The 57671-nt window shown below is 60.9% G+C and carries 45 protein-coding genes, 8 pseudogenes and 1 riboswitch (2 of these 54 cut by a window edge); of the genes and pseudogenes, 29 read left to right on the top strand and 24 right to left on the bottom strand.

Translation table 11 applies throughout. From position 1 onward, the window contains the following. From M0D64_RS29850 to M0D64_RS29830, 5 genes are all read right to left on the bottom strand, one after another. A protein-coding gene (locus M0D64_RS29850; RefSeq protein ID WP_266260428.1) for an MFS transporter crosses the window boundary here: on the bottom strand, positions 1-1168 show its 5' portion. Its footprint begins 131 nt before the window's first position; only the first 1168 of its 1299 coding nucleotides appear in the window; the start codon lies at positions 1166-1168; its stop codon lies beyond the left edge, outside the window. Positions 1169-1307: 139 nt separating this feature from the next. Further along, entirely contained in the window at positions 1308-4007 is a 2700-nt protein-coding gene (locus M0D64_RS29845; protein WP_266260427.1) for a CoA-binding protein, read from the bottom strand. 10 nt (positions 4008-4017) lie between these two features. Continuing rightward, a complete protein-coding gene (locus tag M0D64_RS29840; RefSeq protein WP_266260426.1) occupies positions 4018-5316 on the bottom strand; it encodes an ATP citrate lyase citrate-binding domain-containing protein in 1299 nt (432 codons plus the stop codon). 628 nt (positions 5317-5944) lie between these two features. Continuing rightward, on the bottom strand, positions 5945-6199 hold the full coding sequence (locus tag M0D64_RS29835; RefSeq protein ID WP_266242620.1) for a hypothetical protein: 255 nt from the start codon (positions 6197-6199) through the stop codon (positions 5945-5947). Positions 6200-6231: 32 nt separating this feature from the next. Beyond that, entirely contained in the window at positions 6232-7128 is an 897-nt protein-coding gene (locus tag M0D64_RS29830; protein ID WP_266260424.1) for a LysR family transcriptional regulator, read from the bottom strand. A gap of 116 nt (positions 7129-7244) precedes the next feature. Between M0D64_RS29830 and M0D64_RS29825 the strand changes: the two genes are divergently transcribed. From M0D64_RS29825 to M0D64_RS29810, 4 genes and pseudogenes are all read left to right on the top strand, one after another. Further along, the gene (locus M0D64_RS29825) at positions 7245-8522 is read left to right on the top strand and encodes an MFS transporter (RefSeq protein WP_266260423.1); all 1278 of its coding nucleotides are present in this window, start codon (positions 7245-7247) and stop codon (positions 8520-8522) included. Beyond that, on the top strand, positions 8416-9456 hold the full coding sequence (locus tag M0D64_RS29820) for an amidohydrolase family protein (RefSeq protein ID WP_308102518.1): 1041 nt from the start codon (positions 8416-8418) through the stop codon (positions 9454-9456). Before M0D64_RS29825 ends, M0D64_RS29820 begins: the two co-directional genes overlap by 107 nt. A 122-nt stretch (positions 9457-9578) precedes the next feature. Then, a pseudogene (locus tag M0D64_RS29815) lies at positions 9579-9689 on the top strand (carboxyvinyl-carboxyphosphonate phosphorylmutase); the annotation flags it as partial. A gap of 50 nt (positions 9690-9739) precedes the next feature. Beyond that, positions 9740-11071, top strand: a complete 1332-nt coding sequence (locus M0D64_RS29810) for an MFS transporter (RefSeq protein WP_266260420.1) — start codon at positions 9740-9742, stop codon at positions 11069-11071. A 191-nt stretch (positions 11072-11262) separates the two neighbouring features. Here the strand turns inward: M0D64_RS29810 and M0D64_RS29805 are convergent, their stop codons facing one another. Beyond that, positions 11263-11997: a TetR/AcrR family transcriptional regulator gene (locus M0D64_RS29805; RefSeq protein ID WP_266260419.1), complete on the bottom strand. Its 735-nt coding sequence runs from the start codon at positions 11995-11997 to the stop codon at positions 11263-11265. Between the two features lie 70 nt (positions 11998-12067). Between M0D64_RS29805 and M0D64_RS29800 the strand changes: the two genes are divergently transcribed. The 5 genes from M0D64_RS29800 to M0D64_RS29780 all read left to right on the top strand — a co-directional run bounded on the left by M0D64_RS29800 (position 12068) and on the right by M0D64_RS29780 (position 16701). Next, complete coding sequence (locus M0D64_RS29800) at positions 12068-12649, top strand: hydrolase (RefSeq protein ID WP_266260418.1); 582 nt, start codon at positions 12068-12070, stop codon at positions 12647-12649. A 41-nt stretch (positions 12650-12690) separates the two neighbouring features. After that, positions 12691-13758 (top strand): FUSC family protein, encoded by a 1068-nt coding sequence (locus tag M0D64_RS29795; protein ID WP_266260417.1) that lies wholly within the window; start codon positions 12691-12693, stop codon positions 13756-13758. A gap of 120 nt (positions 13759-13878) precedes the next feature. Then, on the top strand, positions 13879-14562 hold the full coding sequence (locus M0D64_RS29790; RefSeq protein ID WP_266260415.1) for a response regulator transcription factor: 684 nt from the start codon (positions 13879-13881) through the stop codon (positions 14560-14562). A gap of 53 nt (positions 14563-14615) precedes the next feature. Beyond that, positions 14616-15962 carry a HAMP domain-containing sensor histidine kinase gene (locus M0D64_RS29785; protein ID WP_266260438.1) on the top strand — a complete coding sequence of 449 codons (1347 nt, stop codon included), beginning with the start codon at positions 14616-14618 and terminating at the stop codon, positions 15960-15962. Positions 15963-16068: 106 nt separating this feature from the next. Continuing rightward, on the top strand, positions 16069-16701 hold the full coding sequence (locus M0D64_RS29780) for a winged helix-turn-helix domain-containing protein (protein ID WP_266260414.1): 633 nt from the start codon (positions 16069-16071) through the stop codon (positions 16699-16701). Between the two features lie 37 nt (positions 16702-16738). Here M0D64_RS29780 and M0D64_RS29775 read toward each other — a convergent pair. The 9 genes and pseudogenes from M0D64_RS29775 to M0D64_RS29735 all read right to left on the bottom strand — a co-directional run. Continuing rightward, positions 16739-17700, bottom strand: a pseudogene (locus M0D64_RS29775) (thiamine pyrophosphate-binding protein); the annotation flags it as partial. A 10-nt stretch (positions 17701-17710) separates the two neighbouring features. Next, positions 17711-17995: pseudogene (locus tag M0D64_RS29770) on the bottom strand (acetyl-CoA hydrolase/transferase C-terminal domain-containing protein); the annotation flags it as partial. Further along, a pseudogene (locus tag M0D64_RS29765) lies at positions 17994-18134 on the bottom strand (CoA transferase); the annotation flags it as partial. The pseudogenes M0D64_RS29765 and M0D64_RS29770, both read right to left, overlap by 2 nt. 301 nt (positions 18135-18435) lie before the next feature. Continuing rightward, entirely contained in the window at positions 18436-18690 is a 255-nt protein-coding gene (locus M0D64_RS29760; protein WP_266260412.1) for a DUF4148 domain-containing protein, read from the bottom strand. 213 nt (positions 18691-18903) lie between these two features. Beyond that, the gene (locus tag M0D64_RS29755) at positions 18904-20334 is read right to left on the bottom strand and encodes an efflux transporter outer membrane subunit (protein ID WP_266260411.1); all 1431 of its coding nucleotides are present in this window, start codon (positions 20332-20334) and stop codon (positions 18904-18906) included. Continuing rightward, positions 20327-21544, bottom strand: a complete 1218-nt coding sequence (locus tag M0D64_RS29750; RefSeq protein WP_266260410.1) for an efflux RND transporter periplasmic adaptor subunit — start codon at positions 21542-21544, stop codon at positions 20327-20329. The genes M0D64_RS29755 and M0D64_RS29750 overlap by 8 nt, the downstream gene beginning before the upstream one ends. Further along, entirely contained in the window at positions 21534-24767 is a 3234-nt protein-coding gene (locus tag M0D64_RS29745; protein ID WP_266260409.1) for an efflux RND transporter permease subunit, read from the bottom strand. The genes M0D64_RS29750 and M0D64_RS29745 overlap by 11 nt, the downstream gene beginning before the upstream one ends. A 66-nt stretch (positions 24768-24833) precedes the next feature. Then, positions 24834-25697 (bottom strand): LysR family transcriptional regulator, encoded by an 864-nt coding sequence (locus M0D64_RS29740; protein WP_266260437.1) that lies wholly within the window; start codon positions 25695-25697, stop codon positions 24834-24836. Positions 25698-25916: 219 nt separating this feature from the next. Further along, positions 25917-26210 (bottom strand): annotated as a pseudogene (locus M0D64_RS29735) (IS110 family transposase); the annotation flags it as partial. 176 nt (positions 26211-26386) lie between these two features. Here M0D64_RS29735 and M0D64_RS29730 point away from each other — a divergent pair. From M0D64_RS29730 to M0D64_RS29715, 4 genes and pseudogenes are all read left to right on the top strand, one after another. Beyond that, positions 26387-26632: a DUF4148 domain-containing protein gene (locus tag M0D64_RS29730; RefSeq protein ID WP_266260407.1), complete on the top strand. Its 246-nt coding sequence runs from the start codon at positions 26387-26389 to the stop codon at positions 26630-26632. A 201-nt stretch (positions 26633-26833) separates the two neighbouring features. After that, positions 26834-27246 (top strand): annotated as a pseudogene (locus M0D64_RS29725) (DDE-type integrase/transposase/recombinase). 271 nt (positions 27247-27517) lie between these two features. Continuing rightward, entirely contained in the window at positions 27518-28297 is a 780-nt protein-coding gene (locus tag M0D64_RS29720; RefSeq protein WP_266260406.1) for an alpha/beta fold hydrolase, read from the top strand. Positions 28298-28528: 231 nt separating this feature from the next. Further along, positions 28529-29053: pseudogene (locus tag M0D64_RS29715) on the top strand (IS1634 family transposase); the annotation flags it as partial. Positions 29054-29075: 22 nt separating this feature from the next. On the opposite strand, the gene M0D64_RS29710 reads toward M0D64_RS29715, so the two are convergent. The 3 genes from M0D64_RS29710 to M0D64_RS29700 are packed head-to-tail and all read right to left on the bottom strand — an operon-like array spanning position 29076 to position 32511. Continuing rightward, entirely contained in the window at positions 29076-30455 is a 1380-nt protein-coding gene (locus M0D64_RS29710; protein WP_266260404.1) for an MFS transporter, read from the bottom strand. A gap of 50 nt (positions 30456-30505) precedes the next feature. Continuing rightward, entirely contained in the window at positions 30506-31345 is an 840-nt protein-coding gene (locus M0D64_RS29705) for a MaoC family dehydratase N-terminal domain-containing protein (protein WP_266260402.1), read from the bottom strand. Further along, entirely contained in the window at positions 31342-32511 is a 1170-nt protein-coding gene (locus tag M0D64_RS29700) for a CaiB/BaiF CoA-transferase family protein (RefSeq protein ID WP_266260399.1), read from the bottom strand. The genes M0D64_RS29705 and M0D64_RS29700 overlap by 4 nt, the downstream gene beginning before the upstream one ends. A 137-nt stretch (positions 32512-32648) precedes the next feature. Between M0D64_RS29700 and M0D64_RS29695 the strand changes: the two genes are divergently transcribed. The 6 genes from M0D64_RS29695 to poxB all read left to right on the top strand — a co-directional run bounded on the left by M0D64_RS29695 (position 32649) and on the right by poxB (position 39233). Continuing rightward, the gene (locus M0D64_RS29695; protein WP_266260397.1) at positions 32649-33572 is read left to right on the top strand and encodes a LysR family transcriptional regulator; all 924 of its coding nucleotides are present in this window, start codon (positions 32649-32651) and stop codon (positions 33570-33572) included. A gap of 164 nt (positions 33573-33736) precedes the next feature. Beyond that, positions 33737-34639 carry a LysR family transcriptional regulator gene (locus M0D64_RS29690; protein ID WP_266260396.1) on the top strand — a complete coding sequence of 301 codons (903 nt, stop codon included), beginning with the start codon at positions 33737-33739 and terminating at the stop codon, positions 34637-34639. 127 nt (positions 34640-34766) lie between these two features. Then, positions 34767-35600 (top strand): aldolase/citrate lyase family protein, encoded by an 834-nt coding sequence (locus M0D64_RS29685; RefSeq protein WP_266260394.1) that lies wholly within the window; start codon positions 34767-34769, stop codon positions 35598-35600. 36 nt (positions 35601-35636) lie between these two features. Further along, a complete protein-coding gene (ripB, locus tag M0D64_RS29680) occupies positions 35637-36164 on the top strand; it encodes a (R)-specific enoyl-CoA hydratase RipB/Ich (RefSeq protein ID WP_266260393.1) in 528 nt (175 codons plus the stop codon). A 5-nt stretch (positions 36165-36169) separates the two neighbouring features. Beyond that, positions 36170-37495, top strand: a complete 1326-nt coding sequence (locus M0D64_RS29675; protein WP_266260391.1) for an acetyl-CoA hydrolase/transferase family protein — start codon at positions 36170-36172, stop codon at positions 37493-37495. A gap of 16 nt (positions 37496-37511) precedes the next feature. Beyond that, positions 37512-39233 carry a ubiquinone-dependent pyruvate dehydrogenase gene (gene poxB / locus M0D64_RS29670; protein ID WP_266260390.1) on the top strand — a complete coding sequence of 574 codons (1722 nt, stop codon included), beginning with the start codon at positions 37512-37514 and terminating at the stop codon, positions 39231-39233. Positions 39234-39768: 535 nt separating this feature from the next. On the opposite strand, the gene M0D64_RS29665 is transcribed toward poxB, so the two are convergent. Together M0D64_RS29665 and M0D64_RS29660 are read right to left on the bottom strand one after the other, a co-directional pair. Then, on the bottom strand, positions 39769-40446 hold the full coding sequence (locus M0D64_RS29665) for a YoaK family protein (protein ID WP_266260389.1): 678 nt from the start codon (positions 40444-40446) through the stop codon (positions 39769-39771). 180 nt (positions 40447-40626) lie between these two features. Then, positions 40627-41331: a hypothetical protein gene (locus M0D64_RS29660; RefSeq protein WP_266260388.1), complete on the bottom strand. Its 705-nt coding sequence runs from the start codon at positions 41329-41331 to the stop codon at positions 40627-40629. A gap of 967 nt (positions 41332-42298) precedes the next feature. Here M0D64_RS29660 and M0D64_RS29655 point away from each other — a divergent pair. The 5 genes from M0D64_RS29655 to M0D64_RS29635 all read left to right on the top strand — a co-directional run bounded on the left by M0D64_RS29655 (position 42299) and on the right by M0D64_RS29635 (position 50249). Next, positions 42299-44017, top strand: a complete 1719-nt coding sequence (locus M0D64_RS29655; RefSeq protein WP_266260387.1) for an OmpA family protein — start codon at positions 42299-42301, stop codon at positions 44015-44017. Between the two features lie 26 nt (positions 44018-44043). Then, the gene (locus tag M0D64_RS29650; RefSeq protein WP_266260386.1) at positions 44044-45636 is read left to right on the top strand and encodes a hypothetical protein; all 1593 of its coding nucleotides are present in this window, start codon (positions 44044-44046) and stop codon (positions 45634-45636) included. Continuing rightward, positions 45636-46508 carry a hypothetical protein gene (locus tag M0D64_RS29645; protein ID WP_266260385.1) on the top strand — a complete coding sequence of 291 codons (873 nt, stop codon included), beginning with the start codon at positions 45636-45638 and terminating at the stop codon, positions 46506-46508. The genes M0D64_RS29650 and M0D64_RS29645 overlap by 1 nt, the downstream gene beginning before the upstream one ends. A 214-nt stretch (positions 46509-46722) precedes the next feature. After that, positions 46723-46905, top strand: a riboswitch (yybP-ykoY riboswitch). 14 nt (positions 46906-46919) lie between these two features. Further along, positions 46920-47510 carry a TMEM165/GDT1 family protein gene (locus M0D64_RS29640; protein ID WP_093634427.1) on the top strand — a complete coding sequence of 197 codons (591 nt, stop codon included), beginning with the start codon at positions 46920-46922 and terminating at the stop codon, positions 47508-47510. A gap of 255 nt (positions 47511-47765) precedes the next feature. Beyond that, positions 47766-50249: a bifunctional diguanylate cyclase/phosphodiesterase gene (locus M0D64_RS29635; protein ID WP_266260383.1), complete on the top strand. Its 2484-nt coding sequence runs from the start codon at positions 47766-47768 to the stop codon at positions 50247-50249. A 94-nt stretch (positions 50250-50343) separates the two neighbouring features. Here M0D64_RS29635 and M0D64_RS29630 read toward each other — a convergent pair whose 3' ends face one another. Beyond that, entirely contained in the window at positions 50344-51096 is a 753-nt protein-coding gene (locus tag M0D64_RS29630; protein ID WP_266260382.1) for a hypothetical protein, read from the bottom strand. A 332-nt stretch (positions 51097-51428) separates the two neighbouring features. Between M0D64_RS29630 and M0D64_RS29625 the strand changes: the two genes are divergently transcribed. The 4 genes from M0D64_RS29625 to M0D64_RS44950 all read left to right on the top strand — a co-directional run bounded on the left by M0D64_RS29625 (position 51429) and on the right by M0D64_RS44950 (position 54370). Next, complete coding sequence (locus tag M0D64_RS29625; RefSeq protein WP_308102517.1) at positions 51429-52199, top strand: anti-sigma factor; 771 nt, start codon at positions 51429-51431, stop codon at positions 52197-52199. A gap of 83 nt (positions 52200-52282) precedes the next feature. Further along, positions 52283-53203 (top strand): DUF1571 domain-containing protein, encoded by a 921-nt coding sequence (locus M0D64_RS29620; RefSeq protein ID WP_266260381.1) that lies wholly within the window; start codon positions 52283-52285, stop codon positions 53201-53203. 161 nt (positions 53204-53364) lie between these two features. Further along, entirely contained in the window at positions 53365-54165 is an 801-nt protein-coding gene (locus M0D64_RS29615; RefSeq protein ID WP_266260379.1) for an acetoacetate decarboxylase family protein, read from the top strand. 67 nt (positions 54166-54232) lie between these two features. After that, entirely contained in the window at positions 54233-54370 is a 138-nt protein-coding gene (locus M0D64_RS44950; protein WP_367619665.1) for a hypothetical protein, read from the top strand. A 26-nt stretch (positions 54371-54396) separates the two neighbouring features. On the opposite strand, the pseudogene M0D64_RS29610 reads toward M0D64_RS44950, so the two are convergent. Both M0D64_RS29610 and M0D64_RS29605 read right to left on the bottom strand, forming a co-directional pair. After that, a pseudogene (locus M0D64_RS29610) lies at positions 54397-54609 on the bottom strand (ABC transporter substrate-binding protein); the annotation flags it as partial. Positions 54610-54909: 300 nt separating this feature from the next. Next, positions 54910-55230, bottom strand: a complete 321-nt coding sequence (locus tag M0D64_RS29605) for a hypothetical protein (RefSeq protein WP_154563843.1) — start codon at positions 55228-55230, stop codon at positions 54910-54912. Between the two features lie 505 nt (positions 55231-55735). Between M0D64_RS29605 and M0D64_RS29600 the strand changes: the two genes are divergently transcribed. Further along, positions 55736-56920, top strand: a complete 1185-nt coding sequence (locus M0D64_RS29600) for a porin (protein WP_154563845.1) — start codon at positions 55736-55738, stop codon at positions 56918-56920. 75 nt (positions 56921-56995) lie between these two features. On the opposite strand, the gene M0D64_RS29595 is transcribed toward M0D64_RS29600, so the two are convergent. After that, a protein-coding gene (locus M0D64_RS29595) for a LacI family DNA-binding transcriptional regulator (RefSeq protein ID WP_266260378.1) crosses the window boundary here: on the bottom strand, positions 56996-57671 show its 3' portion. Its footprint extends 368 nt past the window's final position; only the last 676 of its 1044 coding nucleotides appear in the window; its start codon lies off the right edge, out of view; it ends in the stop codon at positions 56996-56998.

Genomic DNA, 57671 nt, shown 5'->3' with positions numbered 1-57671 from the left:
TCGAGATAACGGGTGTGAAACCGCCAAAGACCGCCGTCGCGAGGCTGTAGGCCAGCGAGAATCCAGCGACACGCACTTCGACCGGCATCACTTCGGTGAGTGCGACGACCATCGCGCCGTTGTACATCCCGTACATGAACGAGAGCCAGAGCAGCACAAGCAGCATGTTGACGAAGCTCGGCGCGTGAGCCAGCAGCGATAGCGCGGGGTAGGCGGTCGCAATCGCCAGGATCGTCATTCCGAGAAGGAGCGGACGGCGTCCGATCCGGTCCGATAACGCGCCACCAACCGGCAGCCAGATGAAGTTGGAGATCCCCACGCACAGCGTGACGAGCAGGCTATCGGCGGTGCTCAGATGCAGGACCGTCTTGCCAAAGGTCGGCGTATACACCGTAATCAGATAGAAGGTCGTGGTGGTCATTGCGACCAGCAGCACGCCCGCGATCACGACATTCCAGTTCTGCACGAGCGTCGTAAAGACTTCTTTCATGCTGGGGCGATGCTGGCGCTGTTTGAATTCCTGCGTTTCCTCGAGATTGCGCCGCAAGATGAAGATGAACGGCACGATCATGCAGCCGACGAAGAACGGCACGCGCCATCCCCACGCAGCGATCGCCGCCGTGTCAATCCACTGATTTAGCGCGAAGCCGAGGGCGGCAGCGATGACGATCGCCACCTGCTGGCTCGCCGACTGCCAGCTCGTGAAGAAACCCTTGCGGCCCGGCGTCGCCATCTCGGCGAGATAAACTGATACGCCGCCCAGTTCCGCACCCGCGGAGAAGCCCTGCAGCAGACGGCCAATGAGAACCAGGGCCGGGGCGAACAGTCCGATCGTCGCATAGCCGGGCACGAACGCGATCAGGATGGTGCCGCTCGCCATGATCGACAGCGTGACAATCAGGCCCTTACGGCGACCGACATCGTCGATATACGCGCCGAGGATGATCGCGCCGAGCGGCCGCATCAGGAAGCCCGCGCCGAACACTGCGAACGTCATCATCAGTGAAGCGAACTCGCTCCCCGCCGGGAAAAAGACCGCGGCAATCTGCGTGGCATAGAAGCCGAACAGGAAGAAGTCGAACTGCTCCAGGAAGTTGCCTGCCGTCACGCGTAGCACGGCGGATGCCTTCGATTGCCCGGGGGCCAGCGGGGGTGAGGAGGGATGCATCGAGGTGTCTCCAGAAATTTTGAACTTGCGGTGTTCCGGCGATTTGTTGTTTGTCGAATATTCGCCCGAACCACCCGAAACGATAAGTGCTATTTTCGAAACGATTGATGTGCGTTGGCTATCAGTATCGGCGAAGCGCTCAAGCTACGAAGCGGCACTGGGACGCGGGCGTTCGGGTGTCCATGTTGCGCCCCCGGTTCAGGTGATCGTCGATTTCCGCCGCGCATCCGAGCATGCGGGGATAAAGGAAGACCGTGAATGCGGCGGTTTCCAGATCGGTCTCAGTCAATTCACCACGCTGCAGCGGCTGCCACAGCATCTTCAGCAGCAGCGCCGCGATCACGGCATCGACGTTTACGCAGTACACGTTGCGGGAGACGCCGGCATCAAACAACGCCTGCACCAGTTCGCGATAGAAAGCATGGAACACGTTATATTCGCCACGCTTCTCGCACAGTTCCGCGATGAACACTTCGCGCGGGTCGTAGTTGACCGGCCTGTCCTTGAAGACCGGATGGTTCACGCCCGGCAGCTTCGCGATATCGAGGCTGCCAGCATGCTTCTGTCGGGCCTTGTACTTCGCATAGCGCTCGACCGAGCGCTCGGCCAGCGAGCGCAGGTCCACGCCGTGCGCGGGGTCGGACGGATCGGCAAGCCCGCTGTCCCTGAACGCTTCGATCAGGAACGCGATGCCTTCATAGCCATTGCCGCCATGCGTATAACCTGTATGGGTGAGAAATCCGACCAGCGCCTTGTTGAGTTGCACACGCTCGGGGCTTTCCGGGCCGTCAGCGGATACCGCGCCCTTTGCTCCCTGCGCCGAGATGGCTCCCGGACCGTTGGTGAGCAGCAGACCGACGAGCGTCCTGAAGGCGAAGAGATCGTTGGGCTCCGGCGCGAGGTTGAGCAACGCGGCAAAACAGATTTCGGTGAGGCTGCGTTCGTTCACCAGCGCTTGCGTGGTAAAGCCGCAAAAGCCGTCGGGACGGTGTCGCGAGGCGTCCGCCGATGCACCGATCAGCGTCCCGAACAGCATGGTCCACCAGGGCAGGCTCTCGGCCGTGACGCGCGAGATGCGCTTGCGCATCAGCGGTCCCCACGCGAGCGTCACGCAGATCGCGGCCAGAACGGCGTCTGCCGTCGGGTGAGCGGGCTGAGATGTGAGCCAGCGCACGAGGACCGATCTGACTCCACGCTCGGCGAGTCCCGCGAGCATCGCTTCGGCGCGCAGATCGCGCGTGTTGGCAAAGAGCGGCTCGCAACCGCTGACGTCGATCCGTGCGATGTCGAAGTTCTCGTCGAGCGTACTCGTCAGGCTGGCTGCCGAGAAGCGTTCGATCATCCATTTCGCGGCATCCCGCGCCGCGCGCTGACGATTCGGCCCGATGATCGAGGCCGCGGCGGCCAGGATGGCGTTGGGTGCATTGCCGGCCTCGCGTGCGGCCTGCGCTGCCGCGAGCTCCGGCGTTCCGTGCAGATTGACGGACGCAGCGATCGCGACATTGATGAGCTTCTCGTCGTTTTCTCCGCCGAACTCGTGAAGCAGGGCAAGGCTGACGTTCGCTTCGAGCGAATGCGTCGCCGCGTCGAGCATCGAGGCGCCATACAGGCTGCTCACTTGCGTTTTCGCATCCATCTGCGATGCTCCCGACGCATCCTTCAACGCCTGACGTGGCGCAATCGCACCGACTTGTCGATTGACCTGCAAGACTTGCTCGTCGTAGGGCGCGACTGCTCCCACTACGGGGATCGCAAGGTCGGACGGAAGCTTAATTCCCTGGTCGGAGCCGAACCACGGCTTGAGCGCAAGGCTGCCTTCGGGCTCGAAGTCAGGCATCGTCGCGTTGGCGCGCATGACGGCGGTCAGCGCCGCCGGGATATGCGCGATGTTCGTGACGACCGCGCCCTTGGCGGAGCAGCACGGATCGTCAGGCGTGAAGAGGCGGTCTACGCCGAACATTTCCATGAACCAGCGCTCCTTGGCTTGCGCGTCGTCGGAGCCACCGGCCATCGCGCCCGCATGGCCGACCGCACGCGTGAGGCGGCTCTTCCACCGGCCCACCACACAGGCGACCACCGGTTTCGTGAAGGCCGCATCGGCCTCGTAGTAGCCACCCGGTTCGCAATAGAGCACAGCGGCCTTGCTTCGAGCATCGTTGGCGAGTGCGAACGCAAATTCCGGCGCGGCATAGTGGATGTAGACGTCCTTGCCGCTCGAGATGACGGTCGATGTGCCCCAGCCGCTCATGCGCAGGTACTGCGCGATCGTCGTACTGAAGCCGCCGGAGTTCGAGAAGATGGCGATCGATCCCTTGCGCAATGAATCGTCCGGACTATCGCCGCCGAGTGCTCCGCCGATTCTTACGCGATTCCACGAGTCAGCGACGCCGAGCCCGTTCGCACCGAAGATGTCGATGCCCGCTTGCTGACCCATCGCGCGAATTTCGCGGGCGTCGTGTACGGCGATCTTTTCGGTGATGATGAAAATCTTCTTGAGATCGGGATTGACGCGGATCAGTTCGGCGACGCCGTCGCGGGCCGCCGATGGCGGTAGATAGACCACGCCGCAGTTGAACCGATGCCCCGCTTCCAGACCCTCGCGGACGTTGTTGTAGACCGGGATATCTCCGATCGATGTGGTGAGCACTTGCCCGCCTTTGCCCGGCGCCGTGCCGAAGACAATATTCCCGCCTGAGAACGCGTGACTGACGGGCGTCACGTCCGAGGACTCACCGCCCAGGATATTGAGCACGCACACGCGATCGTCACGCGTGGCGATCTGCGCCAGCGAGTTGACGCCGACGAAATACTTGAACTGGCTGCTGTTTTGCTTGTACACGTTGCTCTCCTCAGGCTTGAGCCGTTTCGGTTTCCGTCGCGGGTACGCCGATCCGTGCTGCGATCTCGGCCCGGCCACTGGCGCGCATCCAGGCGTCCGCCTGACGCGCGTACTGGATGACCTCGCTGATGTCAGAGTCGAATCCGAAGAGCCGATAGGGCAGACCGAGCGAGTCGCATGTGTCTCTCAGCGCGGCCATCCCACGCACGAGGTTCGGGCCTCCCCGGCCCAGCACCACGTAAAGCGGCGTTGGCCCATACTCGCTGAAGTGTTCGCGAAGAGCGTCGGCCATCGCTCGCAGCGTCTCGAAGATGTCTGTGTTGTTCGACTTGCCGCCGATGATGAAGAGCACATTCGACTGCTTGAGCCAGTGTTTGAAGCAGATACGGGCCACTTCCTTCATCTTCGTGTATGGGGGATTGCCGCCAAAATCCGACGAGATGATCGCGGCGTCGCCGAGCATTTCGGTCACGAGCGAGTTGGCGCCGCCGCCGAACGTCGGCGCGAGAATCGTGCCTTCCTCGTTGATCACATATACGTCGCTCTGGCCCTGGTGCGTGCGCAACTGATTGATCTCCTGCTCGAAGTCGGAGTAGTCCGCCGCGAACAGGTGTTGCGGCAGCCCGAGGCGCGTCCATCGCGGATCGTCGCGATCGAAACCGCACTTGAAGTCGCAGGCGACCGGTGTGAGGCGCCCCTTCTTGTCCTCGCGCATGCGGATCGGATTCAACTCCAGTGTCGTCATGCCGAAATCGTGAAAGAGCTCCCAGAGTTTCGGCAACTGCTGCACGAGCGGCGAGATGATCTCCTTCGGCGCACCAATCTCGCTCAGCGCGTTCGCCACGACAAACGCCTTTAAACCCGTCAACGCGTCGAAGGGCACCATCGCCACATGCTTCGGGTCGACCTCTTCGATATCCATGCCGCCCTTATGCGAGAGCGTCATGGTCGGCGCACGAAAACGCGTGGAGTCGGTGATCGAGAAATAGACCTCATGCTGGGCCGGAACGCCGGCTTCGAACGTCACGCCATTCGACTTTGCTTTCAGGTGGCCGACGGAATGCTCGGCGAAGTACAACCGCTCTTTTTCGATCAACGCCGTCTTGAGATCGGTCGCGCGGCCGAGTAAACCCGCCTTCCCCTTCTTTCCCACTCCACCCTTGAAGACGGGTTTGATGAATATCTGGCGATGACGATCAATCAAAGTCTTGATCTCCTCCTCGCTGGCGCTCGGGCCGAGGATCTCACTCGCCGGGAATCCGACGAATTGCAACAGGCGCGCGCCGTGCAACATACCGGTGATTTGCATGAAGTTGTCTCCTGAAGGGCATAGCGATATAAAAAGAAACGGGTGTTCGGATTGGTCATTAGGCGAAAGCGCGAGGCGTGACAAGCGGCCGTGACGCCGATGGCGTTCGGAATGCGTGGCTGATGTGTGTTGAGTTGTTTGGTGCTCGAACCGGCTGGGGCTCGAGACGACCCGCCTAAAGGGCGATCGTTAGGCGCTCCAGGTGCGCCTTGCGTTGTACACAGCCTTGTCTCCGATGCGTTTTACTTTCGTTCCAATCTCGCTGGAATCTTGAGTACAGATACTCACGCAAATGGAGTTACGCGATAAGTGCATTTTTTCGAAGCATTGATGTTTCGATGTTATCAATGCAGCTGGGTGAAATGTGGCATCACCGCCACGTTCCTCTGCGTTGCCTGTCGGGGCAGACGGGTCAGCGGTCCAATCTGTGATGTGACTTCAGTTGATGGTCCGTCATGGGCGAATGAAGGGACATTCGACATATGCAGGAGACCGTCCGTTCCGGGTCGCGTTCTGCCGATTGCAGCTTTGCAAGGTTCGCATTGCGTATGCCCTTTGCGTGAGACGGTGCGCGGCCATGAAGCGTCATTCGCCTGACTCGTCGCTCGGACATTCGGGCGTCCGTTCCTCACTGATTACGGTCGTTTGATTGGTGACGATAGAAGCGGCATGCCTGGACATGCTCCTTTTCGTGACGTCCGCCAAAGTGGACAATGCAGACCGAAAGCAGTGGGAAGAGGCAGTTCAAAAAGACCATTGCCTCGGACTTCACATAATCGAGCGCGAAGAAATCATCACGCTGATGATGCCAGAGAATGCTTCGCTTCGCGCCAGCTTCCTCCACCGCGATTTCGGTGTCGAACCGCAGGTCGCACACCTCCATGCGACGAACGGCTCATTCGCGCCGAAGTGGCATCAGGTCGAGAGATGCGGACGAAGCAACGATGCGAACTTATCTGCGAGGGCCGGCTTCGAACGGTGCGGCCAGATGGCACTCAGCTCGAAGAACGGGAGCGCGGCGCCATCGCGGACCTCGCACAGTCTGACGCCAGCGAACTGAATGGCCTGCACGGACTGCGGCAACAAGGACGCGCCGCATCCGGAGGCGACGCAGGCTAGCACCGTGAGCGAGCGGTTTGCGTGCTGGACGACGTTCGCCTCGCATCCTGCCTTCCTGAAGGCGCTCAGGATCCCCGCTCGAATCACGGGAAGCTGATCGTGCGGAAACCAGACGAGCCCCAGGTCGGCGAGCTCGCGCAGACTCACCTTGCCGTCTTCCGAAACCGGATGTGCAAGCGGCATCACCGCGAGCATCCGCTCCCGGACGATCAGCTTCTCGCGCATCTTGCCTCCCACAGCCACCGGCGTATGGAGCAGGCCCAGATCGATGCTCCCCTCCTCGAGTGCGGCGGCCTGCTCGGCGTTGCTCATTTCTTTCAACACCAGCTCGACGCCGGGCACCTGGGCCCGCAGCTCTGCTATCGACCTCGGCAACACGTCGAACAACGCCGTGGAAGCGAACCCGACCGTCAGCCTGCCGCCGAGCTTGGCACCAATGTCCCGGGCCCGCTTTTCTGCGGCGTCGATACGCGAAACGCCGAGGCGAATGTCGTCCACGATCGCCGCGCCAGCGGTGGTCAGCGCGGCGCCACGCCGCGTGCGCTCGAATAGTTTGACGCCGAGTTCGCGCTCGATGCGGGTAATTGCCTGGCTCAGGGCCGGCTGCGCAATGCCCAGCGCCTGAGCGGCGCCCGTCACGCTTCCCGCGTCCGCGACCGCCAGGAAGTACTTGAGGTTTCGCGCAGATTCCATATTGTCGCGTTATGAATAAAGATCGTTTCCATAGTACCCGCGATCATCCACGCATCCTAGACTCCCGGAAACGATCGACACATCAAGGCGAAAAGCGCCCGACAAGGAGACAGACTATGCGCTGGTACGAGGAAATCTCCCGAGCGGAGAAGCGAGCGCTGTGGAGTTGTTTCGCTGGCTGGGGACTGGACGGCGTCGATACGCAGCTCTTTAGCCTCGTCATTCCGACGCTCCTGGCCACTTGGGGCATCGGCAAGGGCCAGGCCGGTTTGATCGGCGGCGCCACGCTGGTCGCGGGCGCGCTTGGGGGACTGTTGGCAGGCGCACTTTCCGACCGGATAGGGCGTGTCCGCGCCCTGCAGATTACGGTCATCTGGTTCTCGCTCTTTACGTTTCTGAGCGCTTTTGCGCAGAACTTCGAACAGCTCCTCGTACTGAAAGCCCTGCAAGGTCTGGGTTTCGGCGGTGAATGGACGGCTGGCGCCGTGCTGCTGAGCGAGACCATCAATGCCAGGCATCGTGGAAAAGCCATGGGCATCGTGCAAAGCGCGTGGGGATTTGGCTGGGCGGGAGCCGTCATCCTTTATACGGTCGTCTTCTCATGGGTTTCTCCCGAATGGGCGTGGCGCGTACTGTTTGCTGCCGGAGTGCTGCCAGCGCTGCTCGTCATCTATCTGCGCCGCAACGTCGAGGAGCCGGCACGAGACCGGAGTCATGCAAATGGCATCCGCGACAAGCAGGGTTCCGTCCGCACCGCAGCGAGCATCTTTCATCCATCCATCATTCGCACGACAGTCGTCGGCGCCTTGATTGGACTAGGCGCCCATGGCGGCTACCACGCAATCACGACCTGGTTGCCGACCTACCTCAAGACTGAGCGCCATCTGTCCGTGCTTGATACCGGCGGCTACCTGGCGGTCGTCATCGTTGCGTTCATTCTCGGCTGCTTCCTGAGCGCCTGGCTTCAGGATCGGATAGGCCGTCGCCGCAACGTCATTCTGTTCGCGATCTGTTGCGCCGTGACCGTCAACATGTACGTCTTTTTGCCGATCGGCGACACGGCCATGCTCATCCTGAGCTTTCCGCTCGGATTCTTCGCCGCCGGGATTCCTGCAACGCTTGGCGCGCTCTTCAACGAGCTTTACCCCCAAGCGATCCGGGGGACGGGTGTCGGATTCTGCTACAACTTCGGGCGCATCGTTTCCGCAACTTTCCCTGTGCTGATTGGGCACATGAGCAACTCCATGCCACTCGGCGCGGCGCTCGGTATCGACGCGGGAATCGCGTATGGCTTGGTCGTGCTCGCCGCCTTGCTGCTGCCCGAGCCGACCAGGAAACGCACTACCGGACCTGCGGTCGTCGTCTCCGAAACGCCGGTGCCGACGTCAAAGTAACGTGTATTCAACAAACGGAAAGCCAGAACCCATGAGCACTCTTGACCTCAGTACGAGCGACGCGGCAATACACGCTGCCGACGCAGGGGCCGGCGTGGCCGAGTGGCTTCGTGACCCAACACCTCGTGTCACCGCTGTCGATTCACATGCGCACGTGTTCGTGCGAGGGTTGCCACTCGCTCCGCAGCGGCGCCACGCACCGGACTACGATGCAACGCTGGATACATACGTTAGGTATCTCGCAGGGAATGATGTGTCACACGCGGTTCTCGTGCAACCCAGTTTTCTCGGAACCGACAACTCGTTCTTTGCGGCGATATGTCGAAAGTATCCGCAACGATTTCGCGGCGTCGCAGTAGTCGCCCCAGCCGTGTCAGACGAAGAACTGGAGTCACTTGCCGATGCTGGCGTAGTCGGCATGAGGCTGAACCTTCTGGGGCTGCCGCTTCCAGACCTTCGAAGCGGCGATTGGCGGCGTCTTCTCGCGCGCGCCAATAGTCTGCGATGGCACGTCGAGGTGCACCGTGAGGCGAGAGATTTGCCCGTGGTCGTCAGCGAACTGCTCGCGCGGCGATGCACGGTGGTCGTCGATCACTTCGGCAGGCCCAATGCGGAAGCCGGGGTATCGGATCCTGGGTTCAGATATCTGCTCTCGATTGCCGATACCGGCAAGGTGTGGGTGAAGCTGTCGGCCGCTTATCGAAGCTCGCGGGGCGACGGCGGGCTTGACCTTGGAGAGGAGCTTACCCCCCTGCTGCTGGAGGCTTTCAGTGCCGAGCGCCTCGTCTGGGGCAGCGACTGGCCGCATACCGAGCATCAGGACTTAATTGACTATGCAGCGTCGCTTCGCGCGCTAGCGACCTGGGTTCCGGAGGAGTGGACCCGACTGGCGATTCTCAGCCGGTCAGCCAGAGAGTTGTTTCGTTTCGGTTAACGCGGCATGCGCCGTCAACCGATTCACTACCGATTGAGGACGGCCCTATGAACTCCACTACCGCTTCTCGGCGATTGGCATTTCGCCAACAGGTCGACACGCGAAAGGGATTGCTGATGCCCGGAGTGCTCGACGAGGATCCGGCGATCGTCGCGCCCTTCGGCGAGCGCCAGCGACTCGCCAATAAGCCGATCTACGACGAGCTCGACGCACGATACAAGGACGCCGATTGACCGCGACGAATACCCCCTTCCAAAAAACGAACGACGTAGGAGACACCGATATGGCAAGGATTCCCGATCACGTTTTGCAACAAGGCCCGGCGATCGCGGGTTCAGAGGCGGAGGAGAAACGCGCCGAGGCAGTGCGCCTGCGCTCATTGATCGGCGCGCTCATGGGCAACCTGATCGAGTGGTACGATTTCCTCGCTTACAGCGTATTCTCCATCTATTTCGCTTCGTCGTTCTTTCCGAGCGAAAACGCCACAGTGCAGCTGATGAACACTGCCGCAATCGCTGCGGTGGGGTATGTTGCCCGACCTCTTGGAAGCTGGTTGATCGGATTCTATGCGGACCGCCTGGGTCGCAAGCTGGCTCTAACGTGGTCGGTTGCAGGGATGTGTTTCGGGTCGCTGATTGTCGCTGTAGCTCCGGGGTATCAAACCATCGGCGTATTTGCCCCTGCGCTGCTTATTGCAGCACGACTTCTCCAAGGTCTAAGCATGGGAGGTGAATACGGTACGAGCGCAACCTATCTGAGCGAGGTGGCGCCTGCCAATCGACGTGGGTTCTATCTCGGCTTTCTGCAGGTCAGCGTCGTCGCAGGACAGCTTCTCGCCCTAGGCCTTATGTTGCTCATGCAACGACTGCTTTTCACTGCGGATCAGATCGAGCGATGGGGGTGGCGCATTCCATTCGTCATCGGCGGTCTTCTCGCACTTTTCGCCATGTACATGAGGCGTCATGTCAGCGAAACACAGGCCTTCCAGGACGGCCGCCGGGAATCGTCACCGCCCGTGGTTCGTCAGCTGATTCAGCATTGGCGCAACATTCTGCTCGCGATCGGCATCACGGTAGGTGGGACGGTTGCCTTCTACACGTTCACCGTCTACATGCAGAAGTTCCTGGTCAACTCCGCCGGGTTGAGCAAGCAGACCTCGACGCTCATCACCACCGGCGCGCTGCTTTTGTACTTGCCCCTGCAACCGTTGTTCGGTCTGGCGTCGGACCTGATCGGGCGCCGCCCCGTTCTGATCTTTTTCGGTTTGAGCTGCACGCTGTTCCCGGTTCCGCTTTTCGAGGCCCTCAGCCGCACGAAAAGCACGGTGACGATGTTCATGCTCTGTTTCGCCGGGCTGCTCATGCTGAGCGGATTCACTTCCATCCACATGCTGGTGAAGACGGAACTTTTTCCGGCGCGGATCAGGGCACTTGCGGTCGGGCTCCCCTACGCGCTGACAACCGCGGTCCTCGGCGGCACGACGGAATTTGTCGCGTTGCGGTTCAAGGCGTCCGGCCACGAGTCGTACTTCTTCTGGTACGTCACAATCTGGGCCGCCATTTCGTTGCTCGTCTATCTACGGATGCCTGAAACCAATGTCAGGCGGCGGCAGTGAGCCCGGCGCGCCTTGCTTCGTAGAACCAGCGCGACTGCCGACGCCGTAGCGCGAAAATTCGCCAGCGTGGATAGGTTGACCGTTTCAACCGGGACGCGCCACATTCAAACGGTTGCGAAAGCGTCCAGGTGCACGCCGCCGGACGTGTTCGTTGCGCGGCGACGGGATGAGGCGCAGGGCAGCAACAGCATTCACGCCGAGACGCCGGACTTGCCCTTGCTCTTCGGACCGACGCCTTTGCCCGAAGCGGAACGCTCCTTGGGTGTTGCGCCTCGATGCGCTGCGCCGGTTTGTCCACCACGCGTGGCTTCCATCACGTCCTCAAGGTAATGCTCTACCACGCGCTGGAACTCCAGCATCGCCGCGTGATGGTCAACCACGCTCGCATCGTAACTCAGCGTGACGGCCGCCTTCATAAGATGCTGGACGACCACGGACCGGAACAATGCTTCTTGCACGGACAATCGCGGCGCGAGGGCAGCCAGCACGGATGCGATTCCTTTGCGCAATCTTTCGCGTACCCCAGTGGCGCCGGGCAATGCGACATCACGCGCGTCGACCAGCACCACGAAAGCGGGGTACGTCGTGCGAAACGCCACGAAAAACGTCGTCAGTCGGCCCGCAACGACCGATACATCAAGCAACGGCACCTCCTCGCTCAGCCGGTCGAACGCTGCTTCAAGCTCGGTCACGTATTGCTCGATCAGCGTACCTGCGACCTGCTCTTTCGTCGGAAAGAACTGGTAAAGCGAACCGATCGACGCCCCCGCGCGCGCGGCGATCGCTGTCATCGTCGTTGCTTCGTACCCTTTTTCGGCGAATTCCGCACTTGCGGCTTCCAGTAACGACGCCACCCGCGCATGTCCGCGGGCGCGGCGCGGCGCCTTCGCCTCGCCCGTATTCGGCGTTGACTTTTGTGAGGCCATTCTCATATACTGTTTGTGAGCACCCCCTCACAATACACCAGCGGCTCGCCGCTTTCAATGGAAGGCCATCATGTTGCAAAACCTTGACCCCAAGACTACCGCTCTCGTTCTGATCGATCTTCAGGAGGGCATTCTCGGATTCGGGAAAGCGCCCCGACCCGCCGCAGCCGTGGTGGCTACCGCGGCAACGCTCGCAAAGCGCTTCCGGGAAGTGAACGCGCCAGTCGTCCTGGTCCGGGTGGGCTGGAGCGCCGACTTCGGCGATGCACTGAAGCAGCCCATCGATCAGCCCATCGCGCTTCCCCCCGGCGGACTGCCCTCGAACTGGTGGGACTTTCCCGCTGAACTGGCGGTGGAGGAGCGCGACATCAAGATCACGAAACGCCAATGGAGCGCTTTTTACGGCACCGAGCTCGACCTGCAATTGCGGCGTCGCGGCGTCGAAACCATTGTGCTGGGCGGGATTTCGACGAACATCGGCGTCGAGTCGACGGCTCGCGCCGCGCACGAGCACGGGTACTCGCTGGTGCTCGTCGAGGACGCAATGAGCTGCGGCGCGCCCGAGCATCACCATGCGTCGCTGAATTTCGTCTTCCCGAGGCTCGGTCTCGTGCGGCAATCCGACGACGTACTCGAGGCGCTCGCAGGCTGATGACGCCCGATGGACAAGCACAGCGTGGCCGGAGAGAGACTATGAGCAGCGAACGTCTCTCCATGGTTTCGTCGCTCTCGCGCCGCGTCGAAACCGTGATTGATGGTCGGGCGTTGGGTCGCGCCATGTTTGCGCTCGTCCCGCTGCTCGTGCTCGCACTCGTATCAGGCAGACCCGGGTGGCTCGCCGCTGCAATCGTGCCGGTCGCGATGCTCATCGCACTCGACCACTCGCAGCTTGCGCCGCTCGGCGTCTTCGCGCACGCTTTGGCGATAAGCGCGGGCTTCGTGATCCTGATGGCGTCGCTCGCGCACCCACTGCTCTTTGTCGTAGCCACAGTCCTGTTGGGCATGGGATCCGTGCTGGTGACCGCGGGCGGCAGTGCCTTGCGCTCGCTCGGCAACTTCACGTTTATTCCCTCGCTGTATCTTGCCTGCGAAAGTGGGGAAGGGGTCACGCGGCAGGCGCTTATCAACCGGAGCGTTGAGATTCTGCCGTTCCTGTTGATAGCGGCGTTGCCGATCCTGCTCGTTGCGTCAGTCGAGCACTTCCGCTCGCGTGAAGCTGGCCAGCCGACTCTTGCGCATTTCGCAAAGTGGACTCGCCTCTCCCCAAACAGCGAGCGCAACGCATATATCGAGTTGGTGATCACCGTCGCGCTCGCGGTCGCTTGTGCTGCCGTACTTGTCGAATGGCGACACGTCGACAATGGTCAGTGGATGATCTGGTCGGCCGCCAGCGTCGTTACCGGAAATGCGGCAAGCGCCCGGCAGAAGTTTCGCAACCGGCTGACCGGGGCCGTCATCGGCGTGTCCTTCGGCGTGGTCGTCGGATTGATGATCCCTCATGCGTTGTTTATGCGTGTGTTAGTTGTGTTCGCCGCAATGCTGACGCTCATTTGCATTCGTCCGTACATGCTCGCATTCGGGGTCCGGTGCGCCTGTGCGGCAATCGCGTTTGTGTTGGCGGGAAAACCGTGGATTTTTGGAGGCGAGCGCCTGCTGAACGTGGCAGTCGGTAGCGCCATTGGGCTGTTGTGTGCGCTCACGGCAGCCGCCATTGTGGCGCACATGAAAGACACGTGCCGCTCGACGTGTGACTCCCCATGATCCCGGCAAAACCGAGCGGGACTGCGCAGTCGCCCCTGATTAAGGGCGCACGAGGGTATTCGCAGATTCGGTGTTTTGGATAATTGTACCGGCAAATTTCGCTGGCTGAGGAAGCGCGACATGTCGAGAGTGCTTACGATCGAAGACGATGAAATTACCGCTAGCGATATCGCAGTTGAGTTGCGGAAACGCGGTTTCAGCGTCGATTGGGTCAACAACGGACGCGAAGGAATTGCGCGGGCAATGAGCGATGAGTACGACATCATCACGCTCGACCGCATGCTGCCCGGCGTGGACGGCCTGACCATTGTGACTGCCATGCGCAGCGTGGGCGTGCACACACCTGTGCTGATGCTCAGCGCGCTAGGCGACGTTGATGAACGCATTCGCGGCTTGCGTGCGGGTGGCGATGATTACCTGACGAAACCGTTCGACCTGGCCGAAATGGCGGCTCGTCTGGAGGTGCTGCTGCGTCGGCAGCAGGCGCCGGCAGGTCAGACGGAGACGACGCTGCGCGTTGGCGCTCTCGAGCTCGACCTCATCGCCCGCAAGGTGAGGCGCGGCAACGAGGAAATTGCGCTGTTGCAGACCGAGTACCGCGTGCTGGAGTTCATGATGCGGCATGCGGGCAGAACGATCACGCGCACGATGTTGTTCGAGGCAGTATGGGGTTACCACTTCGATCCGGGTTCGAAGCTCATCGATGTTCATATCGGACGCTTGCGCAAAAAGATCGATCCGCTCGACGCGACACCGTTGATTCAGACTGTTCGTGGTGTTGGCTTCGTCCTGAGCGCGAATTGAGAGAGATCACTTCGCTCGCGCAAACCGTCGCGTTTGCGCGACACTGGCACTCGATGTCCGTGCGGCTGCTGCTTCTCCATGCGGCTATCTTTTCGCTGTCGGTCATGGTGTTGCTTGGACTGATCGGCTGGGCCGTCACGGGCAACATGGAGCGCGAGACGGACGCCATCATGTACTGGCAATTGGTCTACTTCGACTCCGTGGCGGACAGCGACTTAAGCGCGGTCGTACGCATGCGGGTCGAACGCGAGCGCATGCACACCAACTACTACGGCCTCTTTACGTCGGACCACCGTTATCTCGCAGGCGACGTGATGGCGCTACCGCCGCAGTTGCCGGGCGACGGCAGTTCGATGACCATTCGCCGGTCACTCAAGGTTGCCGGAGCGGAGCATCCCCCCGTCGTGCGCGTGAAGGTGGAGCGGCGCGCGGACGGCAGTATCCTCGTAGTCGCGCGGGACATTAGCCAGGAGTTGGAGATCCGCAATACGATCATCAACGCACTCATCGCCGGCGGGTTGCTCTGTCTTGGCGCGGGACTGGCGGGGGCGCTCGGATTGAGCGCGCGTCAGATGCGCCGCGTTGCGCAGATCCGCCGTGTGACCCAACGCATTTCGCAAGGCGATCTTGCCGAGCGCCTGCCGATTGGCGGGCGCGACGAGGTGGACATGCTCGCACATCTCGTCAATCACATGCTGGGAGAAGTCGAGCGTTTGATGAACGAGGTTAAAAGAGCATGCGACGGTATCGCTCACGACTTGCGAACGCCGCTCACCCACGTTTGCACGCTGCTCGCACGCATCGAGGAACATGCAGGCCGCTTAGATGACGAACTGCTGGCAAAGCTTGTCATCCAGGCGCGGGGGGAGACGGACGCGCTGCTCGAGCGGTTTCGCGCCATGCTTCGCATTTCGGAGATCGGGTCCATGAAACGGCAGGGCGGATTCGGCGAAGTCCGGCTCGAAGAGCTTGTCCGGGAGGTGGGTGAACTGTACGAGCCGCTCGCGGACGATGGCTCGACGGCACTGTCAGTTGAGGTGACGCCGGTTGAGCCAATACGCGGTGACCGCGCGCTGCTTTTCGAGATGCTCACGAACGTGGTGAGCAATGCCGTCAAGTTCACCCCTCCGGGTGGCGCGATCCGCATCGCGCTCACGAGCGTGCCTGGCGGGGCGCGGATCGAGGTGGTCGACAACGGGCCCGGCATCCCCGAGGATGAGCGCCAGGCTGTGCTTCAGCCTTTTTACAGGGCAAAGAACGCGAGTCAGGTCGTCGGCTCGGGGCTGGGCCTGAGCATCGTTTCCGCAGTCCTTCGCGTCCACGACTTTTCAATGCGAACAACCGATGCGAAACCTGGTACACGAGTGACAATCGACTGTTGGCCGAAAGCGCTGGCGTGACGAGAAGACGTGGACATTTTCGGAATTTGCCCCCTTTATGCGCATATTGTTCATACCCTGTCGGCATCCCCGTTCAGCGTGGCTCTTCAAGGCGCTTGAGGAGAGCGTGCATAGCCTGCAGCGTGCCGAGGATTTGCCAGACGGCATCCTGCTGGCGGCGCAGGAAGTGTTCGACGCCGTCGTTGCCACGGCACTCGATCCTCAGAGTCACGGCGCACTGATCGCCGGACTGAGCGCCTTGGCGAGCGCAGCTGGCCCAGCGGCGGTCGTCACGATACTCCGTCAATCGGCGCCGGCCGAGCGTGTTCGCATTCTCCACGCCGGTGCGGCGGCCTGCTTCTGCCTGCCATTGTCGTTCATCGAGTTGCACGAGCGGCTGCATGCACTACATCGTTCAAGCGAAGCGCGACTCGTGCAGTCGCAGATCGCACAGCATAGGCTGAAGCTGGATCTGGTCTCACATGCGCTCATTGCGGGCGAAGAGCGTGTCGCGGTGACTCGACGTGAATGTCTCGTTCTCGAGTGCTTGATTCGCCACCTCAATTCGCCCGTCCCGCGTGATCAGTTGATTCGTTATGCGTGGCCGGATACGGAGTATGTCGGCCCTTCGATCGTCAATCTTGCCGTTACTCGATTGCGCCAAAAGCTCGAACTTCGTCTGCCGTGGGTGCATATTGAAACCATGAAGCGTTATGGCTATCAGCTAACCATGAGCACGGAGCGCCAGTCGGCGGCATAGCCGCGACAAACGGTTAATGCGTAGCCGGCGGGCACGTCTTAATACCGGGCAGCGCCGTCAGCGTCGATCGGACATCTCCAACGAGGCCGAGCTCGATCGGTGTGCGTCTGCCAAGCGCACTCGCGCGCCGGTCGATCTGCGCCACCCGCGCCTGTGTCGGGTAGAAGTTCCGGTAAGGGAAGTCCGTGCCCAGCATCAGCGGCGTGTCGCAAGAACGCATCGCGTGATAGCCGGAGCTGAATCCAATCAGTCCTGTCATGCCGACACCGTTCGGATTGTCGTACTCGACATGCTGCTTGCCCCGCAATGCATGCACGACCGGCGCCGCGAGCGCGTCGGAAAGCGCCACCAATTCGTCGCGTGCACCTTCGCAGCCGCTGCCGCAAAGCAGCGTTACCGCATCCGACTCGTTGAGCAGCGCGGCCAGCCGGTCGATATCCGCAGCGGCCGGCGTCACGATGGGCCGAACGGTATCGAACCACGACGGCTCTTGCGCCGGTGCCGCGCTCAAAGCGACGTCGCCAGGCAAAACGATCACCGCGACGCCCCGTTCCTCGACCGCTGTGCGCATTGCCCGCTCGAGGACGCGAGGGAACTACGAGGCGTTCGTCACCAGTTCGACGAAATGGCTGTACTCTTTGAACAGCTCCTGCGGATGCGTTTCCTGGAAATAGCCAAGGCCGATCTCCGTCGACGGAATCTGCGCGGCGATCGCGAGCACAGGCACGTGGTTGCAATGACAGTCAAAGAGCCCGTTGATCAGATGAAGATTGCCCGGGTCGCAACTGCCGGCGCATACCGCCAGCTTTCCGGTCTCGGCCGCTTCGGCGCCGGCCGCAAAGGCCGCCACTTCTTCGTGGCGCGTAGGCATCCACCGAATGCTGCCGAGCCGACGCGGACTGTCGGAGAGCCCATTCAGGCTGTCACCGGTGACACCCCAGATCCTGCCCCGGCTGCTGCGAGGGTTTGCGCAAGGTAATCCGCAATCGTTTTCGCCATGATCACCCTTTCATAAGAGATGCGGGTCGCGATCCCGCGATGTCAGTTGATCCCTGAAGTCGGGATGAGCGATCCGGATCAACGCCTTGGCACGTTCGGCCGAAGACAAGCCCTTGAGATCGGCCACACCGTTCTCGATCACGACGAAGTGCGTGTCCGTTCTTGGCGTCGTGACCGGCCCGGAAGGCCGCGGCACGATCTTCGAAACCTTTCCATCCGCAGTCGACGAGTGAAAGGCGATGAACGACTTGCCGCTACGCGAGGCATAGGCGCCGAGTACGAAGTCTAGCCGCCCGCTCAATCTTGATGACCCTCGCGCCCATCTCCGCGAGCCGAGCGGTGCACAGCGGCGCAGCCAGCGGCTGTTCGATGGAAACAACCAGAAGCCCATCCAGCGGTCTCGGCGATGACGCGCCGTTCGCAAACCAATTCATTTCGATGCCTCCCTTTGAGGATTACCAAATCGCAATGACCTGGCAATCCCGATTGCGAGTGTTGAGGCGTCGTACGCTTGGCATCGGCATAAGCGGCACGTCCGGCATTTCAGGGGATGTGCCGCGACTGCTCAACTGCCAAAGTAGGGGACGCAGTAGGTCGGCGGGCCGACACATCCATCGGCTGGTTTTGTGCCAGGCGTTGCACACGCCGCGAGCAGCAAGCCCGTTGAAACTGCCGTCGCGACGTAAATCGCAACGCGTTTTAGCCAATTACGTTGCTTCATGGGATTTAGATACCTTATGGATGCGCATAGATGGTCGAGTTGAGGGTGGCTAGCTGGCCGTCACGCTCCGCTTTCACCAGTTCGTTATAGACCTGAGCACGCGTCATTGATAAGGACGCCTGGCTATGCGGGGCGACCCATTGGTCAGCATCGTTCGACGCGATTTGCGGGCTGCCATTCGTAGTCTGTGCAGGCGATGGCGTCTGCGCGAAGGCTGAAACGCAGGTCGAGCCGGCAACGAGGGCGAGAGCGAAAAATAGGTGTTTCATTTCAATTAACCTCGCACGATAAAAAAGCAAAGATGCAGAAATAAGTATGACTTAATAAATTAAGATATCGGCTGCTTATAAGTATGCGCAAGCCAAGGTATTGGAACTGCTATAAAACGGTAAAAGAAAATTTAATGAATTGCCGCAGCGCGGATCGGTGAAATTTCCCCGGCAGTAGGACGCCGTATCCGTGCTCGCACAGAACGAGCGTTTCTACGGGGACGTGTTCACAACGCGGCTCGGCGCATTCCACCCGCCGCCCAGCGCCTCGATAAGGCCGACCGTTGCTCCCAAACGTCGAGTTTGAAGCGAGAGCGTGACGAGCTGCGTCTGCAGCTCGGTGGTCTGAGCGGTGACGACGTCGAGATAGCTGACGACGCCATCGCGGTACTGAGACATCGACAGATCCAACGTGCGCCTGGCCGCGTCGAGCGCTTCGTTTTCCCGCGTTGCCTCGTCGCCAAGATGGTGCTCGAGCGCGAGGTTGTCTTCCACTTGCTGGATGGCCTCGATCACGGTCGCCCGATAGCTCGCGCCATACTCCGCCCATTGCGCGCGCGCTTCGTCTGTTTTCGCGCGCCGCAGTCCGCCGTCAAAGAGCGGCATCATCAAGCTCGGCCCGAGCGTCCACATCGTCTCCGGCGCAGCGAACCACGGCGAGAGCGTGTCGCTTTGAAATCCGCCCGCGAGCCCGAGCGAGAGATCGGGGAAATAGGCAGCCCGTGCAACGCCGATTCGTGCATTCGCCGCCGCCACGCGGCGTTCGGCCGCCGCGACGTCGGGCCGCCGCTCGAGCAACGTCCCCGGCATGCCGGCAGGAACGGAAGGGATGTACGGCAACGCAGTGCTCGCGGCAAGTGAGAATGTCGACGGCGACGTGCCTGTCAGCGCGGCAATGGCATGCTCCTCGAGCGCGCGTCGTGCCTTGACATCCTCGGCCTGCGCTTGTGCCGCGGCAAGCTGTGTCTGTGCGCGAGAAACGTCGAGGTCGGACGCGATTCCACCGGCGCGGCGGCTCTCGGTCAACTGCAACGCACGCTGATAAGTGCCTATCGTGTCAGCGAGCACCTGGGCTTGCTCGTCGAGGCCGCGCAGGCGGAAATACGCTTCAGCCAGGCTTGCCTGCAGGCTCAGGCGCAAGGAGGCGAGATCGTCAGCCGCGGCCTCGCTCTGCGCTTTGCCGGCCGCAACCGCATTGCGGACCTTGCCCCATAGGTCGACGTCGTAATCAAACACGAGTTGTGCGATGTTCGCGCCGTAATACGAAGGCTGGATGGCCCCGCGAAGCGGACGTCGATCCGATTGCCGATTGGTGGTCGCCTGCGCGTCGGCACCGAGCGTCGGATAGCGACCCGACTCCTCTTGTCGCACGTATGCCACCGCTTCGTCGTGGCGCGCGATCGCCGCCTGCACGTCGGGATTGGCGGTGGCCACGAGTGGCTCGAGGCGGTCGAGCTCGGGGTCGTGATAAACCTTCCACCATGCGTCGCGCTCGATGCGATCGGACGGCTGCGCAATCTGCCACCTGCCGGCTTCCTTGTAGGCCGCCGGAATCGTCGTCGACGGCGCATGGTAGGCGGGGGCGAACGAACAGCCGCCAAGCCAGGCAGCCGCGACGGCGGTCATGATCCTGCGCTTAATCATGAGCGGACTCGGTCTGATTGTGACCCGCCACCGCCGCCCGGTGTATGAGCGTCGGGCTTGGCGAGGCAACCCGAACCCGGTCGCCGGCGCTGAGCGAGTCAGGGGGATTGGCGATGACGCGATCGGTGACACTCAGCCCTGAGTCGAGCTCGACTTGCGTGCCCAGGTCGGTCTTCACCGACACGGGCTTGAGCTCGGCACGGCCGTCCTGATCGACCACGGCCACTTGCAGACCTTGTTGGCGGAATATGAGTGCACTCGCCGGAACCAGCATCGAATGGGAATTCGCAGGGAGCGTGAGCTTCACCTTGGTGTAGTCGCCGGGAATCAGCAAACCCGAGCTATTGTCGACCATCAATTGCACGAGCAGTGTCCCCGAGGACTGCGTGATCGAATCATCGGTGTTGTCGAGCGTCGCATTGAACGTCATGCCCGGGTGCTCGGGGACCGTCAAGGTCGCACTAAGGCCGGGCTTGATGTCGGACGCGTAACTCTGCGGCACATTCACGTAGACGCGCAGACGATGCTCGTCGGACACCGCGAAGAGCTCCGGACGGTTGCCGCCGCCCGCGTCGATGAGATTGCCAATGTCGGTCGTGCGCGCCGTCACCACGCCGTCGAACGGCGCGATGATGCGCTTGAACGATTCGAGCGCCTCGAGACGCTTCACGTTCGCCTGGTTGGCGGCGACAGTCGCCTGCTTCGCTGAAAGGTCGCTCGTTTTCTCATCAGTGACCTGCTGCGAAACCGAGCCCTCCTGATCCATTTTTTGCCAGCGGGCCGCAGTCACGGCGGCCAGCCTCTCGTTGGCGATCGAACTTTGCAGGTCGGCTTTGGCCTGTTCCAGTTGCTGATCGAGATCAGGCGTATCGATCAGGCCTAGCAGTTGCCCCGCTTTGACATGCGTGCCGATATCGGCGTACCACGCATGCAGGTAGCCCGATACGCGCGCATAGATCGGCGCATTGACGAACGCCGCGAGATGTCCTGGCAGAACGAGCGGCTGTGTCGCAGCCGATTGCGACGGCGGCGCGGCGACGACAGTCGGCACCGCCTGCTCGGCGGACCATTGCGCGAGTTGCGTGTGTGCATGCAGGCGGCTGACGATGCCGCTTGCCGCGATGCCGGCCGCCACGAGAAGCACGGCGAGGCCGACGAGTTTCAGATGCGGCAAGCGCTTGTTGTGGGCGATCTCGATTTCACTGGACACGAATAGCTCCTGATTCCGAAGGGGATGCCGAAGGCGTCGCCGCACCGCGGCTATGCACAAGGCTGAAGATGACGGGGACGAAGACGAGCGTCGCAAAGGTCGCGCAAATCAGGCCGCCGATCACGGCGCGACCGAGCGGCGCGTTTTGCTGGCCGCCATCGCCGAGGCCGAGCGCCATCGGTCCCATACCGATGATCATGGCGAGGGCCGTCATCAGCACGGGGCGGAAACGCGTGAATCCGGCTTCGAGTGCGGCGACGAGCGCGTCGCCCGTTGCGGCGAGCCGCTCGCGCGCAAAGCTCACGACGAGAATGCTGTTGGCCGTGGCGACGCCCATGCAGAGGATCGCCCCCGTGAGCGCGGGGACAGACAACGGCGTATGGGTCGTGAAGAGCATCCACACGATGCCGGCAAGGGCCGCGGGCAGCGCGGATATGATCACGAGCGCGTCGCTCCAGGAGTGAAAGTTGACGACGATGAGCAGATAGATCAGGACGATGGCGCCGGCGAGCCCGAGCAACAGACCCGTGAACGCGGTGTTCATCGTCGGCACCTGGCCGCGCACGGTGACGATCGAGCCCTTCGGCAAATCCTTTGCGGTCGCATGGATGATCTTCCGGATGTCGCTTGCGACGGCGCCCAGGTCGCGCCCTTGCGGGGTCGCGAAGATGTCGAGGTCGGGTTCGATGTTGTAGTGCGAGACGACATTCGGCTCGATGCCGCGGTCGATCGTTGCAATGCCGCCGAGAAGCTGAGGCGCTCCATTCGGTCCCGTCACCTGCAGATTCTCGAGGTCGGAGAGCGAGGTCATCTGGTATTGCGGTGTCTGGGCGACGATCGCGTACGACACGCCGTTGCGATGATCGAGCCAGTACGTCGGCTGAACCTGGCTCGTACCCGAGAGCACCGCCACGACCGAGTTCGTAACGTCTTTCTCCGTGATACCGACCTCGTCGGCGCGCGTGCGGTCGACGTTGATCGTGAAGGACGGCACGGTGGACGCTTGCTGGAGTCGTGCGTCGGCAAGGCCGGGCACGTAGCGCATCCGTCGAAGCAGCGCTTGCGCGTAGCGCACGTCGCCTTTCTGGTCGACGCCCGACACCTGAACGTCGATCGGCGCCGGCGCACCGAAGTTGAGAATCTGGCTTACGATGTCGGCCGGCAGGAACGCGAACGTCGTGCCTGAAAACTCGCGCGGCAGTGTCTCGCGCAGGCGGCGCACATACTCGGCTGTCGGTGCATGGCCTTCGTTCAGGGAGATCATGATGTCACCGTCCTGCGCGCCCGTCGTCCCGGTGTTGTCATAAGTCAGGTTGATGCCGCTTACGGGCAACCCGATGTTATCGACAATGCTTGCGAGTTGACGCGGCGGAATCGTCGCACGCACCGCATTTTCGACGCGGTCGAACAGGGCGGCCGTGTCCTCGACGCGGGTACCGAGCGGCGCGCGGACGTGAATCAGGATTTCGCCGGCGTCGATGTCAGGGAAGAAATTACGGCCGAGCCACGGCACGAGGAGGAGCGTCGCCGCGACGGCAACGAGGAACCCGGCGACAAGGCGCTTTGGATGCGCCAGCGCAAGGCCCAGTGCGATGTGATAGACCGAGCGCACCCGCTCGAACCGCGCCTCGAAGCCGCGCTGAAAACGTACGAGCGGATTGTGCGAATGGGCCGCGCCCGGGTGGCCACCATGCGGAGCCATCTCAGCCGCAAGCTCGCTCGACGCGTGACCGCCCGATACGTGTGGACGCAACAGGTACTGTGCCATCATCGGCACGAAGGTCCGGGACAGAACGAAGGACGAGACCATCGCGAAGATGACCGACTCTGCCATCGGCACAAACAGGAACCGCGAAATTCCGCTCAGGGCGAACATCGGCACGAAGACGATGCAGATACAAAGCAGCGAAACGAAGGCCGGCGTGACGATTTGTGCCCCACCATCGAGGATCGCCGTTCGCACGTCTTTGCCTTGTTCGAGGTGCCAATTGATGTTCTCGATCGTCACTGTCGCATCGTCGACGAGAATCCCCACTGCCAGTGCCAGTCCGCCAAGCGTCATGACGTTGAGCGTCTCGCCGATCGCCGACAGTTCCGCGATTGCCGCCAACACGGCGAGGGGAATGGACGAGGCAATGATGACCGTCGAGCGCCAGCTTCCGAGAAAGAGCAGGATCATCAGCGAGGTCAGCGCCGCCGCGATGATGCCTTCGCGCGCAACGCCGCTGACCGCCCCTTTCACGAAGGTCGACTGATCTCCCATGGTCACGATCCGTAAGCCTGGCGGGAGGGTCGCTTGGATGCGTGGCAGCTTTGCCTTCACGCCCGCGATGATGTCGAGCGTCGAAGCCGAGCCATTCTTCATGACGCTGATCAGCACCGCGCGGTGACCGTCGAGACGGACGACGTTCGTCTGCGGCGGATTGCCGTCCCTCACATGGCCGACGTCGCGGATGTAGATCGTCGTTCCGTTGACCGACTTGATCGGCAGCGAATTGAGTTCGTCTATGGACAAGGGGCTGTCGTTGAGCTTGATGTCGTATTCGAACGGACCGATCTTCTGCGTCCCGGCGGGAATGATCTGATTCTGCTGGGCGAGCGCGTTGGCAACGTCCTGCGCGGAGAGGCCTTTGGACTGCAGCGCCTGCGGGTCGAGGTCGATCTGCACCTCGCGCGTCTTGCCGCCGTAGGGAGTCGGAATCGCAACGCCGGGCACGCTCAAAAGCTGCGGCCGGATGAAGTTCGTCGCGTAGTCCGCCAGCTTTTGCTCGTCGAGCGTATCGCTGGTCAGAGCGAGTTGCAGCACGGCTACCGTGGAAGCGTTGTAGTTGAGAATCAGCGGCGGCGTTGTGCCCGGCGGCATCTGCTTCAACACGGTCTGCGAGAGCGAGGTGACCTGCGCCGTTGCGGTACGGATATCGACAGTCGGTTGAAAGAAGATCTTGACGACCCCGTAACCATCGAACGACTGAGACTCGATGTGCTCGACGTCGTTGACGGTTGTGCCTAGCTGCCGCTCGTAATAGGTAACGATGCGGCCGGCCATATCGTCGGGCGGCAGCCCGGTGTAGCTCCAGACGACGGCGATGACGGGGATCCGAATGTCGGGAAAAATATCCGTCGGCGTTTTCAGCGCCGAAAGCGGACCGGTGATCAGAATCAGTATCGCCAGCACGATGAAGGTGTAGGGCCGGACGAGCGCCAGCCGGACTAGCTTTAGCATTGGTAGAGGTTCTCTCTCATGCGGACGCCGGCGCAGTCGGGCGCCAGGCGCGGACTTCGTTGACGGTTACGCGACAGCGCGCAGGGAAACGGCGTTTTCGGGCGTTCGATAATGAGCGACCGTGTAGTCGATGAACGTGCGCACCTTGCGCGGGAGGTTGGAGGGACCCGAATAGAGCAGCGAAAAGTGGCGCGGCCCTCCATTGACCTCGAATTTCTGCAGCAGCCTCACCAACGCCCCGGAGCGGATGTCCTCCCTGACGAGCGAGGCCGGCAGCAGCGCGATGCCCATGTGATTGAGTGCCGCTTCGCGCACGAGCAGGCTGTTCGTCGTGGTCATGCTGCTGCCCAGGCCGACGCGATATACGCCGCTGGCGACGGCGAACTCCCATGCGCGTGTCGCGCCGCCCGTGATCGCCAACAGACAGTGTCCAACAAGTGAAGGCGGATCTGTGGGGGTCCCCCGACGGCCGAGGTACGTCGGCGAAGCGACGACGATTTCCTCAACGACGGTAAGGTGTCGGCTGACGAGCGTCGAGCTCGCGGAATGCCGATCTTCGGAGAAGCAGACGTCGAATCCGCCTTCCACGAAGTCAATGCGCGTGTCGAACGTCGTGACGTCGAAGTCGACGCGAGGATGCACCGCCTGATAGCCCGCGAGCAGTTCGGCGAGCCCGGACGCAACGAAGTCCATTGGCGTGGCAACGCGCAGCGTGCCCCTCACCTCGCGACTCGCCTGCAGCAGGGAGGATTCGAGCTCATCGAGCTGCTCGATGAGGGAACGGCAACCTTTAAGATAGTCTTTGCCGATTTCAGTCAATGACAGGCTGCGGGTGTTGCGGTTAAGCAGGCGCGTGTTCATGTGTGCCTCGAGCATGCCGACGCAACGGGTCACGGCGGCGCCGGACATGCCGAGATGCCTCGCGGCCATCGTAAAGCTCCCGAGCTCGACAACCCGCGTAAAGACTCGCATCGCTTGTAGCTGGTTCATATGCGGACGCCATGAGTTGAAGGATGTCTCGCATACTCCGCTAACGCGGCCAAACGGACACCTTCGACTCGGTAAATCTTTTTTCAATCCGCGCTCTGCGTCCTATTCCCGCGAACATCCGCCATTCAATCCAGGGTCAAATAATGACTGTGCTGGGACCTCGTCCTCAACGCTTGGACCGTACACCGCCGACATGTCGCCCATACGCAGCGCCCGCACCAGTTTGATCGTGTCGCGTCGATCAGTCTTCACCCGTTCTCCCGGCTTTTTGGGAAGCAATGAAGGTGCGCACACCATGCACTCGAACCCATTCTCGATCAGTTGTCGGCATAGCCCGTAACCGCATGGACCGGCTTCATAGACCACCACCAGGGGGCGCGCTTTTGATTGCAGCCGCCTGCGCAGGCGATCGATCGCTGTCTTCGTTGCACCGATATTGCCCACTAGCTCGACATCGCCCGAAACCGGTTCGCGCTCGACGTTTTCGCATCCTCCAGCATTAAAAAATTCGTAACTTCGCCGTACCGTTGGCGTTACCCCCACCTCTTTAAGCTCCTTCTTACCGGAACACGCATGGCTCACCGCCACAGCGCCCGGATCGTCCAACCTCGATAGCAGAAGGAGTTGTCATGAAAGTCATCAAGATCGCCGCTTTGCTCGGCATGGTCGTCACCACCTCGGCCTTCGCCCAGGCCAACACCACGGCTGCCGATACGTCCGCTTCGGTCGGCGCGTCACAAACCGGCGCATGGGTGCCGCCGCAAGGCGAAGCCAACGTGCCCAAGACGCGCGCGCAGGTCTATGCCGAACTCGTCCAGGCCGAGAAGGACGGCCAACTCGCCTACCTCAACAGCACGATTTACCGGAATCCGTGAGTGCGTCCCAAGGCGGTCCGAGTGACGGCGCAGGCACCTGGTCCCACCGGACACATGGCGCCTGCCCGGCATCGGCCCAGCGCGCGAAGCGGCGCAGGCGTCCTCATGCCTGAGATCCGAATTCAGGCCGTGGGAGGAATATGAAGTCCGTCTACTACGGGATGTTCGCGTTCGCCCTGATTTCGACCGCATCCGTCCTCTATGCAAACGAGCTCAAAGACGCGTGCTACAGCCTCTCTTCGTGGCTCACGAAGAGCTGGGATCGCCAAGGTTTTGAAACGGCTGCACTATCCATTAGACATGATCTTGCAGGGCGTGCGATGGTACGTGGCCTACTCCCAATCTCGAGGAAATGATCGCTGAACGCGATCAATGCTGACCGGGAGACGCCCGTCAAAATCCGGCAAAACAAGTATCTGAACAACCTTGTTGAACAGGACCATCGTGCCATCAAACGCATCATCAAACCCATGATGGGCTTCAAGGACTTTTGTTGCGCCCGCATCATCCTGTCGGGCATCGAGGTGATGCATGTGATCAGGAAGGCACAGATGAAAACGGCGAAGGGAATCTCTCCGTCGGCGCCCGAGCAGTTTTACTCCTTTGTCATGTAAGACCTCCTAACAAGATCCCCTTGTTTTGCCGCTCTTTTCTTATTGCGACTCAACCCGACATCATCGCAAGCCGAATAACAGACGCTTGCTACAGAAACCATATCTTCCTAACCGACTATTTTGCACCAACGCCATATTGACCACATAAGAAATTCGTACCATTGAATATTGATTGGGAGTCCGTGTTGCCTCCTTCGAGAGGGAACGTGTGCGCTGTCTCAGTGGTTGTGTGTTATCCCGAAACCAGCTTTTACTGAAGGAGAATCAGACTATGACGATGAACAGACGTAGTTTCTCGGCTGCCCTGATAGCCGGAGCCGCCGCCTCACTCGTTCCTACCCGCGGTATGGCGGCGACTCAACCGCCGACGAAAGCGCGGAACGTCGTCCTTTTGCACGGGTTGTTCGCCGATGGGTCGTCCTGGTCAGAAGTGATCCCGCGATTGCAAGCAGCGGGACTCAATACCACGTCTGTCCAGAACCCGCTGACGACGTTGCCTGACGCGGTTGCTTCGGCCCAACGCGTGCTGGCGCGCCAGGACGGCCCGACCGTATTGGTCGGGCATTCCTTCTCCGGGATGATCGTGACGGAGGCTGGTGTGCACCCGAACGTTTCTGCAGTTGTTTATGTGGCAGCTCGGGCGCCTGACGCGGGCGAGGATTACTCGGAGCTGGCCAAGAAATTTCCTGCGCCACCGGCGTCTGCGGGGATTGTTTTCGACGGCGATGAAGGTCGTTTGAGCGAGGCCGCGTTCGTTCGCGATTTCGCGGGCGATCTACCGGAGGCGAAGGCGAAGGTTCTCTATGCAGTGCAAGAGCCGTTTCACAAGGAGCTGCTAACCGGCAAGACCACGCAGGCTGCCTGGCGGTCAAAGCCGAGTTTTTACGCTGTTTCGACTGAAGACAGGACAATTAACCCCGACCTCGAACGTTTCATGGCGAAGCGCATGGGTGCTACGACCGTCGAGTTAAAAGCAAGCCATCTCTCGCTGATCTCTCATCCCGACGAAATCACCCAGCTAATCCTGGAAGCAGCGGGGCAGGTTAGTTAAAGAAGCCAGAAGGTTCTGGTTCGTCGCAGGATTGAATTGTCTCAAGCGTCACTTGCAGCGTGCAGGGGGTGACGTGCCATCGCGGGGCTGTTTCAATGGCGCGTCTTCCCAATTGGTCAAGTGAGGGAGCAGTGACTGCGACGTCGCCGCAGAAATGGGTGTCCGGCGCGATAAGCATATTGCCGAACTTGAACAGAACGCAGCGCCATGGGCCGATAAGCATCGATGGATGCCAAGGCGCGTCTTTATCAGGCAGTCTGCGGAGCGAAGCTCGCATCGATCGTCATGGTTGATCTGAAATCGGGCCTGTTCACCTGCGACATCGATGAACGTGCACTGACCCGCGCCCGCATGATGGACGGAACGCTGATCCTCGTGACCAACGTGCCGGAGCTCACCCCGATCGACGTCGTGAAGCGCTACAAGTCTCTGGCTGACATCGAACGGGGCTTCTGCGTACTGAAGTCCGAAATCGAGATCGGCCCGGTGTTCCATCGCCTGCCCAATCGGATTCGTGCACACGCGATGATCTGCTTTCTGGCGCTCATGCTGTATCGCGTGATGCGCATGCGTCTGAAGGCGCGCGACGAAGCCTGCTCGCCCAAGCGCGCGCTGGAAATCGAGCGTCGCATCCAGTTTCATCAGGTCGTCCTTCATCGGCGCCAAAGCGCAACCGGCCTGTCCACACTGACTCCTGAACAGAAAGAACTCTTCGAAGCCCTAAACCTACCGATACCGACAATCCGTAGCTTGTAGTGGCAAATTTGCACCATCGGGTTCAGCACAATCGATCACTTAGACGAAAATCTGTCGAACTCGGGGGGCGATTGGGACGTCCGAGGAAGAACGAAGCGCAGGCGCTCACGAACGACATGGCCGCGAGGAATGCGGCCACGGCGTAGCCGCTATGAAAGGTCTGATAGAGCCACAGCGAGATCAGCGGGGCGGGCCCGCCGGCAATGATCGAAGCGCCCTGATAGCCCAGCGACGCGCCGGTATACCGGATATGCGCCGGGAAGCATTCGGCAATGTAGGCCGCCTCGCTGCCGTAGATGGCGGCGTGGATGATCATCAGCACCACCATGGCGATGACAACGACCGCGTGTGCTCGCGTATCAAGCATGGCGAAATACGGAAACGCGAACAAGGTCATGCAGACGCAGGCGGAAAGGAAGGTCCGGCGCCTGCCGATGCGGTCGGAAACATAGCCGAAGAAAGGCAGAGCGAAGCATGCCACGATCGCGGCGATGAGAACCGCGTTGAGGACGAACTCGCGCCCAAGCCCCAACTCCCGCGACCCGTACAGAACGACGAAAGTCGTGAGCATATAGAACGCCGCCTGTTCGCCAGGGCGAATGAGCGCGCAGAGCAGAATGGCGCGCCACTGGGTACGAAAGGCTTCTGCGATAGGCGTCTCGCTCCGCCCGACGCGGCTGGCAACGGCGCGATTCGCTTCGAGGAATTCGCGCGTTTCGGGCACGCCGAAACGAATCACGAGTCCGATCACGAGCAATACGCCGCTGATCCAGAACGGAATTCGCCAGCCGAAGTCGAGCAGATGGTCGCCCGTGGCGCGCGCGCAGCCGCTCCAGACGAGAACCGACACCACGAGGCCGAGCGGCACGCCGATGTGGGGCAGGCTGGCCATGAAGCCGCGCCGCTCGCCGTGATGCGATTCCATGGTAAGCAGCACGGCGCCACCCCATTCGCCACCGACACCGATCCCCTGCAGGAAGCGAAGCGCGACGAGGAGCCATGGCGCGAGCGCGCCAATCGCACCGTCGGCGGGCAGGCAGCCGACCAGGAACGTGGCGAGGCCCATCACGAGCAGCGTGGCGATCAGCGTCGATTTGCGGCCGACGCGGTCGCCCATGTGCCCGAATAGCGCGGCGCCCAGCGGGCGCGATAAGAACCCGACGAAGATCGTCGCAAACGAAGCGAGGAGTCCTGCCGATGATCCGTGCGCAAAGAACAGCTTCGGGAATACGAGTGCCGCTGCGGTGCCGTAGATGAAGAAGTCGTACCACTCGATAGTGGTGCCGATCACGCCCGCAAGCGCCGCGCGCCGCTCGATACGGCGCGCGGAGGTGCGCGTCTCAGCCTCTTCGCCCGACACCGCGCCGGGGACCGCCGCCCTCATGGTGGCTCTGCCTGTCATACCTGTCTCCTTGATGTTTTTGTGAAAGGGTGAACTGCGAGGGACCTGCGTCAGAAAGTGGCGCTTGCCTGCATCGAGACGCGTTCCTCGGGTAGCGCAGTCCAGAGTTCGAGGCGTTCGCCCTGGCGCACGCCGTTCAGTGTCAGGGCATTGCCGAGAATGGCGGGCTGAACGCCGCGATAATCGAACGTCGCCAGCGGCTTGCCGGCAATGCGCTGCGCAAGGCCAGCCAGCAGCGTCGCATTCAGCGGACCATGGATGACCAGGTCAGGGTAGCCTTCCACCTCTCGACAGTAGTCCTTATCGTAGTGGATGCGGTGCCCGTTGAAGGTGAGCGCGGAATAGCGAAAGAGCGTCGTGGAAGTTGCGACGAAGGTCTCGCGATGCTCGCCCGGTGCGCGCCGGACTTCCTGGCGCGCCGGGCCGCCCGGCGACACTTCCTTGTAGACGATGTCGTGCTCTTCCGGAACGGTGACTTTTCCGCCGCGTGCGATCTCGTGCTGTACCGTGACGAAGACGAGTTCGCCCGAGCGGCCCTGCTTGTGCTCGACCGCGAGGATCGTCGAGCGTTTTTCGACCGTGGCACCGAGGGGCAATGCGTCGAGAAAGCGGACGCGGCCGCCGGCCCACATCCGGTTCGGTAGCGGCACTGGGGGCAGAAAACCGCCGCGTTGCGGATGGCCGTCGCGGCCGAGGCGCTCGGGGGGCAGGCCCTCAAGGAAATAGAGCCAATGCCACAGCGGTGGCAGCGGTGCGCCTGTGACGAGGTCCTCGGCATCGCGACCGATCGTGGCGGCCATCAGGCGGGCGTGGCGGACATCGAGCACGTCTTCGTCCACGATGGTCTTGCCCACCCATTCGCGCAGCTTGGTAATGTCGGCCTGACTCATGCGCCTGCCTCCTCGGTTTCGGCCGCGAACTCCTCGCGAATGCGCGCGGTGTGTTCGCCAAGCTTCGGCGCGGGTTTGAAGCGCTGCGCGTCCCAGGGGGCGCGCACGGGCGGTGCGACCATCTGCAACTCCACGTCGTCGGCGGCCATCGACCACGTGCGCAGCGCGGGGTGCGTGGTCATGTCGGCGACCTGGCGCAACTGGCCGTAGGCGATGTTGGCGTCGCCGAGCAGCGAGAGTGCTTCATCGAGCGCCCTCGTGCGGAACGCGTCGCCGATCAGCGCATCCAGCGCTTTGCGGTTTTGCACCCGCGCATTGTTGGTCGCGAATCGCACGTCGCTGGCGATCTCGCGATTGCCGAGGAACACCTCGCAGAAGTTGCCCCATTCACGGTCGTTCTGGATGCTGATCACGGTGTCACGTCCCTCGCTCGTGCGATACGCCCCGTAGGGTGCGATCGACGGGTGCTTGAGGCCTTGCGGCGCCGGTGCGCCCTTGCCGTAGCGCTCGTGGACGTAGGGCACGGTCATCCAGTCGGCGGCACCGTCGAAGAGCGAGACCGAAACGCCCGAGCCTTGGCCTGTGCGATCGCGCAGCGTGAGCGCGGAGAGCACAGCAATCGTTGCGTTCATGCCGGCGCCGATGTCGCAGATCGAAACGCCGATACGGCCCGGCGCATCGGGCGCGCCGCTAACGCTCACGAGGCCGCTTTCGCATTGCACGAGAAAGTCGTAGGCCTTGAGCTTGCTCGTCTCGCTGCCCGTTCCGTAACCTGTGATGTCGCAGGTGATGAGCTGCGGATGCAGCTCGCGGAGGGTCGCGCTATCGAAGCCTGCTCGCAAGAGCGCGCCGGGTGCGAGGTTCTGCACGAAGATGTCGGCCTCGGCAATGAGGCGACGCAGCAGCGCGGCGTCGTCGGCCAGCTTGAAGTCGAGCACGACCGACTCCTTGCCGCGGTTGGTCCAGAGGAAATAGGAAGAGTTGCCGTTCGCGGCCGCGTCGTAGCCGCGGGCGAAATCGCCCTCGGGGCGCTCGATCTTGATGACGCGTGCGCCCATTTCGGCAAGGCGGCACGTGCAAAGGGGAGCGGCGAGCGCCTGCTCGATGGCCACGACCGTGACCCCGGCAAGCGGCAGGGGGTGTTCAGTTGAAGTCTGGCGATTCATGGATCGTCTCCGCAATTTTTGGCTGGTCGCAGTGAGTATTGCGGTTCGGTCCGAATAGATACATCGAGATAATTCAAACGGAGCGTTTGTCAAAACCGAATGCTGGCGGCAGAATCGTCTTTCCTGCGGAGGTGCTGATGCGCTATGAACTGACGGATCTGGAAGTCTTCCTGGCGGTTGCCGAGGAAGGGACCGTGACGCGCGGCGCGGAACGCTGCCACCTCGCGCCTTCGTCGGTAAGCCTGAGAATCAAGGGCCTGGAAGACGTGGTTGGCGCACCCTTGCTGGTGCGGCTCGCGCGCGGCGTGATGCCGACGCCCGCCGGGCGTATCGTAATGGAGCACGCCCGGCGCTGCATCGCGCAACTGGAGCAGATGAACGCGGATCTGTCGCCGTTTTCGAATGGTCTGGTGGGGCACGTGACGCTGTTCGCCAACAACAATGCGATCAGCTCTTATCTGCCCGACGATCTCGCGTGCTTTTTCTCGCGCTATCCGAACGTGCGGATTTCGCTGGAGGAGCGCCTGAGCCACGACATCGTGACGGCCGTGGCTTCGGGCCGCGCCGACCTCGGCGTGGTGGCACTGGAGGCCAACCATCCCGAGTTGGATTTTCATCGGTATCGCGAGGACGAACTCGTGGTGGTCACCGCGCGCGACAGCGATATCGCCGCGAGGGGAGAGATCGGCTTCGGGGAGTGCCTGGAGCGCCCGTTCATCAGCCTCCAGCCGGGTGCGGCACTTCACACGTTCCTGATGAATCATGCGAGCGCGCTGGGCGGGCGCCTGGACGTGCGTGTGCAGGTGTCGAGCTATGGTGCGATCGTGAAACTAGTTGCATCTGGTGCCGGAATTGGCATCGTCGCGCGCTCGGCCATCGAGAGCGACTCAGGCAGCAACGTCGTGGTGCTCAAGCTCGCGGAACCCTGGGCTCGCCGCGACCTGTGCGTATGCGTATTGCGCAACACACCAGTATTGAATCCGTTTCGGGACCGCTTGCGCGAAGTGCTGACGGACACGGGGGCGTTGCCGCCTGAGGGCGCTGCGCACCACAAGACTTAGCGCGAGACGACGCTCCAGCACTTGGAGATCACCACTATCTGCGTGTCGCGTCGAGGCACGCGGCACACAATGGACATGCGTTCGTAAAGCTAGGTATGCTTCTCGCAGGCGAGCCTCGTGGCCCGTCCATTCGAGTCCAGACTCACTTCCCGGTGTGTTATCCCATGCATTTTGGCCTTGTCGACCTTCAAACCTTCGTTGCCGTCGCCGAAGCTGGCAGCCTTACGCACGGCGCAGCCCGCGTCAACCTCTCGCTCGCGGCGGTCAGTGCGCGTATCCGGCAGATGGAGGAGGCGGTAGGTGTGCCGCTGCTGGAGCGTCGGCCTCACGGCATACGCGTCACGGAGGCGGGGCAAACCTTCCTGCGCCACGCGCGGGCCACCCTCGGCGCGCTACAACGCATGACGGACGACCTCGCACAGTTCTCCCAGGGGATGCGGGGGACCATCCGCATCCTCTCGAACACGAATGCACTTGTCGAGACGCTGCCTGGCCCGCTTAGCCGCTTTCTCTGCGACAACCCCAACATCAACATCGAAATCGAGCAGCGTCCGAGCGATGAGATCATCGCGGCCATTGCGGAAGGAGTGGCCGATATCGGCATCATCGCTTCGCCGCCCGAGGGCGTGGCGCTCACGACGTTTCCCTTTGCCACCGACCGCCTGTGCGCGGTTGTGCCCGCAGTCGACGAACGTTTCGCGCTGCAGCGGGAGATCGCCTTTGCCGATCTTATCGAAGCCGATTTCGTTGGTCACGAACGCGGCTCGTCGATTCAGGTGTTCCTCGAAAATCAGGCGAAGCGGCTGCATCGCAACTTGCGGCACCGCATCCAGCTTGGCAACTTCGCGTCGATCTGCCGCCTGGTCGAAAACGGCGTGGGCGTCGCGGTACTCCCTGAGTCGGCGGCGCGGCGGTTTCAACGCTCGATGCGGGTGCGTCTGCTGCGCATCACCGACGCGTGGGCCGTGCGCAAGATCCTGATCTGCGTAAGCGACCTCGAGCGGCTGCCTTCCTCCACCCGGCGGCTCGTCGAACATCTCGTGCGCCTTGGCGCCGCCACCGGCTGATAAAAAAGCACAAGAAGCGCAGGTTTCGGTTCGGGTTGAGTCTGGCTTCGCCAATCAGCGATTGTTCAGGAGCCGATGGGGACAGAGAATGAACCCCGTTGGCAATCGAACTTCTGGAGGTGAAGCAATGAATGCTCGCGACGTCGAGACGAAAACCCGGTCCTGGCTGTTCACTCCTGCGACGCGCCCCGAGCGTTTCGCCAAAGCCGGCCCGGCGGGGGCCGATGTGCTGATCGTGGATCTGGAGGACGCCGTGCGTCCCGAAGAAAAGACCATCGCCCGCCGCCAGTTGGGCAACCTGCTCAGCCAGCCGTTCAGTTCTACCGCCGCGCTCGCGGTGCGCATCAATACGCCGAACTCGCGCAGCGGTCTGGATGACCTGGCCGCGCTGCTCGACGCGGCATTTCAACCGGCTTTCATCGTGATCCCCAAGGTGGAGGCCGCGCAAACGGTCCTGCAGGTCGAAGCGCTGCTGCGCGAAGTGGCGAGCGACGCACGCGTGGTACCGCTGGTGGAATCGCGCCAGGGCGTCGTGGTGTTGCCGGAGCTGCTTGCCACGGCCTCGCGTGTCGCGGCGGTCATGTTCGGCGCGGGGGACTATGCCGGGGACGTTGGCGTGCAGCCTGCGTCGTTCGCACTTTCCGTCGCACGCGTGCAGATTTCGGCCACCTGCGTGGCGAGCGGCATACGCGCCATCGACGCGCCATGCTTCGAGATCGGCAATAGCGCCGCACTCGAGCACGAAATCGGGTTTGCCGCCGCGAACGGGTTCGACGGCAAGGCGGCCATCCATCCTTCACACATCGGACCCATCAACGCGGCCATGACGCCGGACGCCGCAAAGATCGACTGGGCGCACCGCGTGATCGAGGCCGCACGAGAAGGTGCGGCGGTGGTCGATGGCCGTATGGTCGACGAGGCGATTGCCCGTGAGGCACGGCGCGTTCTGTCGCGTGCCTAAGCGCTCTTTTTTTTCAATTTCAACCAGGAGAATGTCATGAGCGAATCCATCGCTGCCTACCGCAAGATCGCGGAGAACCGCTTTCGCGAGGTCTCCGGCCTTTACTACGAAGACTTCGAGATCGGAAACACCTACGAGCATCGCCCGGGCCGGACGATCACGGACGTCGACAACATCTGGACGACCCTGCTCACCATGAACACGCAGCAGGTGCACTTCGACCAGGCCTACGCGAGCCACACCGAGTGGAAGAAGATGCTGGTGGACAGCACCTTCACGCTCGCGCTGCTGACGGGCATGAGCGTTAGCACCGTGAGCGCCAAGGTGGTGGCCAATCTGGGCTGGAACAACGTACGCGCGACGCACCCGGTCTTTGCCGGCGACACCCTTTACGCGGAATCGACGGTGCTGGACAAGCGCGAATCGAAAAGCCGTCCCACGCAAGGCATCGTCACGGTCCTCACACGCGGGATCAATCAGGACGGGAAGCTGGTGATGTCGTTCGAGCGCACGATGCTGATCTACCGGCGCGGCCATTCGCCGGAAGCGGAAGCCAACTACTAAGGAGCATGGCTATGAATAACGAATCCGTTTATTCCTCAAAAATTCGTACAACTAAGGAGGCAGTGTCGTCGATTGAGAGCGGTTCGACTGTGGCTCTCGGCATGGCGATGTCCCAGCCGCCTTCGCTTCTGGCCGCGCTGGCGGCGCGTGCGAGTGCGGGCGATGTCGATGCGCTGAAGGTCTATTACTTCCACGCCGAATCGTTTCTCAGCAAGACGCTGCTGCAATACGAACTGATGGGGCGCATCCAGCCGCACTGCATGTTCCTCGGCGAGCCTGAGCGCAAGCTGATCCGCCAGGGCGCCGAAGACGGCGACCGCAAGGTCGTATTCTTCGTGCCGAACACCTTTAGTCAGTCGCCGCGTCTTTTCAGCGACCATATTCCGGTCGACACGATGCTGGTGATGGTGTCACCCATGGATAGCAACGGCTATTTCACGTTCGGTACCAACAACGATTACACGAGCGCCGTTGCGCGCTCCGCGCGCCGGCTTGTGGTCGAGGTCAATCCGAACATGCCGCGCGTGTTCGGCGATTCGTTGCTGCACATTTCCGAGGTCGACGCCATTGTCGAATCGGATCATCCGCTGCCGCAACTGCTGCCGAAGCCGGCGAGCGACAAGGATCATGTGATTGCGGATTTGATCTCAAACCTCATTCCCGACGGCGCCTGCCTGCAGATGGGTATTGGCGCGCTGCCCAATGCCGTGTGCGGCGCGCTGTATGGCCACCGCGACCTGGGCGTGCATACCGAACTGCTGACGCCTGGGCTCGTGGACCTGATCCGGCGCGGCGTGGTGACGAACCGCAACAAGGCCGTGAATCGCGGCAAGTCGGTCTTTACCTTCGCCATGGGCGATCAGGCGATGTACGACTTCATGAACGACAACCCCTCCATCGAGAGCTACCCGGTGGACTACGTGAACAATCCGGCGGTCATCTCGCAGAACCCGAAGATGATCTCGGTGAATTCGACTGTGGAGATGGACCTGACCGGCGCGTGCAATTCCGAGCATGTGAACGGGCATCAGTACAGCGCGACAGGCGGCCAGCTCGACTTCGTTCGCGGTGCCTACGGGTCGGCAGGCGGCAAGTCGATCATCGCGTTCCATTCCACGGCGAAGGGCGGCGCGCTTTCGAAGATCGTGCCGAAGCTCTCGGGGCCGGTGACCACGCCGCGCACAGACACGCACATCGTCGTGACCGAGTACGGCGTCGCGAATCTCAAGGGGTTGTCGTCGACGGAGCGGGCACGGGCGCTGATCGGGCTCGCGCACCCCGATTTCCGCGCGACGCTCGCGGACGAGGCCAAAGCCCTTCATCTGATCTAATCGCAGGAGCACGATCATGACACGACAAACCATTTCCGATTACCTCACGAACGCGCTTGCTGCCGCGGGTGTCGAGCGCATCTGGGGTGTGACGGGCGACAGCCTCAACGGACTATCGGACAGCTTGCGGAGGCTCGGCAAGATCGAGTGGGCCCATACGCGCCACGAAGAGTCGGCAGCCTTTGCCGCGGGTGCCGAGGCGGCGCTGACCGGGAAGCTCGCCGTGTGTGCGGGAAGCTGCGGACCGGGCAATCTGCACCTCATCAACGGGCTGTTCGATTGTCAGCGCAACCACGTGCCCGTGCTGGCCATCGCCGCGCATATTCCTACCTCCGAAATCGGGCTTGGCTACTTTCAGGAGACGCATCCGCAGGAACTCTTTCGCGAATGCAGTCACTTCGTCGAACTGGTGACCAATCCGCAGCAGTTTCCGCGCGTGCTAGACCGTGCCATCCGCACGGCGCTGGAATCGCGCGGCGTGGCGGTCATCGTGCTCCCGGGCGACGTGGCGCTCGAAAGCGCGCCTGACGACAAGCCCGGCGTGCTCTCGTTGGACGCTTCGGTAACGATTCCCGAAGCGGGTCAGCTCGACAGGCTGGCGCAACTACTCAATCGCTCCGAGGCTGTCACGCTGCTGTGCGGCAGCGGCTGCGAGGGCGCGCACGACGAAGTGGTGGCGCTGGCCGACGCTCTCGGCGCGCCGATCGTTCACGCCTTACGCGGCAAGGAACATGTGGAGTGGGACAATCCGTTCGATGTGGGCATGACCGGGTTGATCGGCTTCAGTTCCGGCTATCACGCGATGAAGGCGTGCGATACGCTCGTCATGCTTGGCACTGACTTCCCGTACCGGAACTTCTATCCCTCCGAAGCGAAGGTGGTCCAGATCGACCGCAACGGCGCCGTGCTCGGCCGCCGCGTGCCCCTCGAGCTGGGGCTCGTGGGTGACGTCAAGGCCACGGTGGCCGCGCTCCAGGGCCGCCTTGAGCGCAAGCCGGACCGGCGCTTTCTCGAAGCGGCGCGCAAGCACTATGCCGAAGCGCGGGCCGGTCTCGATGCATTCGCGAGGCCGTCGCCGCCGGGCAGCCCGATCCACCCGCAATATCTTACGAAGCTCGTAAGCGATCTGGCGGAAGAGGATGCGGTCTTTAGCGTCGACGTCGGCACGCCGACCCTGTGGGCCGCGCGCTATCTGCGCATGAACGGCAAGCGCAGGCTGCTGGGGTCCTTCAACCATGGTTCGATGGCGAATGCCTTGCCGCAGGCGCTGGGCGCCCAGGCGGCTGCACGGGATCGTCAGGTGGTAGCGCTTTGCGGCGATGGCGGCCTTTCGATGCTGATGGGCGATCTGCTCACGGCACGCCAGGAGGCGTTTCCGTTAAAGGTCGTCGTGTTCAACAACAGCTCGCTCGGCTTCGTGTCGATGGAAATGAAGGCCGGCGGCTATCTCGACGACGATACGCAGCTCGCTTCGACCGACTACGCCGCGATCGCGCGTGGCGCGGGCATCGAGGCGACACGCGTGGAGGACTCGGAAGAGTTGGAAGGCGCACTCGCGCATGCGCTTTCGCGGCCATGGCCGGTGCTGGTGGACGTTGTGGTTGCAAAGCACGAAATTGCCTTGCCGCCCAAGATCGAGTGGGCGCATGCGAAGGGCTTCAGCCTGTATATGCTGCGGGCCGTGCTCAACGCGAAAGGCAATGAAGTCGTGGAGCTGGCCACAACCTGGCTGCGCTAATCGTCCCCTCGGTCCGGGAAATAGTCGCGGCGGCACCCTGCAGAGGGGGCTAGCCGGACAAGACCGTCTCCCGCGCTGCCTTTGTATATGGCGCTTCGCAACGAAGCTGTTGAGATTCGCTAATTATTCTACTGGGTGCGCCAATTCCGCAAACAGAGCCTGTGCCAGGAGATGTAAAGGCTGATGCCAACATTGGGGCGCTGGCCAGGATGAGACCCGTCTTCCAGCAGGAGAGCGATCAGGTCGCCAATCTGGCCATGACATCGCACGCCGAATGAACAGTGTGTAGCAGTCGAAAGTAAATTCAGAAGACGTACGACCCGGCAACTGCTAGCGTCAAACCTAGGAGGGTGTCAGGTATGCCCTGATCGGAGATTGTCTCGAGTCGAATTGCTTGCTTAGAACGCGTCTTAGAGGCCAGCGCTCTTCGGCCAAAGATGTCTTGCACCGGTTAGTCGGACATATAATTCCGCGAGTCCACTGAGACTTCGATCGCTATGGCTGCGGCGACTATGCTTGCTGAGCGCGGGTAGTGTCAGGCGCTGGCGCTGCTGCGTACCAGTTGCCCCATCCGCAGTAGGGCGCCCGAGAGGAGCCCTACTGCGAGCCATAACGCCACATCGTGCATCAGTCTGGTTGCGAGCCCCCCGAACACAGCACCGGCGAAGAAGCTGAATCCTGCCGCTCCAAGGAGCGACGCGTCGTGAAGAGCCGACTTGTCGTATCTTGGGATCAGTCCTTCGAGCAATTTCTTCGCTGCGCGGCGAAGGTTTCCGGTTGTCATCACAGACGTGTACGTAAGGTTCTCGATGTGCGTGAAGGACAAGGTCTGCAGCGTAGCGACGAATGTGATACCTGGGATCAGCCAAAGCTCTGAGCGTCCACACACACCACTAGCCGCTACAGCCAGAAAAAGAATTTCAAGCAAAAGGCAGACAAGTGCAGGGCGCGGAAGCGAGTTCGCGACGGCGTCGAGGCGCAGCAGGTGAACCATAAATACCGCGAATACAAAGGCGACAAGCGGGGGAATGTGCAGCCGCGCCTGGGTCCAGTCACCAGCTGCTATGTGGATGCCGAGGAGTGCCACGTTTCCCGTCATCGTGTTCGCGAATACACCGCCGTGGCCAACGTAAGTATACGCGTCGAGAAAGCCTCCGGACAGCGTCAAGAGTACGGCGACGCCGCGGTTTCTACTTGCCGCATCGAGATCCATCGTGTTCGCCCCTGCGCAAGGTACCTCCGCGCATCTTACCAGCCAGAAATAGGGCAAAGGGAGGGCGGACGAGACGGCCTGCAGTGAAATCAGGGGGACACTCACATCGAGACTCCCCTGTTTAGACTTTCGCGAAGTAACGATGCTCGGATTTGCTGTTCGATATGCCGTCTATTTCGGTTATATCGAACGCGAAATCGGTGAAGTTCCGCACGTTGGCATGCTGCCAGCAGGACAGGTCAAAGACCGGCTGCGCAGGCCCTGTGGCTCCGTAAGATTCCGTAAGTGGCCCATCACCTTTGCGGCGAGCTCAAAGAGGTCATGTCCCGAGATTTGATTCTGCTCGGCGAGCTCGAAGACCGTGTCGTGTTTGTCAATATACCTGCTTCCGGGATCAGGGTATCGTCCGGCCCATGCGACGAAGTGAGTCAACAGCTCGAGAGTTGCCAGATCCTTGGCGTCGAGATCGACAACGAACGTTGCGAGTTTCTTAAGGTCATGGGTTAGATACTTTCGCTCAGCTTCCGAATACGCCTCGGCGCCTTCTTTAACGATGATCATTGCCTTCAGGCATATCTCTAGGCTGTAGCCCACCAACATGAGAGCAACGGCACAATACTGGCTGTCGCAAATGCCTCGCATTTCTGCTGGCACGTTGTCGAAGGACGGCTCGGTTCGAATTAAAACGAACGCGGCTTGCGACATAGCTTCTGCCTGCGTCAGCCATAACAGCGGATTCTTCAGGTCTTCACTGGTTGGCTGTTTGGAAGGATCAAGCTCGGCGCCATTTACGGACGCAATCATCGCCCAACGCATCCATCCCGAACGGCTGTAGCCTCCCGGATCTTGGAAAAACTGTTTCCTGCTCGGCAGCATCGGATTCATCGTTTCTCGTAGCGAATTGCTAATTCGTAGACGGACGAGAATTATAAGGTTTTGGCCCACATGGCAGTCTGGCATCGGACGGCAGCAGATCAGGCCTACTTCCTGCATTTGCGTACGGCTCCAATCTCGGCCGGATCATTGCGCGAGATCAACCCTCTCGAGACCAGCGACGGGCCGAGCACTGCTTTTGCGCGAGTATGGTCGGCGTCCTGTGCGGCGGGCCAGCGGGGATTGCGCCACACCTCCGAAGCGGCAGCAAGGTTGCGCACGGCGGTGTCGACGGCAAGCCGAAGCCGGACGTCGAGAGCGACACGATTGCTCGAACGGCCGCTGTACCTTGGAAGCTGCCGTAAAGGGTTCGCGGGATCGAAGGGTGGTTGTGGGTCGACTCCAGTCCTACGCCTTGCAGGCAAGCGGCCATTCCCCGAGGGGCTGCGACTTACCGCTCAGGCACCGTCTTTTAGATCTTCACGAGTCTCCAGCGAAAGCCAGAAACGGGTCGTCTGCACAAGCTCGTTGCGATACCGAATTCAGCGGTCTAGTGACGTTGATAGCGCCCGACTTCCCGCTGGCGTTCGACCATCTGCCAGCAACGATAAGAATTGCCAGCATCTGCATCGCGACACGAAAGCATGCCGTGACGTACCGCACCCGACCAACGTCTCCTGAATCCCACGCGAACCGTTCGCACTCGTCTAACCCTTCAGCAATTAGCAAACGTTTGCCAGTTCGTGCAATCAACGTTTGAAATCGAAAACACCAAATAAATCACTTGCTATACGAGTCAATTCGATGCGAATCGGATACCACGAACACATCCTTTCCCCCCTTCTTTCTAAAGCTATGTGTCTCATCTGCCGTAAACCCATATTCGTACGCAGCGAAATTGCGATAAATCGCGGTGTCGCAGTGAGTCGTCTGCATGGACGGATAGCCCGCGTACTATCGTCGAATAAAAAGGACTTGAATGAAAATTCGCGGCTCCATGTTGATGGGGGCGGCCTTAACCGTGTCGGGATGTGCGATTAATCCACAAACCGGTCAACCGGAAATTGCCCCCGCAGTCAAAACCCAATTCAACAGTGTTTTCGATAGTCCCGATCCTTGCGCGAACAACGATCGCAACATCGGCATCGTTGCCGGCGCAGTCGCTGGCGGCGTTGTCGGCTATCTTGTTCACGGAACAAAAGGCGCCATTGCTGGTGCGGTAATTGGTTCGGGGGGAGGATTCCTGATCGGGCATGTGCTCGATTCCCGTCGCTGCGCGCTATACAAGATCGCGCAAGCAAACGGGCTGCGACTTGCATCGGCGCCAATCACACAAGGCAAGCCAGCCGGTAGCAGCGGTTCGGGCAACGATGCCGGTAACGCGCTGGGACTCGATGTCCAGTTAGAGAACAAATCGGATGAGTTTGTGGCGGGCACAGCCGAGTTGACGCCTCAGGCTCGCGGTTATCTGGCGCAGATCGCGGCTCAATACGCGCCCAAGACGGCGCTGGCCGCGCTTCCTTCGAATGCGACACCCGAACAGCGCGCGCAGGCATTGAACAGAAAGGTGCTGATTGTCGGCCATACGGACGAAGGGGATGCGTCACTGGGTGCCGACCCGTCCACTCTCTCGCAGCAGCGCGCCAAGGCGGTAGCGAAGGTGTTCATGGATCAGGGCGTACCCATGCAGAACATCTTCTATCAGGGCGCGGGCGACACCTTGCCGATTGCGTCAAACGCGACGCAGCAAGGTCGCGAGGAGAATCAGCGGGTACAAATTGTCGACGTGCCGACGGAAGCAGATCTTCAGCAGTTCTTGTCGCAACGTACGGCCAACCCGGCGAATTACCTGTTTGCCAATACCGCGACGCAAGCGGGGGCTCCTTCGAACAGCGGGGATCTGGCAGCGCAAAGCAATCAGGAGACTGCGGCCACCAAGGCGGCAGATCAAGATCGACCGACACAACCGGCCGCCACGCCTAAACCTGTTCGAAAAGCACGTGCCAATCCGGTCGAGAAGACGACCAGTTCCAACAGCGATCCGGCAGCGGACTCGACGATGGCCAACCCCGCCACGAACTCGACTCAAAAGACGCCGTTGGCTTCCCCGCCGTCTTTGGCTGCGGACCGTAATGCCGCGTCGGGATACGACTTTGGCGGAGCGCCTACGACCGGCGCGGGCGTTCCGGTGCGACTCGGGGCGCCTTTGTCGAAGTCGGCGTTCAGCATTATCAGCAATGCGAATGCAAGCCCTCAAATGACGCTGGGCTCGTGCCTCGGCGACCGCCCGCACAATGCGTCGGCGGTGCGCAATCTGGCAACTGACCAGGTGTTGAACGTCCGCGACTATATGCCGGGGTTCTACGGAGCGCCGTGGGTAGCAGGAATGGGTGGAAACCTCGTTGCGCTACTGAACGTGCGCGTGCCGAGCGATGCTGGCAGCCCGGTCCCCGAGCCAGAACTGAATATCTATAAAGCGTACGCGAGCAATCCGAAGCAGAAGCCCTCGTTCACTGCACGCGTGCCTGTGAACGTGTACCGCGGTAGGGATGCCACGCTCTATCGCGTCTTTGTGCAGGGGCCGATGCGTTGCATGGATCTCGTCGTGCCGACCAGCCAGCCGCGCGCGACGGGCAACGTGTATTACACCAATCGTGCGGTGGACTTTACTGCTTCAGGCGTATTCGCGCTCCGTTAAATTAACCGTGGACTCCGAGGTCGAACGTGCTCTCGAATGTTATTCAAGCTTTTGTCGCTAACTTGCTGTGGTCTCTTCCGTTGCTTATTGCGGCCGTCTTCAGCATCTTCTTCGCATGGAAACGCTACACCGACGATTTGTGGTGGGCGGATTTCTGGGTTTGCGTACCGTTGGTCGGCAAGATGCGTCGCTGGAAGCGGCAAACACACGGAATCGAAAACGTGTCGACGTGGAAGGCCGCCGGCCTGCCGCCTGCTGAAGAGTCGCTTTGCTCGACGTATATCGATAAGTTGCCGAAGGTCGATCCTGTCGTCTTCGCGCGCGCCAACGAATACCTGAAAATCACGCATCAGAATGGTCGCTCGCCTACGTCGGCGTTCACCTGGGCCGCACTCTGGCTGCTGACGATCGCTGAAGCGGCCGGTACCGGCATGTTGATCGCGCCGTTTGTGGCAAGCGAGATCACGGGCAATCAGATGGTGTGGATCGGCTATGTCATCGCGACCGTGATGGCAGTCGGTCTGCTCGGCCTGACGCACGCAGCGGGCAAGGACGTGTACAAGCGGTCCGCGATCAGGAAGGCACTGGGGTCGGTGAACGAGACGGTAGAGGGCTACACGGGCCACAAGATCAGCAGCGGTGACGATCAGGCACAGGATGAGGGCGCACCGCCAAAGGTGCGCTTCGGCAGTCGTGTACTCGACGGTGCGCACGACCGTGGCAGTCTTGTCGTACCGATCGTCGCCATCGCACTGCTTGCCGTCCTGCTCATCGGCATTACCTGGATGCGTATCAAGGGACTGCAGATCGAGATGACGAATCACGTCGCCGATCACGGTCAGATGGCATCGGGTTCGGGCAGCAACCCGTTCCCGCCGGTGCCGGGTCTCGATGCATCGACGCCTTTGCCCACTGACGTAGCCGATTCGTCGCGTGCGGCGCAACAGAGCGTCGATCACGAGCTGAACAGCGAAATGTTCAGTCAGGGTATCGCGGGTGCGATCGTGCTGGCGATCATCTATGTGATCACGCAGGCGCTCGGCTTCTTTCAGGCTTTCGGCAGTTCGTTCGTCGGCGACGGTAAGAACGCGTACCAGCAGACGCTTGGACACACGAGTTTCCAGAGTTACTTTGCAAAGCACATCAAGCCGACGCTCGATCGCGGCAACATGCGATTGACCGAGTTGCGTGCCCATCTTGGCCGCGAAGTGCCGAGGTACCGGGAGAACGTATCGAAAATAAGCTGTCACGATTTCTACAGCCGTAAGCTTCATGAAGACGCGCTGCGCCCGGTGCAAATGGACAGCATGGGGGCCGTACCCTCGCCCACCGAATCGGCCGCCGCGGATCGACGCGAAGCAACCGCAAACACGGCACACGCCGAAGACCCTGTGCGTTCTGCAGCGAGCACTGCTGTATTCCAGGACGCTGCGCGTATCGCCGAACGCATCCTTGACGAATCGGATCAGGAGCGTCGCAAGGTAATTCTGGATGTGGCTGCCGACGGCTCTGCCGAGCGGCGCAGTTCGATTCTTGCGGCTGTTCAAACGCTCAAGCTCAAACGGAAGGAAGCTGCCGAGCAGGCGCGACTCGAAGACGACATTCTCGGGGATATCTGATGCGCGCTTACACAAAGGCCATTCAAGCGCTGGTGGTCGCCGGGCTGATGTCGATCGCAACGATTCAGCTTGCGCACGCCGGTCTGACAAACGACGTCCCGAGCTGCTACACCGCCAATCAGATTGCGCAACGGGGAGTGCTCTACGACCAGTTGATCTATGTGCTGGTCGATCAAACGGTGCAGCTTGACCCGTCGCTGCAAAAGCAGGTGCTTGACAACACGCGGGCGATGCTCACGCCCGGTACAAAATTTGTTGTTGCTGAGTTTTCGGCGTTTTCGCAAGGCCACTATCTCAACGTGCTGCATACCGGCATCATCGAACGGCCCATCCCTGCCAGCGAAGAAGGTGATGTGGTGATGAGCCGCCTGCGCAATTTTCACACCTGTCTCCAGCAGCAGCAGGTTTACGCGCAGCGTCTGGCTGTCGGTTCGACTGCGGAAGTGATGAAGTCAAGCACGTCGACTCTGGCGCAGTCCGACATCATGATGGCGTTGAAGACCGTGTCGACCGCCGTTGCATTGGAAAAGGCGGCACACAAGGTGGTATTTGTCGTCACTGACGGTTTGGAAAATTCCAGCGTGACGAGTTTCTATGCACACGACGCGGTACGTAATATCAATCCCGCAGTCGAGTTGAAGAAGGCGCAGGACAATAGTCTGCTTGGCGATTTCAGTGCTGCTCGCATATTCGTTATCGGTGGGGGCGTGATGCAGCCCGCTACGTCAGGTTCGACAGCAGCGCGTAACGGTTATCGCGATCCGCGCACGTTGATGAACCTGAAGCAGTTCTGGACCAGCTATTTCCAGCGTTCCAACGCGCAGCTTGTCGAATTCGGCGAACCGGCTTTGCTTGAGTCGCTGTCGTACTAGAGGCCTCGGGCTCACGAGTAGCGAGGCCGATCGCTGCTGCCGTCGAATAGATGACGCAGGCGCTTCTGGGTAGAAGCCGGCTACTCCCCAAAGACAGGTGCGAGCGCATCACAACCGAAAGGCATTCGTAATAATCGGCGCGCGCAGCAATGCTCAACCGCGCAAAGCGCTATAGTGGCGACTTGCTTCTGCGACGCATGGCGCGATAAAATCGCGCCTGCTCATTGGGGAGTAGCCGCCTCGAACGCGATGTTCGAGGGCGCACGTCAACATACTTGGCGAGTCGAGAGACCCGCTATGGCGTGCGCAGCTAAATGCCTGGCAAGACCGATGACTCGCATTCCGACCTAACCGGGTCGCCGGAATGCGCGTCATCGCGTTTTTTCTGCGCGGCCCGGGTACAACAACCCCATGCAATCCTTCCTCATTTCGACCAGTGTGGTCGGCCTTGCTGAAATCGGCGACAAGACTCAACTCTTGTCCCTGGTATTGGCAGCGCGATATCGCAAGCCCATTCCCATCATCCTCGGTGTTTTTGCCGCTACCCTCATCAACCATGGTGCATCCGGCGCACTCGGCGCGTGGCTCGCGAGCGTTCTGAGTCCGGGCATTCTGAATTGGGCGGTTGTCGCGTCATTCGCCGTGATGGCCGTGTGGATTCTCGTTCCGGACAAGCTGGACGATGCCGATGCGGTTTTGACGAAAAACTCGATGGGTGTGTTCGGCACAACCGCGCTCACATTCTTTCTCGCCGAGATGGGCGACAAAACCCAAATCGTCACGATTGCCCTGGCGGCGCGCTTTCATGAGTTCTTCGGCGTGGTTGCGGGTACGACACTCGGCATGATGCTGGCCAATGTGCCCGTCATCTACCTGGGACACAAATTCGCCGACCGCCTGCCAACAAAGGCGGTCCACATTCTGGCCGCCATTATCTTCGTTGTCCTCGGTGGCCTCGCGCTCAGGACCGCGCTGTACCCGCAAGCGCATCCGCTGTTCTAGTTCGCGGCCGACGCGCGCACCGCACTCCACCAACGCGAGACCTTTAGAAAAACCCCGAGCGTGCCGTTAATACGCGGTGGTCCGACAAAACGTGGACCGGGATCGGAGTCGTCCGTCGTTTACTCGGTTCGAAGTCAACGAACGAACTGAGCGATGCTTCGGATCACGACTTCCGGATACGCACGTCGTCTACGGGAAGACTGACACTTTCAGTTTCCTTCCGCCCAACCTGCTCGAACAGGGCGCCTCGTCGACGTGCCGTTCCACATCGGAGCAATCGTGACCAGACAGAAAGGCACCCAAAGGCGTCGATATCTGTGGCGACGCAACGCAGCAGAAGACCGAGTTGAGCAGACGTCGTCGAATGTGCCCCCCGCGCGGCGCACCGCCGTATTTGGTCTCGTCCTCGTTCTATTGAGCGTGCCGCTCCTGGCCTTCTGGGGAGCGTATGAAAGCTTGAGTGCCGGTTTCGCCGCGCAAGCTGCCAACGAGGCGGATAAGGCTTTCGAGGAAGCTCGCTATAGCGTTGCGTGGGAGGAATCGGCCGAACGCAAGTACTTTCTGGACCCACGTCCGGAGGTTCTACGCGAGCACCGCGAGGCCGGTGAAGCACTTGACGCAGCGCTGAAGAAGGCAGTGGCACTTGAGCCCGGCAGCAGCGCAATGCTGCGCGGCCTGCTGGAGAAGCACGCGAAGTATCGAGCGTTCGCCAAACCGATGTTCAAGGCCGTCGATGATCACGACATCGCGAGAGCCAATGAGATCGACGAGGATTCGGCCGATCCACTCTTCGACGATATCGAGCAAAAGGTTCTCGCGGCAGCGGCACAGCACCGCGACGATGCGACGATGCAACTCGACCGGCTCGTTGCCGTGCAACGGATCGTCCTGATATCGACCCCCGTGGTACTCGCGATCGGCGTGGGGCTCTCGCTGCTGTTTCTTCAGATGCTGCGGCGCATTCGCAAGAACGTGGATGCGGCGGCCCAGGACGCGCTGCGCAGCAGCGAACAGAGGCTGCAGGCGCTTGTCGCGAACACGTCGGATGCGATACTCGTTTCCGACGTCAACGGGACTGTGACTTACGAGGCGCCGACGCGAAGACCGGACCCCTTGAAGAACATGGGCCAGCTCGTCGGCACCAGTCTGCTCGATCCGATTCATCCCATTGACCGCCCCACGCTGCAGGGCCTGTTGGAGACCGTGTCGTCGACGGCTCGATCCACGAAATCCATCGAGATCCGTACTCGAGGTGAGGGCGATGCGTGGCGCTATATTCAGCTTACCTTGACGAATCTGCTCGATGAACCGGCTGTCGGCGCAATCGTGGCGACCGCAAGCGACACCACCGAAAGGAAGAACTTCGAGGAGCAGCTCGCGCGACGGGCGTTCTACGATACGCTCACCTCGTTACCGAACCGCGCACTGCTGCTCGATCGTATTAGCCAGGCCGAAGCTCGCGCGCGTGAGCGTAATGCGATGATCGGCGTTGTCTTCGTCGACCTGGACAACTTCAAGCGGGTGAACGACAGTCTCGGACACCACGTGGGAGACCGGCTGTTGATCGCAGCGGCCAAACGCCTCGAAGGGTGCATTCGCCCGACCGACACCGTCGCGCGGTTGGGCGGAGACGAGTTCGTCATCCTGCTGGAACACCTCGGGAGTGAGGCGACGAGCGAAGGCACCCTGGTTGCGGACAACATCCTGGCGCAATTCAGTCAACCGTTCGATCTCGACAACAAACAGTACATCGTCAGCGCGAGCGTTGGGCTGGCATTCGCGCACGCTGGGCGCGGCCGCGGCGATGCTGATACGTTGTTGCGGGACGCCGACGTCGCGATGTACCGGGCCAAGAACGGTGGAAAGGGCCGCTACGTGGTTTTCGAAGAGAACATGCACGCGGAAGCAGTCAAAAAGCTGGAGATTGAAACGGACCTGCGTCACGCGATCGAGCATCGCGACCTACGGGTGTATTTCCAGCCCATCATGCAGCTTCAGGAGGCAGGGTTCCGAGAAATGGAAGCGCTCGTGCGATGGCAGCACCCCACGCGAGGTTTGCTGCCGCCCGCCGAGTTCATTGCGATTGCAGAAGAAAGCGGCCTGATCATTCCACTCGGACGATACGTACTGGAAGAGGCTTGCCAGCAAGTCGCCCGCTGGCAGCGGGAGTTCCCGACCGAGCCGCCACTGCAGATTAGCGTCAATCTCTCGCCTCGGCAGTTCGATGATCCAAACCTCGTTGCCGACGTGGCTGCGGCGCTGTCCAGTGCTCACATCGGCGCAGGCTCGCTGAAATTGGAGGTCACGGAGGGCCTGATCATGCGGGATACCGAAAGGAGTATCGAGACGCTCCAGAGGCTGAAAGACTTTGGCGTCACAATCGCAATCGACGACTTCGGCACGGGTTATTCATCGCTTAGTTATCTTCGCAGGCTGCCGCTGGATGTGCTGAAAATCGACCGATCCTTTGTTCAGGGCATTGGCACGAGTGCTGAGGACGATGCAATCGTTCGAGCCGTCATCTCCATGGCGCAGTCTCTTGGACTGTCCGTCACGGCTGAGGGAATTGAAACGAGTGAGCAGGCAAGGCTCCTTCGTGAGTGGTCTTGCCAAACTGGACAGGGCTATCTTTTTTCACGGCCTCTGCCTGCGGAGGAGTTTACAGCGCTGTTTCGTGCACATTCTGCCGGTTCCACCCGCAGCCATTCCGCGGGCGACTTCACCATTGAGCCGCTCTGACCCATACGCGAGTGCTGTCGGTTGAACGCGTATCGGTCACCTCTGCTGTATCGCGATCTCACGAAGCGCCATGAGGACGGTGTGTCGTGTCGTTTCACATCATGCCGCCCATGCTTCCAGTGCCGCCCACCCCGGTTCCACCGGTCCCGCTTGTGCCGTTACCTGGCGATATCGCAATCGGATGTGCGGCCCCCATCGTGGCCATCAGTGCGACGGCGGCTGCGTCCGGTTCGCCATTGGCGTCGATTGCGCCAAGAGTGAGGAGCGCTTCGAGATCGTTGTCCTCGCCCGGCTGTCCGACAGTGAATGCGGTGGTCAGAAAATTGGGGGTGGAAAGCGTAACGCTGTACTTTTGCTGCAGATTCTGGACGACAGCGGCCTGCGCCGTCAGAACGTTGGTCTGATTCTGCAGCGCCTGCTGAAACTGCGTGTTCGTCGCGAAGCCGGTGATCAGCCCGCTTTCATTTGTACCGAGTTGCGCCGCCAGATACGACAACAACAGGTCAGTCTCCGGCGTGACGTTGTACGTGCCGCCAGCGAACGCGGCGGAGTGCAGCGTCGTCCCGCCCGAAGTCGCAGTGATCATGCACGGCATCACTGCGCCGAATGCCGCGTGGTAGTTTCCGTTCGCATCTGCGGCGACCGACATCGAGCCCCGCGCGCAGTTGATGCTGATCGTCGCGTTCGCGAGTGCCTTGCCGGTTGCCGCCGTACCGGCGATCGAAACCATCGACGTGCTGCTTGCGCCACCACCGCCTCCGCCGCCGCAGCCAGCGAACAACGCAACGGACGCAATTAGCAGCCCCGCGCTGACAGAACGGATGACGTGCTGTTGTCGAGTGCTCATCGAAGTCTGCCGGTGGTTCGTATGTCGTCTAAACGATTTCGCGGGGGCGTCTATTCCATCTTTCGCTCAACCCTTGATGCTGCGAAGGCATTGCAAACTGCCTGACACCGCGCGAGGTGGCGGCTGAGTGCCGGAAGGTTTCCCGGCTCCGCCACAGTAAACCTTCACTTCACTCGATTGGAATATAGCGGCCCCGTCATACGTTTATTGGGGGCGTAGACGCAAGAAATGATGCATTGCGCCATGCGCGACATTCCATCATCACGCGGCACCCGGTTGGAGGAAGTTTGAAACGAGCCATGAACGACCATGGAGACCGAACGAGACGAGGCTTGGGCGACCAGGATTTGCGGCCACTGTCGGCTTTTGCCGACGATGAATTGTCCGCCACGGAGCACGCGATCATGCTCGTTCGGCTGACGACCAACCCTTGGGCGGCTGAGCGCGTGGCGGACTATCGCGCGCAAAAAGCCGCGCTGACAGCACTGTTCGGAGACCCGCTACACGGTGCGCGTTGTATCGTCGTGCGCCACCGCGCGCCGTGGTGGCAGCAGGCCGGCGTGGCAGCATCCTGGATGGCGATGGGCATGGCGCTCGGCTCGGCACCCGGTTGGATGTCGGCGAATTTCACGGCCGATCCACCCGTGTTCGCGGAGCGCGCCGATATCGCTTACGCGGTGTACGCGCCTGAGCAACGCCACCCCGTGGAGGTAGCGGCGCCGCAACGCGATCATCTGGTCGACTGGCTGTCACGGCGCCTCGGTCAGCGGTTGTCGGTGCCTTCGCTTCGGGAATATGGCTATTCGCTGATTGGCGGTCGCCTCCTGCCCGGCGAGTCCGGCCCTGCCGCGCAGTTCATGTATCAGAACACGGCCGGCGTCCGGCTCACGATGTACGTTGCAGTGGTTCCAAAGGACGCGACGGCATTCCGCCTGTTTCGTGACGGTAATCGCAGCACGTTCTACTGGGAGAGTCAGGGGACGGGATGCGCGCTGACTGGCCTCGTCCCAGAGGTGCAATTGCGATCCATGGCGATCGACGCATGCAGCATGCTCCGGCGGGCGTTCAGAGGCCGGGGAACCAGCGGCGGTTTGAACCCATGATGCTTTGCGGAGCTCGCATTTCCGATCCTCCAGCAAGCCGGAGCACGCAGCCTTCCGCAGGTTGGCAGGCAACCGCGCGGACGTTGCTGCGCGCGTTCGCGTTGACGTGCCTGTTTGTCTCAACGGGCGCTCACGCCCAATCGACCAACCCGATTACGCCGGCTTCATCCGGCACATCGGTGGGATGCGCCGATGTCGCCACGTCGGATACCGTGAGCGTGGACGTCAACCGGTTCCGGTGTCTCACGGCCCGCGAACAGGCGGCTTCGTTGCGAACGTGGATTGAAAACCGCTCGCTTCTGTCTCTCACCGACGCTCAGATCCTCTCTCTGATGGACGCGATGAAGCCGGATGCCTTCGTCGAGTACGCGAGGTCCGACATGGTTCCCGACGACGCCTGCGAATACAGGATGTTCCGGCAGGAGCGGATATCCGGAAGATGGTCCGACCGGCCCGATCACATGGTTATCCGCTACCAGGACACCCCTCGAAAAGTCTACGCAAAATGGCTCTCCGATGGTGCCCATGCGGGACAGGAGATTCTCTACGACGAAACAAGGGACCCTGATAGCGTTGTCGGTCATCTGGGCGGGGTGCTGCGCATCGTGACAGGCAAGATCGCCATCGACGGCCCGTTCGCACACACCCAGTCCCGCCATAGCGTCCGCGATCTCGGCCTGCAGTACATCGCGCGCACCATCGAGCACGATGCCCGCAGCTTTCGTGAAGAGGGCCTGACTGAAAAGCCGACCCGCATTGAACTCATGAACGTGCACGGCGCGCGCTTGCTGGCATGGACATGGACTGCTCCCTCAGGGCCTCCAGCGCACTATGCGCAGCGTGTGAGACTGCTGTTCGATCTTCAGCACCCCTGGCCTAGTGGCGAAGCCGCGTGGAACGAGCGCGGCGACCTGCTGGAGATGATCCATTTCGAAGACGTTGTGCCTCACCACTGGGGCGAATCGATTTTCGATCGACGTAATCCTGAATACGGTTTCCACTGAGGCCGTATCCGGCGAAACCTCCACACCGGTTCGCAAGGATGGGTTGCCGCGATGCATGGTCGCAGATCTGCTGCGCGGTCGTGCGATTTCGAAAGCGGTAGCAGGCGAGGCACGGCACTATGTACAGCGACTTCCCATCGTCCCGATGAAGGAGAAACGAAATGCCCAAAGCGTTTTCGGTCCCTATTACTCCGCAAGGAAAGTCCGCACTTGCGACGCTGCCGCCGTGGCACTATTCCAGCGACTGTCTCGCCATCGAATACTGGGCCGACCAGAAAGCGATCGCGGCGCTCCTCCCGCCAGGCCTCACGGTGGACGAGAAATCCGGCGGACGGTCCTTCTTCTGGTTTCTGGATTGGCAGTTCACGGGTTCCAATGACGAATTGACGGACCCGGCCCGCTATCAATACCGCGAAGCCTTCGTTCTGGTCGAGGCGATCTTCGAAGGTGTTCCGGTCAACTACTGCCCATACATCTTTGTCGATAACGATGCCGCCATCGCCCGCGGATGGGCGCAGGGGTTTCCAAAGAAGCTCGCCAGCGTCTACCAGACTCGCAGTTTCTCCGCGCCCAGTCTCGCAGCTGCGCCGCTTGCCAAAGGCAGTCGCTTCGGTGCGAGTGTGTCCGCGCACGGAGAGCGGCTGGCGACTGCCCGTATCCAGCTTGAGGAACCTGTCGCTGACCCGACGACCGTGTTCAACCGGCCAACAACGATGCGCCGTTACTTTCCTCAACTCGCAGCGGGACTTCAGGAGAAGCCACCGGTCGATGAATTGACCATGTCGCTTACGGACAATCTCGCGATCGTGGACGTCTGGACCGGGTCGGCGGAGCTGAAGATTCCCGAAGTCGCCGGCGAGGACATGAACCTGATTGCGCCCGTGCGCGTCGGGCGGGGTTATCGGCTTGGCATGGCGTACTCCGTGACCGACCTGCGCATTCTGAAGAACTACGTCGAATGATCGTTTGGGCGACCCTATGCGTTAGCAAGGGGCCCGGTTACGTGGGCCACCTGAATATAAGCGGGAATTGATACAGCGTCTTTGGAAACTGTTTCAGACCGCGACGGGAGCGCCCGATGACCAGATTGTTATCGGTATTCAGGACGTGCCAGCCAGTCAGGCGATGGAGATGGGCCAGGTCATGCCGGATGTCGCGAACGAATAGGGTGAGAGGTGGTGCGCCTCGAAGGCGCCCCTGGTCTTTGGCACCCCCATCGCCTGACGGATCACCACGAAGCGCTGATCCAGTATCCGCAATCTGCCCGCTTTAGCGGCGTCTTTTTCGAGCTGCTGCTTGACGCCTGCAGCCACGTCCAGATGCTGATCCAGAAAGCCCTGCACAACAGCCGGTGACGTTGGAATCCGGATGATTGTCGCGTGATACAGTTCGCGCGTCAGCAACAGATGTTCAGAACACACCACCGCTACGGCGTTTTGCGATTGAAGGCTTTGTCATCTTGGGTTGCCCTTGATTAGCGTGCCAGAGCGATATTAGCTTGGCAATTGTCGAAAGGCGTGCGCGGACAACATATGTCTATGTCGTGATTCGCCACGGCATGTCGCGTCTTTTCGAGGGAGTGTTCTTTGCGAGCAGAGACAGAGACCGTCACACGATGGTAAGCAACCCACGATCCTGTTCGATCGCCCGCGCGACTCGAGCCATCATCAGCTTGACCACGCGTGCGATTCAGTACGCGTAAAGCGTCAAGGTGCGACCGCAGGTGCGTTGGTAGGCTTTTGACCATTCGCCTTCTGCTCGGCATTCTGCAGATTCTGCGGATAGTTCGTTTGATTCCCCGCCGGACTGTACCCGTTCTTTTCCAGCTTGCTGAGTTCGGCGTTTTTCTTCGCACGGCGCGCCTTGCGGTCGGCCTTCTTTTGCGCCTTCATCTCTTGCTTCGACATCGCACTATCGGAGGCGCCGGCATCGGTTGTCGCTGCATGAGCTTGCAACGTCGGAAGTGAGAGGAGACTCAAAGCCATACCTGCTGAAACAACAAAAACAGACAGTTGCTTGAACTTCATACGTATCTCCGTATGGGTGCGTTAGGCGGCGTGAGACTGCTCACGGACCATTTGGGTTGGTTCCTGAGAAGAACGTGTCTCTTCGCATGGGGAACGCTCGAACCGTAATCGATGAGACGTCGACAGGGATACAGGGGTTAACCGCGAGGAGGTGACGAGGCATAACGCTGAAAGGCTCTTGCACACTTGCTTTAACGCGCATTTTCCCTGATTTCACGAAAGAGATTCCCCTTTCTGCTCTTTGTTCGAGTGGATGGGGAATATACACTCGGGCAAAAATACAAGCGCAGTTCAGGAGACGTGCCCACGGAAATTATTACCCTCCGCATAAGCCTCACTCCAGTGCTTGTCTTTTCTTCTCATTCTCTTTCCTGCGAGCGTCTCTGAGACTCCACGTCCTTCAGCCGTGTCGCATTTGATCAAAGATAGACGGGCGCTGGGAAAGGCATGAGCACTTTCGGTAGCAGGGGAAGTACGTAGTACAACTATATTAATGGAGATATCGATGAAGAAACTTCTGTTCGGCGTGTTCGCATTGTCTGCGACGGCAACCGCGATGGCTCAGAGCAGCGTCACGTTATACGGCATCGTGGACAACGGTATCGCATACGAGACCAATCTACCGAAGGGGCATGTATTCGGTGCGCAAAGTGGAGGCTGGGCGCAATCGAGATTTGGTCTCAAAGGCAGTGAGGACCTCGGCGGCGGCACCCATGCAATTTTCACGCTCGAGTCCCGACTGAATACCATGACCGGGGCTTTCGCGAACGGAAGTTTCTTCGAGGGACAGGCGACCGTAGGCCTGCAGAATGACACCTGGGGTCAAATCAAGTTCGGGAACATGGGATCGGCTGAAATAAGTCAATACTCGGGCGACGTCGACCCACAGCAAACAAAGAAGTATGCGATTGGAACGCTGGTACGCGGCCGCATCTTCTCACAGGCAGGGAACGGCGCGGAGTACCTGTCGCCGACGATTGGCGGCTTTACCCTGCAAGGCCAGTATGATTTGACGAATTCGTCGACGTGGAATGCGGGAAATCCTGGAAGCGCACCGGGTCAACTCGGTACTTCCAGCGGACTCGGAAGCTCGCAGGGCCGCTCGGATGGTATCAAACTCTCTTACGCGAACAAGGGCCTTTTCTGGCAGGCGACCTATGACGAGGTTCGCGACGGAAACGGTCAATTCAGCAACGTGTACCTTGCTTCCCGGTCGATTCTCACGGGCTTGACGTACGCGTTCGGTCCTGTGACCGGATACGTTGGCTACCAACACCTGAGCGCTCCGAACGCATCGAATGCGGGCTATTTCGGCACGGCAACCCCGTCAGCGTTACCGGCGGGAACGAGCCTTCCGACAGCCGTCAATCATGAGTGGATTGGCGCGATCTGGCAGACGACCCCTGCGCTTGCTATCACCGGCGCCGTCTATCACGCGAACGCAAACAATGGGAACGGGAACGCGACTCTCTACACGTTGGGGGCGAACTATTCGCTGTCCAAGCGAACGCTCCTGTACACGGAACTGGCGTACGTTAGAAACAGTTCGTCGTCTAACATTGGCCTCGACAGCGGTCTGTATGGCGCGAATATCAACAACGACCCGGTCAACGGAAGCACTTCGAGCACCAACCCCAACTATGGCAAAAGCCAGTTTGGCGTTATTGCAGGGTTGGCGACGACGTTCTGATGCTGTGGATAGGTCCGGGTGACGACTTTCTTTCGGACCTATCAGACGCTGCGTCTGCACTTATGAGCGGTCGAATCAATCGCGGAAACGACTGGCGATGTGGTCCGGAATGTTTTCTGGCGTCACGACTACGACCGAAGAAGATGACGCGACAGAGGATGCTGGCAGGAGCTTGTGAAAGTGCATGACATGATGACACGCGGAGCGCATGTCCTGTCGGAGGTCATGATGCAAGATTGCCTGAATCCTTCCAGCGCGTAGAAGCTGCACATTATCCTTGTCCAGGTCGTGACCGATGAAGCAGACCGGAGCTTGCTGCTGCGCTTCCAGCGCGCGAAGAATCGCGACGTTACCCCCTCCCATGGAGTACACGGCAGCGATATCAGTACCATCGTTGAGAACGCTTCGGACTCGCTCTTCAGTCGGCAAATCAAGGCCATGTCCGCCGCTTGCATCAATCAGTCTGAGTTGGGGGTGGTGCTTGCGCAGTGCTCGACGAAAGCTTATTTCGCGCTCTTCTTCGCCCCGAAAATGCTCGTCGCTCATCGTTATCAACACGTTAGCCGGCTGGGGGCCCAGCAATAGGCCCAGAAGGTAAGCTGCCGTGGCCCCAGCGACGCGATTGTCGAGCCCGGCGTAGGCGATGCGGCCCGACAGAGGTATGTCGGTGAAGACGGTGACGACAGGAATGCCGTGATGCTGGAGTTCGCGGACCGCCTCGGCAATCTCGGGAACGTCGCGGGCCTTCAGA

The sequence above is a fragment of the Paraburkholderia sp. WS6 genome, assembly GCF_030464835.1.
GTDB classification, from domain to species: Bacteria; Pseudomonadota; Gammaproteobacteria; order Burkholderiales; family Burkholderiaceae; genus Paraburkholderia; species Paraburkholderia madseniana.
The sequence above is the reverse complement of the archived record's forward strand: the minus strand, read 5'-3'. Positions and strand labels throughout refer to the sequence as shown.

Excerpts from the sequence above, each read along its gene's own strand:
- M0D64_RS29790 (WP_266260415.1), top strand. The coding sequence starts at position 13,879 with ATGTCGAGAGTGCTTACGATCGAAGACGATGAAATTACCGCTAGCGAT.
- M0D64_RS29605 (WP_154563843.1), bottom strand. The coding sequence starts at position 55,230 with ATGAAGTTCAAGCAACTGTCTGTTTTTGTTGTTTCAGCAGGTATGGCT.
- M0D64_RS29835 (WP_266242620.1), bottom strand. The coding sequence starts at position 6,199 with ATGGAGGTGTGCGACCTGCGGTTCGACACCGAAATCGCGGTGGAGGAA.
- M0D64_RS29740 (WP_266260437.1), bottom strand. The coding sequence starts at position 25,697 with ATGGCCGCGAGGCATCTCGGCATGTCCGGCGCCGCCGTGACCCGTTGC.
- M0D64_RS29800 (WP_266260418.1), top strand. The coding sequence starts at position 12,068 with ATGTTGCAAAACCTTGACCCCAAGACTACCGCTCTCGTTCTGATCGAT.
- M0D64_RS29690 (WP_266260396.1), top strand. The coding sequence starts at position 33,737 with ATGCATTTTGGCCTTGTCGACCTTCAAACCTTCGTTGCCGTCGCCGAA.
- M0D64_RS29760 (WP_266260412.1), bottom strand. The coding sequence starts at position 18,690 with ATGAAACACCTATTTTTCGCTCTCGCCCTCGTTGCCGGCTCGACCTGC.
- poxB (WP_266260390.1), top strand. The coding sequence starts at position 37,512 with ATGACACGACAAACCATTTCCGATTACCTCACGAACGCGCTTGCTGCC.
- M0D64_RS29795 (WP_266260417.1), top strand. The coding sequence starts at position 12,691 with ATGAGCAGCGAACGTCTCTCCATGGTTTCGTCGCTCTCGCGCCGCGTC.
- M0D64_RS29820 (WP_308102518.1), top strand. The coding sequence starts at position 8,416 with ATGGCTTGGTCGTGCTCGCCGCCTTGCTGCTGCCCGAGCCGACCAGGA.
- M0D64_RS29825 (WP_266260423.1), top strand. The coding sequence starts at position 7,245 with ATGCGCTGGTACGAGGAAATCTCCCGAGCGGAGAAGCGAGCGCTGTGG.
- M0D64_RS29615 (WP_266260379.1), top strand. The coding sequence starts at position 53,365 with ATGCCCAAAGCGTTTTCGGTCCCTATTACTCCGCAAGGAAAGTCCGCA.
- M0D64_RS29705 (WP_266260402.1), bottom strand. The coding sequence starts at position 31,345 with ATGAGTCAGGCCGACATTACCAAGCTGCGCGAATGGGTGGGCAAGACC.
- M0D64_RS29730 (WP_266260407.1), top strand. The coding sequence starts at position 26,387 with ATGAAAGTCATCAAGATCGCCGCTTTGCTCGGCATGGTCGTCACCACC.
- M0D64_RS29600 (WP_154563845.1), top strand. The coding sequence starts at position 55,736 with ATGAAGAAACTTCTGTTCGGCGTGTTCGCATTGTCTGCGACGGCAACC.
- ripB (WP_266260393.1), top strand. The coding sequence starts at position 35,637 with ATGAGCGAATCCATCGCTGCCTACCGCAAGATCGCGGAGAACCGCTTT.
- M0D64_RS29830 (WP_266260424.1), bottom strand. The coding sequence starts at position 7,128 with ATGGAATCTGCGCGAAACCTCAAGTACTTCCTGGCGGTCGCGGACGCG.
- M0D64_RS29640 (WP_093634427.1), top strand. The coding sequence starts at position 46,920 with ATGCAATCCTTCCTCATTTCGACCAGTGTGGTCGGCCTTGCTGAAATC.
- M0D64_RS29685 (WP_266260394.1), top strand. The coding sequence starts at position 34,767 with ATGAATGCTCGCGACGTCGAGACGAAAACCCGGTCCTGGCTGTTCACT.
- M0D64_RS29630 (WP_266260382.1), bottom strand. The coding sequence starts at position 51,096 with ATGAGCACTCGACAACAGCACGTCATCCGTTCTGTCAGCGCGGGGCTG.
- M0D64_RS29660 (WP_266260388.1), bottom strand. The coding sequence starts at position 41,331 with ATGAATCCGATGCTGCCGAGCAGGAAACAGTTTTTCCAAGATCCGGGA.
- M0D64_RS29720 (WP_266260406.1), top strand. The coding sequence starts at position 27,518 with ATGACGATGAACAGACGTAGTTTCTCGGCTGCCCTGATAGCCGGAGCC.
- M0D64_RS29840 (WP_266260426.1), bottom strand. The coding sequence starts at position 5,316 with ATGCAAATCACCGGTATGTTGCACGGCGCGCGCCTGTTGCAATTCGTC.
- M0D64_RS29755 (WP_266260411.1), bottom strand. The coding sequence starts at position 20,334 with ATGATTAAGCGCAGGATCATGACCGCCGTCGCGGCTGCCTGGCTTGGC.
- M0D64_RS29710 (WP_266260404.1), bottom strand. The coding sequence starts at position 30,455 with ATGACAGGCAGAGCCACCATGAGGGCGGCGGTCCCCGGCGCGGTGTCG.
- M0D64_RS29700 (WP_266260399.1), bottom strand. The coding sequence starts at position 32,511 with ATGAATCGCCAGACTTCAACTGAACACCCCCTGCCGCTTGCCGGGGTC.
- M0D64_RS29810 (WP_266260420.1), top strand. The coding sequence starts at position 9,740 with ATGGCAAGGATTCCCGATCACGTTTTGCAACAAGGCCCGGCGATCGCG.
- M0D64_RS29745 (WP_266260409.1), bottom strand. The coding sequence starts at position 24,767 with ATGCTAAAGCTAGTCCGGCTGGCGCTCGTCCGGCCCTACACCTTCATC.
- M0D64_RS29785 (WP_266260438.1), top strand. The coding sequence starts at position 14,616 with ATGTCCGTGCGGCTGCTGCTTCTCCATGCGGCTATCTTTTCGCTGTCG.
- M0D64_RS29675 (WP_266260391.1), top strand. The coding sequence starts at position 36,170 with ATGGCTATGAATAACGAATCCGTTTATTCCTCAAAAATTCGTACAACT.
- M0D64_RS29655 (WP_266260387.1), top strand. The coding sequence starts at position 42,299 with ATGAAAATTCGCGGCTCCATGTTGATGGGGGCGGCCTTAACCGTGTCG.
- M0D64_RS29645 (WP_266260385.1), top strand. The coding sequence starts at position 45,636 with ATGCGCGCTTACACAAAGGCCATTCAAGCGCTGGTGGTCGCCGGGCTG.
- M0D64_RS29695 (WP_266260397.1), top strand. The coding sequence starts at position 32,649 with ATGCGCTATGAACTGACGGATCTGGAAGTCTTCCTGGCGGTTGCCGAG.
- M0D64_RS29805 (WP_266260419.1), bottom strand. The coding sequence starts at position 11,997 with ATGGCCTCACAAAAGTCAACGCCGAATACGGGCGAGGCGAAGGCGCCG.
- M0D64_RS29665 (WP_266260389.1), bottom strand. The coding sequence starts at position 40,446 with ATGGATCTCGATGCGGCAAGTAGAAACCGCGGCGTCGCCGTACTCTTG.